The organism is Roseibium denhamense (assembly GCF_009711415.1).
Classification (GTDB): Bacteria; Pseudomonadota; Alphaproteobacteria; order Rhizobiales; family Stappiaceae; genus Roseibium; species Roseibium denhamense.
Genome location: NZ_SMLZ01000114.1, coordinates 61,702 through 116,851, shown reverse-complemented (window position 1 = coordinate 116,851; position 55,150 = coordinate 61,702). Strand labels below are relative to the sequence as shown.

General features: G+C 57.1%; 57 protein-coding genes, 1 tRNA gene and 1 riboswitch (1 of these 59 cut by a window edge). Of the genes, 24 read left to right on the top strand and 34 right to left on the bottom strand.

What is annotated here, in order from left to right:
* Positions 1-234, top strand: partial view of a phosphonate metabolism transcriptional regulator PhnF gene (gene phnF / locus E1180_RS18100; RefSeq protein ID WP_155193329.1) — the 3' end only. It extends 504 nt beyond the left edge of the window; the window shows 234 of its 738 coding nt (coding positions 505-738); its start codon lies off the left edge, out of view; its stop codon occupies positions 232-234.
* An 88-nt stretch (positions 235-322) separates the two neighbouring features.
* Here the strand turns inward: phnF and E1180_RS18095 are convergent, their stop codons facing one another.
* A complete protein-coding gene (locus E1180_RS18095) occupies positions 323-1,888 on the bottom strand; it encodes a CYTH and CHAD domain-containing protein (RefSeq protein ID WP_155193327.1) in 1,566 nt (521 codons plus the stop codon).
* Positions 1,889-2,185: 297 nt separating this feature from the next.
* Between E1180_RS18095 and E1180_RS18090 the strand changes: the two genes are divergently transcribed.
* Positions 2,186-2,270 (top strand) — tRNA-Leu (locus tag E1180_RS18090).
* A gap of 11 nt (positions 2,271-2,281) precedes the next feature.
* On the opposite strand, the gene E1180_RS18085 is transcribed toward E1180_RS18090, so the two are convergent.
* The gene (locus E1180_RS18085) at positions 2,282-2,482 is read right to left on the bottom strand and encodes a hypothetical protein (RefSeq protein WP_155193325.1); all 201 of its coding nucleotides are present in this window, start codon (positions 2,480-2,482) and stop codon (positions 2,282-2,284) included.
* Between E1180_RS18085 and E1180_RS18080 the strand changes: the two genes are divergently transcribed.
* The 4 genes from E1180_RS18080 to E1180_RS18065 are packed head-to-tail and all read left to right on the top strand — an operon-like array spanning position 2,481 to position 4,332.
* Positions 2,481-3,059 carry a YqaA family protein gene (locus E1180_RS18080; protein WP_155193323.1) on the top strand — a complete coding sequence of 193 codons (579 nt, stop codon included), beginning with the start codon at positions 2,481-2,483 and terminating at the stop codon, positions 3,057-3,059. The genes E1180_RS18085 and E1180_RS18080 overlap by 2 nt on opposite strands.
* 17 nt (positions 3,060-3,076) lie before the next feature.
* On the top strand, positions 3,077-3,601 hold the full coding sequence (locus E1180_RS18075; protein ID WP_155193322.1) for a disulfide bond formation protein B: 525 nt from the start codon (positions 3,077-3,079) through the stop codon (positions 3,599-3,601).
* Positions 3,598-3,855 carry a hypothetical protein gene (locus E1180_RS18070; RefSeq protein ID WP_155193320.1) on the top strand — a complete coding sequence of 86 codons (258 nt, stop codon included), beginning with the start codon at positions 3,598-3,600 and terminating at the stop codon, positions 3,853-3,855. Before E1180_RS18075 ends, E1180_RS18070 begins: the two co-directional genes overlap by 4 nt.
* 42 nt (positions 3,856-3,897) lie before the next feature.
* The gene (locus E1180_RS18065) at positions 3,898-4,332 is read left to right on the top strand and encodes a metallopeptidase family protein (protein ID WP_155193318.1); all 435 of its coding nucleotides are present in this window, start codon (positions 3,898-3,900) and stop codon (positions 4,330-4,332) included.
* 41 nt (positions 4,333-4,373) lie between these two features.
* On the opposite strand, the gene ppa is transcribed toward E1180_RS18065, so the two are convergent.
* Complete coding sequence (gene ppa / locus E1180_RS18060) at positions 4,374-4,913, bottom strand: inorganic diphosphatase (RefSeq protein WP_155193316.1); 540 nt, start codon at positions 4,911-4,913, stop codon at positions 4,374-4,376.
* 167 nt (positions 4,914-5,080) lie between these two features.
* Between ppa and E1180_RS18055 the strand changes: the two genes are divergently transcribed.
* A complete protein-coding gene (locus E1180_RS18055) occupies positions 5,081-5,629 on the top strand; it encodes a hypothetical protein (RefSeq protein ID WP_208997225.1) in 549 nt (182 codons plus the stop codon).
* Positions 5,630-5,632: 3 nt separating this feature from the next.
* Here E1180_RS18055 and E1180_RS18050 read toward each other — a convergent pair whose 3' ends face one another.
* Positions 5,633-6,154 carry a GNAT family N-acetyltransferase gene (locus E1180_RS18050; protein ID WP_208997224.1) on the bottom strand — a complete coding sequence of 174 codons (522 nt, stop codon included), beginning with the start codon at positions 6,152-6,154 and terminating at the stop codon, positions 5,633-5,635.
* A gap of 562 nt (positions 6,155-6,716) precedes the next feature.
* Here E1180_RS18050 and E1180_RS18045 point away from each other — a divergent pair.
* Positions 6,717-7,118: a DUF2794 domain-containing protein gene (locus E1180_RS18045; protein ID WP_155193315.1), complete on the top strand. Its 402-nt coding sequence runs from the start codon at positions 6,717-6,719 to the stop codon at positions 7,116-7,118.
* Between the two features lie 96 nt (positions 7,119-7,214).
* Here E1180_RS18045 and E1180_RS18040 read toward each other — a convergent pair whose 3' ends face one another.
* The 4 genes from E1180_RS18040 to E1180_RS18025 all read right to left on the bottom strand — a co-directional run bounded on the left by E1180_RS18040 (position 7,215) and on the right by E1180_RS18025 (position 12,366).
* Complete coding sequence (locus E1180_RS18040; RefSeq protein WP_155193314.1) at positions 7,215-7,979, bottom strand: Bax inhibitor-1/YccA family protein; 765 nt, start codon at positions 7,977-7,979, stop codon at positions 7,215-7,217.
* Positions 7,980-8,146: 167 nt separating this feature from the next.
* Positions 8,147-8,920, bottom strand: coding sequence for a hypothetical protein (locus E1180_RS18035; RefSeq protein WP_155193312.1), 774 nt, complete (start codon positions 8,918-8,920; stop codon positions 8,147-8,149).
* A 150-nt stretch (positions 8,921-9,070) separates the two neighbouring features.
* Complete coding sequence (locus E1180_RS18030) at positions 9,071-11,656, bottom strand: ABC transporter permease (RefSeq protein ID WP_155193310.1); 2,586 nt, start codon at positions 11,654-11,656, stop codon at positions 9,071-9,073.
* A complete protein-coding gene (locus tag E1180_RS18025; RefSeq protein WP_155193308.1) occupies positions 11,653-12,366 on the bottom strand; it encodes an ABC transporter ATP-binding protein in 714 nt (237 codons plus the stop codon). Before E1180_RS18025 ends, E1180_RS18030 begins: the two co-directional genes overlap by 4 nt.
* A gap of 132 nt (positions 12,367-12,498) precedes the next feature.
* Here E1180_RS18025 and E1180_RS18020 point away from each other — a divergent pair, with 132 nt between their 5' ends.
* The 4 genes from E1180_RS18020 (at position 12,499) to E1180_RS18005 (ending at position 17,194) form a co-directional block, all read left to right on the top strand.
* A complete protein-coding gene (locus E1180_RS18020; RefSeq protein WP_283404574.1) occupies positions 12,499-13,128 on the top strand; it encodes an arylesterase in 630 nt (209 codons plus the stop codon).
* Positions 13,129-13,180: 52 nt separating this feature from the next.
* Positions 13,181-14,233, top strand: a complete 1,053-nt coding sequence (locus tag E1180_RS18015) for an NADP(H)-dependent aldo-keto reductase (RefSeq protein WP_155193307.1) — start codon at positions 13,181-13,183, stop codon at positions 14,231-14,233.
* Between the two features lie 204 nt (positions 14,234-14,437).
* The gene (gene thpR / locus E1180_RS18010; protein WP_155193305.1) at positions 14,438-14,974 is read left to right on the top strand and encodes an RNA 2',3'-cyclic phosphodiesterase; all 537 of its coding nucleotides are present in this window, start codon (positions 14,438-14,440) and stop codon (positions 14,972-14,974) included.
* Positions 14,975-15,229: 255 nt separating this feature from the next.
* Complete coding sequence (locus E1180_RS18005) at positions 15,230-17,194, top strand: methyl-accepting chemotaxis protein (protein WP_155193303.1); 1,965 nt, start codon at positions 15,230-15,232, stop codon at positions 17,192-17,194.
* Positions 17,195-17,327: 133 nt separating this feature from the next.
* On the opposite strand, the gene E1180_RS18000 is transcribed toward E1180_RS18005, so the two are convergent.
* The gene (locus E1180_RS18000; RefSeq protein WP_244314111.1) at positions 17,328-18,506 is read right to left on the bottom strand and encodes a glycosyltransferase family 4 protein; all 1,179 of its coding nucleotides are present in this window, start codon (positions 18,504-18,506) and stop codon (positions 17,328-17,330) included.
* 85 nt (positions 18,507-18,591) lie between these two features.
* Here E1180_RS18000 and E1180_RS17995 point away from each other — a divergent pair, with 85 nt between their 5' ends.
* Positions 18,592-19,374: an alpha/beta hydrolase gene (locus tag E1180_RS17995; RefSeq protein WP_155193300.1), complete on the top strand. Its 783-nt coding sequence runs from the start codon at positions 18,592-18,594 to the stop codon at positions 19,372-19,374.
* A gap of 42 nt (positions 19,375-19,416) precedes the next feature.
* Here the strand turns inward: E1180_RS17995 and E1180_RS17990 are convergent, their stop codons facing one another.
* Complete coding sequence (locus tag E1180_RS17990) at positions 19,417-20,046, bottom strand: hypothetical protein (RefSeq protein ID WP_196220639.1); 630 nt, start codon at positions 20,044-20,046, stop codon at positions 19,417-19,419.
* A 33-nt stretch (positions 20,047-20,079) separates the two neighbouring features.
* On the bottom strand, positions 20,080-20,721 hold the full coding sequence (locus tag E1180_RS17985) for a DNA-3-methyladenine glycosylase family protein (protein WP_155193297.1): 642 nt from the start codon (positions 20,719-20,721) through the stop codon (positions 20,080-20,082).
* Between the two features lie 134 nt (positions 20,722-20,855).
* Between E1180_RS17985 and gluQRS the strand changes: the two genes are divergently transcribed.
* Positions 20,856-21,740, top strand: a complete 885-nt coding sequence (gene gluQRS / locus E1180_RS17980; RefSeq protein ID WP_155193295.1) for a tRNA glutamyl-Q(34) synthetase GluQRS — start codon at positions 20,856-20,858, stop codon at positions 21,738-21,740.
* A gap of 23 nt (positions 21,741-21,763) precedes the next feature.
* Here gluQRS and E1180_RS17975 read toward each other — a convergent pair whose 3' ends face one another.
* Complete coding sequence (locus E1180_RS17975; protein ID WP_155193293.1) at positions 21,764-22,729, bottom strand: AEC family transporter; 966 nt, start codon at positions 22,727-22,729, stop codon at positions 21,764-21,766.
* Positions 22,730-22,920: 191 nt separating this feature from the next.
* On the opposite strand from E1180_RS17975, the gene E1180_RS17970 reads away from it, so the two are divergent.
* Complete coding sequence (locus E1180_RS17970) at positions 22,921-24,078, top strand: hybrid sensor histidine kinase/response regulator (protein WP_155193291.1); 1,158 nt, start codon at positions 22,921-22,923, stop codon at positions 24,076-24,078.
* On the opposite strand, the gene E1180_RS17965 is transcribed toward E1180_RS17970, so the two are convergent.
* On the bottom strand, positions 24,079-24,753 hold the full coding sequence (locus E1180_RS17965) for a 2-hydroxychromene-2-carboxylate isomerase (protein WP_155193288.1): 675 nt from the start codon (positions 24,751-24,753) through the stop codon (positions 24,079-24,081).
* Positions 24,754-24,857: 104 nt separating this feature from the next.
* On the opposite strand from E1180_RS17965, the gene E1180_RS17960 reads away from it, so the two are divergent.
* Positions 24,858-25,715, top strand: coding sequence for a phosphatase PAP2 family protein (locus E1180_RS17960; protein WP_208997223.1), 858 nt, complete (start codon positions 24,858-24,860; stop codon positions 25,713-25,715).
* Between the two features lie 140 nt (positions 25,716-25,855).
* Here E1180_RS17960 and E1180_RS17955 read toward each other — a convergent pair whose 3' ends face one another.
* Together E1180_RS17955 and E1180_RS17950 are read right to left on the bottom strand one after the other, a co-directional pair.
* Positions 25,856-26,140, bottom strand: coding sequence for a hypothetical protein (locus tag E1180_RS17955; RefSeq protein ID WP_155193286.1), 285 nt, complete (start codon positions 26,138-26,140; stop codon positions 25,856-25,858).
* 95 nt (positions 26,141-26,235) lie between these two features.
* Positions 26,236-26,697: a low molecular weight protein-tyrosine-phosphatase gene (locus E1180_RS17950; protein WP_155193283.1), complete on the bottom strand. Its 462-nt coding sequence runs from the start codon at positions 26,695-26,697 to the stop codon at positions 26,236-26,238.
* 127 nt (positions 26,698-26,824) lie between these two features.
* Between E1180_RS17950 and E1180_RS17945 the strand changes: the two genes are divergently transcribed.
* Positions 26,825-27,121 (top strand): 4a-hydroxytetrahydrobiopterin dehydratase, encoded by a 297-nt coding sequence (locus E1180_RS17945; protein WP_155193281.1) that lies wholly within the window; start codon positions 26,825-26,827, stop codon positions 27,119-27,121.
* A 23-nt stretch (positions 27,122-27,144) separates the two neighbouring features.
* On the opposite strand, the gene E1180_RS17940 is transcribed toward E1180_RS17945, so the two are convergent.
* Complete coding sequence (locus tag E1180_RS17940; RefSeq protein WP_283404573.1) at positions 27,145-27,381, bottom strand: sulfurtransferase TusA family protein; 237 nt, start codon at positions 27,379-27,381, stop codon at positions 27,145-27,147.
* A 250-nt stretch (positions 27,382-27,631) separates the two neighbouring features.
* Here E1180_RS17940 and E1180_RS17935 point away from each other — a divergent pair, with 250 nt between their 5' ends.
* From E1180_RS17935 to E1180_RS17920, 4 genes are all read left to right on the top strand, one after another.
* A complete protein-coding gene (locus tag E1180_RS17935) occupies positions 27,632-28,447 on the top strand; it encodes a substrate-binding periplasmic protein (RefSeq protein ID WP_155193276.1) in 816 nt (271 codons plus the stop codon).
* Between the two features lie 102 nt (positions 28,448-28,549).
* Positions 28,550-29,101 carry a DUF924 family protein gene (locus tag E1180_RS17930; RefSeq protein WP_155193274.1) on the top strand — a complete coding sequence of 184 codons (552 nt, stop codon included), beginning with the start codon at positions 28,550-28,552 and terminating at the stop codon, positions 29,099-29,101.
* A gap of 546 nt (positions 29,102-29,647) precedes the next feature.
* Positions 29,648-29,986 (top strand): P-II family nitrogen regulator, encoded by a 339-nt coding sequence (locus tag E1180_RS17925; RefSeq protein WP_155193272.1) that lies wholly within the window; start codon positions 29,648-29,650, stop codon positions 29,984-29,986.
* A 23-nt stretch (positions 29,987-30,009) separates the two neighbouring features.
* On the top strand, positions 30,010-31,338 hold the full coding sequence (locus E1180_RS17920) for an ammonium transporter (RefSeq protein ID WP_155193269.1): 1,329 nt from the start codon (positions 30,010-30,012) through the stop codon (positions 31,336-31,338).
* Between the two features lie 156 nt (positions 31,339-31,494).
* Here the strand turns inward: E1180_RS17920 and E1180_RS17915 are convergent, their stop codons facing one another.
* From E1180_RS17915 to E1180_RS17865, 11 genes are all read right to left on the bottom strand, one after another.
* Positions 31,495-32,163, bottom strand: coding sequence for an HAD family hydrolase (locus tag E1180_RS17915; RefSeq protein ID WP_155193267.1), 669 nt, complete (start codon positions 32,161-32,163; stop codon positions 31,495-31,497).
* Positions 32,164-32,175: 12 nt separating this feature from the next.
* On the bottom strand, positions 32,176-33,003 hold the full coding sequence (locus tag E1180_RS17910; protein WP_155193265.1) for an ABC transporter permease subunit: 828 nt from the start codon (positions 33,001-33,003) through the stop codon (positions 32,176-32,178).
* 25 nt (positions 33,004-33,028) lie between these two features.
* The gene (locus E1180_RS17905) at positions 33,029-33,916 is read right to left on the bottom strand and encodes a cation diffusion facilitator family transporter (protein WP_155193263.1); all 888 of its coding nucleotides are present in this window, start codon (positions 33,914-33,916) and stop codon (positions 33,029-33,031) included.
* Between the two features lie 125 nt (positions 33,917-34,041).
* Entirely contained in the window at positions 34,042-34,815 is a 774-nt protein-coding gene (locus E1180_RS17900; protein ID WP_155193261.1) for a DUF1223 domain-containing protein, read from the bottom strand.
* A 144-nt stretch (positions 34,816-34,959) separates the two neighbouring features.
* A complete protein-coding gene (locus E1180_RS17895; RefSeq protein WP_155193258.1) occupies positions 34,960-35,568 on the bottom strand; it encodes a DsbE family thiol:disulfide interchange protein in 609 nt (202 codons plus the stop codon).
* A 3-nt stretch (positions 35,569-35,571) separates the two neighbouring features.
* Positions 35,572-35,745 carry a heme exporter protein CcmD gene (gene ccmD, locus E1180_RS17890; protein ID WP_155193256.1) on the bottom strand — a complete coding sequence of 58 codons (174 nt, stop codon included), beginning with the start codon at positions 35,743-35,745 and terminating at the stop codon, positions 35,572-35,574.
* Positions 35,746-35,749: 4 nt separating this feature from the next.
* Positions 35,750-36,514, bottom strand: a complete 765-nt coding sequence (locus E1180_RS17885) for a heme ABC transporter permease (RefSeq protein WP_155193253.1) — start codon at positions 36,512-36,514, stop codon at positions 35,750-35,752.
* Positions 36,515-36,739: 225 nt separating this feature from the next.
* Positions 36,740-37,411 carry a heme exporter protein CcmB gene (gene ccmB, locus E1180_RS17880; protein ID WP_155193251.1) on the bottom strand — a complete coding sequence of 224 codons (672 nt, stop codon included), beginning with the start codon at positions 37,409-37,411 and terminating at the stop codon, positions 36,740-36,742.
* Positions 37,411-38,067, bottom strand: a complete 657-nt coding sequence (gene ccmA / locus E1180_RS17875; RefSeq protein ID WP_155193564.1) for a heme ABC exporter ATP-binding protein CcmA — start codon at positions 38,065-38,067, stop codon at positions 37,411-37,413. Before ccmA ends, ccmB begins: the two co-directional genes overlap by 1 nt.
* A 137-nt stretch (positions 38,068-38,204) precedes the next feature.
* Complete coding sequence (locus E1180_RS17870; RefSeq protein ID WP_208997222.1) at positions 38,205-39,884, bottom strand: methyl-accepting chemotaxis protein; 1,680 nt, start codon at positions 39,882-39,884, stop codon at positions 38,205-38,207.
* A gap of 270 nt (positions 39,885-40,154) precedes the next feature.
* A complete protein-coding gene (locus tag E1180_RS17865) occupies positions 40,155-42,947 on the bottom strand; it encodes a bifunctional aconitate hydratase 2/2-methylisocitrate dehydratase (RefSeq protein ID WP_155193247.1) in 2,793 nt (930 codons plus the stop codon).
* 450 nt (positions 42,948-43,397) lie between these two features.
* Between E1180_RS17865 and acnA the strand changes: the two genes are divergently transcribed.
* Positions 43,398-46,100, top strand: coding sequence for an aconitate hydratase AcnA (gene acnA, locus E1180_RS17860; RefSeq protein ID WP_283404571.1), 2,703 nt, complete (start codon positions 43,398-43,400; stop codon positions 46,098-46,100).
* Between the two features lie 265 nt (positions 46,101-46,365).
* Positions 46,366-47,142, top strand: coding sequence for an alpha/beta hydrolase (locus E1180_RS17855; protein WP_155193245.1), 777 nt, complete (start codon positions 46,366-46,368; stop codon positions 47,140-47,142).
* 219 nt (positions 47,143-47,361) lie between these two features.
* On the opposite strand, the gene E1180_RS17850 is transcribed toward E1180_RS17855, so the two are convergent.
* From E1180_RS17850 to E1180_RS17830, 5 genes are all read right to left on the bottom strand, one after another.
* The gene (locus E1180_RS17850; RefSeq protein ID WP_155193243.1) at positions 47,362-48,258 is read right to left on the bottom strand and encodes a metal ABC transporter solute-binding protein, Zn/Mn family; all 897 of its coding nucleotides are present in this window, start codon (positions 48,256-48,258) and stop codon (positions 47,362-47,364) included.
* A complete protein-coding gene (locus E1180_RS17845) occupies positions 48,255-49,157 on the bottom strand; it encodes a metal ABC transporter permease (protein ID WP_208997221.1) in 903 nt (300 codons plus the stop codon). Before E1180_RS17845 ends, E1180_RS17850 begins: the two co-directional genes overlap by 4 nt.
* Complete coding sequence (locus E1180_RS17840) at positions 49,150-49,911, bottom strand: metal ABC transporter ATP-binding protein (RefSeq protein ID WP_196220638.1); 762 nt, start codon at positions 49,909-49,911, stop codon at positions 49,150-49,152. The genes E1180_RS17845 and E1180_RS17840 overlap by 8 nt, the downstream gene beginning before the upstream one ends.
* On the bottom strand, positions 49,911-50,048 hold the full coding sequence (locus tag E1180_RS17835; protein WP_155193240.1) for a hypothetical protein: 138 nt from the start codon (positions 50,046-50,048) through the stop codon (positions 49,911-49,913). Before E1180_RS17835 ends, E1180_RS17840 begins: the two co-directional genes overlap by 1 nt.
* A 201-nt stretch (positions 50,049-50,249) precedes the next feature.
* Positions 50,250-50,473: riboswitch (cobalamin riboswitch) on the bottom strand.
* A 75-nt stretch (positions 50,474-50,548) separates the two neighbouring features.
* Positions 50,549-52,375 carry a sensor domain-containing protein gene (locus tag E1180_RS17830; RefSeq protein WP_208997220.1) on the bottom strand — a complete coding sequence of 609 codons (1,827 nt, stop codon included), beginning with the start codon at positions 52,373-52,375 and terminating at the stop codon, positions 50,549-50,551.
* A 295-nt stretch (positions 52,376-52,670) separates the two neighbouring features.
* On the opposite strand from E1180_RS17830, the gene E1180_RS17825 reads away from it, so the two are divergent.
* The gene (locus E1180_RS17825) at positions 52,671-53,330 is read left to right on the top strand and encodes a hypothetical protein (protein ID WP_155193239.1); all 660 of its coding nucleotides are present in this window, start codon (positions 52,671-52,673) and stop codon (positions 53,328-53,330) included.
* Positions 53,331-53,724: 394 nt separating this feature from the next.
* Here E1180_RS17825 and E1180_RS17820 read toward each other — a convergent pair whose 3' ends face one another.
* Complete coding sequence (locus tag E1180_RS17820) at positions 53,725-54,195, bottom strand: hypothetical protein (protein ID WP_155193238.1); 471 nt, start codon at positions 54,193-54,195, stop codon at positions 53,725-53,727.
* Positions 54,196-54,758: 563 nt separating this feature from the next.
* Complete coding sequence (locus E1180_RS17815) at positions 54,759-55,136, bottom strand: VOC family protein (RefSeq protein ID WP_155193237.1); 378 nt, start codon at positions 55,134-55,136, stop codon at positions 54,759-54,761.
* Positions 55,137-55,150: the final 14 nt, after the last annotated feature.

The window sequence follows — 55,150 nt, the reverse complement described above, 5'->3', positions numbered from 1 at the left end:
GGTTCGGTCACCGATGCGTTGGTCCGGGCGGGCATAACAGACTATGTGCGAAAGGAAAGCCGGATCACGGCGGAATTGGTAGAGGCTAAGGACGCGCAGCAGCTGGGCCTCGCCCTTGGGCAACCTGTCCTGGTCATCGAGAGCGTTAATCTGGATATGGACGGCCGGCCGCTTCAATATACGCGCGCCCGCGCCCCAGCCGACCGGCTTCAGCTCGTCGTCGGAGGAGACTAGATCAGCTTCCGGCAGTGCCCGGGAAAGGCACCTTTGGCGCCGGAACAGTCTCACAACTGCCCCGGCCTTCCGGGGGGCATTGGTCCCCCTAAACCCAGAATTTGGGTGTTTCTCTCGTCGAGTCCCAATAGCCTTTGGCATGTTGCCACATCGCTTGGCATTGGGCTTCATGCCATCCGATCACAAAACCGATGGCCTGAGAGGCAGGGAGTGCGTTCTTGCCGGTGACCTTGCACTTTTCAGGCAGGGTTTCAGCCATCGCCACGTCATTCAGATAGCCGAAGATGTCCTGCAGTTTCTTCATCCGCTTGAGCAGGGGTTTCACGGTGTCTTTCGGGTAGAGGCAGGCGAAGAACTCGATCCCGTAGCGCAGCTTTTTCATGGCCTTGCGCATGTCGTGCCGTTCCGGGACAGTTAGCTCATCCAGCCGCTTGCCGAACTTCAGGACCTTTTTCCAATGTTTTGCAAGGGCAAGGCTCGCAAAGGCTTCAATCGGCTGGGCAAGATGCGTGCTTTGGTCGAAGTCTTCCGGATCGAGCCATCCCCGGCCTTCCGTATAAGCGGCCAGATCAAGCAAGAACGCATTGACTTCGGCTGACTGAAGATGGGCCACCAAGGTGGACCGTGTGTCTTGGTCGCGGCGGGTGTTCAGGTCGTCAAGCAGCGCGTCAAATGTGATGCTGTCCGGCGCCTTGCCGATGACTGGGACGACAATTTCGTCAACCAGAACATCCAGATCGCGAAGCGCACCGGCTTCCGCTGCAATTTGCCGTGCAATCGCGTCCAGGGGCGCCATGGTCGCGGGATTAAGGACCGGCTTGAATATGCGGAAGGCACTGCGCAACCGGCGTAGTCCGACCCGCAGCTGATGGGGCCCCTCTGGATCGTCTGAGGCTAGAACCGCGAGCCTGTTTTCGCTGATTTGCGTCAGGCAGGAGCGGAGCACGTCCCGAAGAGCATGCTCGACCGATGTGCCTTGGCTGAAAACAACGGGCTCTGCGAATAACGGCTTGTGGGCTGCCTCGCTCCGGCCTTCTGAAGCGCGGTAGCCGCGTTCGGCCTTGCTGAAAGGCGAAAACCGGAAAGGAACGTCGTTGAGCAAGCCCTTCGCGGCATCGAACAGCGCCTGGCTGGGGCCTGACTTCAGCTCCATTTCCAGTTCCACCAGGGGATGGGTGGCATCGCCCGCGAGGATGTTGCCGGTATCAAACGCCAGTTCAATCTCCGCGCCGTCGCTTTCCCGCGTCAGGATCCGCGTGGTCCGTTTCATCACCGTCTCGAAGCACTCCGAGAGGGGCGCGCTGCCAATGGTTTCGCTCAAGATTTCGGTGACAGATTGATCTTCAATCACCCCAAAATCCAGCGCTCGGCCTTTGACCGGATGTTCCGCCTCGATCGGGGAGGAAAGACCGCCTAGAACGCCTGTCCCGATTTTGGCGGTCTGCACCCAACTGCGCCCGGATTTTCGAACGCGCAAGGAAATCTTCGACTGTCTCAGATCTTGTCCAGGCGTATCGAAGTAGATCGATTGCAGTGTCTTGGTAACAGCACGGCTCGCGCTGAAGCCATCGATAGCGCCCGCGCGTTTCATGGCGTCTTGCGCGGCCGGGTCCAGTTCGAGTTTTAACTCGATTTCTCGTCCTGATTTGCTCATGAAAGTATCTCTAACGAAGGCAATTTCCGTTGTCTAGAAAAAGCGCACAATTTGCACCTTAGTTGGCCGGCAAAGGTTTTTTGGAGCATGGGGTTTTCGCGCAAATAGCAGCAATCATTTGGCATTCGGGCCGGTTTGGAAGCCGGAAAACTGCGATGGCCGCCTCCTTGGGCATCGCTGGTCATGCCAGGGTTCCGACCCGCCAGGACCGGTTCCGGTAAAATTCTGCGTTGCCAGCCGTCTTAACGGCTTGCATCGGCCAAGGGGCGGTGATAATCACGCTCTCCGGTGTCAGTTGCCCCTCTGGCGGAACTGGTAGACGCGCGGGATTCAAAATCCCGTTCCTTCGGGAGTGCCGGTTCGATTCCGGCGGGGGGCACCACTTCTTTCATTTTAGGCCGTGACCGAGTTGCCGCCGCACAGGGCTGTGCGGATGCTGCTTTGTGTGCAGGCTTGGAAGTGCACGATAGATTGTCGGTCCGAGTGGTTTTGATGCGCGCCTTGATGCAGCACGAACACGCTGGCCGGAATGCGCTGGTTTTCCGCATTTCCGAAGGTGACTTTTTGCGCTGCAGCGGCTAAGGGAACAGCCATGATTAGACGCCTTTATGATTGGACACTGTCTCTGGCCGCCGGACCGCGTGCACCTGCCGCGCTCGGCTCCGTTTCTTTTGTCGAAAGTTCGGTTTTCCCGATCCCGCCAGACATTCTCCTGATCCCGATGGTCATCGCGCGGCGGGAAAAAGCCTGGTGGTATGCACTGCTGTGTACGTTGGCCTCTGTTGCCGGCGGCGTTGCGGGATATCTGATCGGCATGTTCTTGTTCGAGCAGGTCGCACAACCCGTCCTGCAATTTTACGGCAAGATGCACTATGTTGACGATTTCAAGCACATCTTCCAGGAGTGGGGCTGGTGGTTTGTGTTCATCGCCGGCGTCACTCCGTTTCCCTACAAGGTCATAACGGTTGCTTCCGGTGCGGCGGCGCTCAGCTTGCCGGTGTTCATCCTTGCGAGCTTGGTGTCGCGCGGTCTGCGCTTCTTTATCGTTGCCGGGCTTCTCTATTTCTTTGGACCGCCAATCAAGGACTTCATCGAGAAGCGCCTTGGCCTCATGTTTACCCTGGGCATGGTATTGCTGATTGGCGGTTTCGCAGCGGTCAAACTGATCTAACCGCCGGAGAGGATGTCATGACAGTCGACAGTCTTGCGCGAAATTCCGTGATCGTCTTGATCCTGGGCGGATTGGCCGTCATCGGAACGGCCTGGGGCTTTCAGATCATTGGCGGCTACGTTCCCTGCAAGCTATGCCTGGAACAACGTCTGCCTTATTATGCCGGCCTCCCTTTGGCTGCTGCTGGCCTTTTGCTGCTGCTGCGCGGGCGGGACGGGCTGGCACTGAGTGTCCTTCTCGCTGTCGCCGCCATTTTTGCGTATGGAGCAGGCCTTGGCATCTACCAGGCCGGGGCGGAATGGCAATTCTGGGACGGCCCGAATGATTGCGGCGGTGGCAGTGCTGCTCCCGCCTCTGCCGCCAACATGCTTCAGGCGCTTCAGTCCACGCGGATCGTCAGCTGCACGGAGGCAAGCTGGCGGATGTTCGGGTTGTCATTCGCCGGGTGGAATGCTGTCGCCTCCGCAGGTCTCGCCGGGCTTGCGCTTTTGGCCGCAGTGCTGTTGAAACAAGGGAAACGCAACGGCAGTGAGGGCGCATGACGGGTTCCAAAGATCCTCATGAGGAAAAGCGTAAAGAGGCACTGAAGGCGATTGACCGCGTGCAGGCCGAAAGCGAAACCGTGGCCGGGTCGACTTTCGTGCGGATGGCTGATCGTGCAAAAAATCACATGAGTGCGGCGGACAAGCCGGAAGAAGATCAGATCGAGGTCTGGGGAACACGGATCGGCCGAAGCGCCGGTTTGGTGTTCGCAATCGGGCTGGTGATTTATCTCGTCGTGACTTACGTCCTGTGACCGGCATGCCTTGGCACGAAAAAGACGCTAGATAGGAATAGAATGGCTTCCATTCATCCCATAAGCCGCAGCAAATGGTCGGAGCTGAAAGCTCCGGATCTGGAAGAATTCGAAGCAATGGCCAGCGAGACGCTCGCTACCTTGCCGGACGATCTGTTGCTCCGCTGCGGCCACATCCAAGTGACTTTGGCAGAATATGCACCCGATGAGGTGCTGGACGCGCTCTCGATTGAGGACCCGCACGACCTTCTGGGCCTTTTTGAAGGCGAAGGACTGACTTACGCGGGCGCGACCTTGCAAACCGGGCAGATGCCCAACCGGATCTGGCTGTTCCGGCGCCCAATCCTCGATTACTGGGCTGCCATGGATGAAACCCTTGGCGAAGTTGTGGCCCATGTTCTGATTCACGAGATCGGACACCACTTCGGCCTGTCCGATCAAGACATGGAACGTATAGAGGCCGCCGCTGATCGGTGAAACTGCGGCGGCCTCCTGTTGTTTGTCATCGCTCGCTGGAGTTACTCAGCCGCTGCCTTCTGGGCGCGCTCAATTGATTCAGCGATCATGCGTTTTGCCGCTTCCGCTCCTTCGACACCGGTCACCTTGACCCATTTACCGGGCTCAAGATCCTTATAGTGCTCGAAGAAGTGCTTCACTTGCGCAATCGTGATTTCCGGCAGGTCACTGATGTCGTTGATATTGTCGTAGCGCTTGGTCAGTTTGTGGGTCGGGACAGCAATGATTTTTTCATCCTGGCCGGACTCGTCTTCCATCAGAAGAACGCCAATCGGGCGGCAATTCATGATGGCGCCGGGTACGATCGGCCGCTGATTGACAACAACCACATCAATCGGATCGCCGTCGCCGCACAATGTGTGCGGAACAAAGCCGTAATTGCCCGGATAGCGCATCGGTGTGTACAGGAAGCGGTCGACATACATCGCACCGGCTTCTTTATCCATCTCGTACTTGATCGGTTCACCGCCGACAGAGACTTCGATAATGACGTTGATGTCTTCCGGCGGGTTCTTGCCAATCGGCACGGCGTCAATACGCATCTTGAGAGCTCCTGTTGATCTTGCAGCGTCTATGACAATCCCGCCGACGAAGTTCAAGCCCTTAATTTTGCGTTGCACCCAAATGGTGAACGTGCGTCTATGAAGAGGTGCGGCCAGGAGAAACGCAAATGCTTGCTGCTTGCCAGAAAGGTTTTTGGAGCGCCGGCTTGTTTGCAGCCGCAATGGCGATTGCAGTGCCACCGGCGGCGAGTGCAGAAATTTCGAGCACATACACCAAGATCAACCTTGATCAATGTACGGTTTTGGAAGTCCCGCCGGAAGATGAGCCGGGAACGTTTGGCGGCTCCTGGATTTGCGAAGGGTACAACGGGATCCCGGTGTATGTTGCCGAAGGGGATCTGCGGATGTTTGTGTCTTTCGGGCCGGAGGCGCAAAATGAACCTGCCGCCGCGCAGACCCTTCCCAGCTTCAATACAGTCAATGACGTGCTGGAATGGCGCTTAAAGGATGGAATTCCGTTTGCCACGATCCTGCGCTGGTTTCCCAGTCTTGAGGATGGATCGACGGGGAGTGTCCTGATCGTGACACAATACCGTCCGGGTGGGTTCACATGCCAAATTGCCATGATTGATGCCCGCCTGAATCCGCATGCCAACGGCATCGCCAGAGAGGCGGCGGACCAGATGGGAGGCAAGTTGATGTGCTCCGGACCGCCGCTCGTTTTGGGCGATCCCGGCGTGCTGGCTGATCAGTAGCAATCAGTCCGCACGAGTCTGATGTGACCGGTCAGGCCAGGTGTAGATCGATATCTCTAGACGTCGGCTGCCGATCTTATACCAGGATGTCCCGCTCCTGCTGCCTCCCATTGCCCTGTAAAACGCTCTTGCGGGTTCGTTTTCGGACAGGACTTGAATTGCAAGACCGGACAGGGAGCGATTGGCCAGGGTCGTACGCACATGTTCGAAAAGTGCTCGGCCAAATCCAAGGCCCTGATACTCGGGCTTCAAATAAAGCTCGTAAATTTCGCCTTCCATGCCGGTTGCCTTCAGGCGGCATGGCCCGAAGGTCGCGTAGCCCGCGGGAGTTTCGCTGACGGCCAGGATCTGAATATTCACGCCCCGTGCCAGCGCGCCTTGCCACCAGGGCTCGCTCCGGCGGGAGATCAGTTTCTGAAGATCCAGACCGTTCAGGACACCGCGGTAGGCGCCAAGCCAAGCTTCGTTATGGATCCCGGCGAGCGCCTCGCAATCCGTGGTCTGTGCCGCGCGTAGATTGAGCATGTCGGTCATCATAGCCCCATGAGGATACATCAGGCGGTGCAACAGGGAAGCCGAAATGCGGTGCTTGTCTCAGAATTTGAAGAAGGCTGCCGGGACCTTGGCTTTTATGACAATGCGTTGCCAATGCTTGGGAAGGTCTGAACGTGAAAAGGGCCGGCTTAAAGCCGGCCCTTCAGTTGCCCTGACGTTTGACTCATTAAATCTGGAAGACTGACGGCCGCCTCCGGGGGGCTGGGGGGCTAATGCATTCCGAAGTGAACGCCAATCTTTCCCATCAGGGTATGAGGATAATATGGATATTCAAAATGGCTGGCCAAGGGCTGGAATGCGGCGAAATCATGGAATTTTAGTCATTGTTTGCGGGCAAAGTTCCGCAACGGTAAATTTGAGCCGGTTCATCTGCAGCCGGTCTATCTGCGCGCATCTTGGGCCGGCAGGACCCGTTATGAACAGCCTTACTTGCCAAAAGGGACAAAGGCGACGCATCATGACAAACAGGTGACGGTCGGGGCGCTGTATGAAAGCCACTTCCGGGCACCGGCGCAGGCATTATGGAGGCGGAATGAGCGAAGCCGATGAGAACGCGTCGCAGCAGGCGGCAGGTCTGAGCACGAGCCTTGTTTCTCAGGCAAGCGCCCCGCCAGCTTCCCCTCCGAATTCTGTCGTTTCTTTCAATCGCAGAGAACTTGACACAATTTTGCGCCTCTATGGGCGGATGGTCGCTGACGGTGAGTGGCGTGACTATGCCATCGACCTTCTCAAGGAAAAGGCCGTATTTTCGGTTTTCCGGCGTTCATCCGAAATGCCGCTTTACCGGATCGAGAAGGATCCCAAGCTTGCCCGTCGGCAAGGCGCCTACTCGGTCGTGGCAACCGGCGGGATGGTCCTCAAACGAGGGCACGATTTGTCTCAGGTCTTGCGTGTTTTGGAAAAGAAGAAGCATCTTCGGGTCGTCGGCGCGTAATCCGCTGCTTGTGCGGCTGCAAAACCTGTCCCGATGAGACTCACAAAAAAGCCCGGCACGATGGCCGGGCTTTTGTCTTTGGCCTTTATCTGGCGCTTATTCGCGGTTGCCGAACAGCTGCAGCAGCATCAGGAACAGGTTGATGAAGTCGAGGTACAGGCGCAGCGCACCCATAACAGACTTTTTGGTCGCCACTTCGTGACCATCGCCTTCGTAGTACATTTCCTTGATCTGCTGTGTGTCGTAAGCCGTCAGGCCGGCGAAGACCAGAACACCGATCACGGAAATTGCGAACTGAAGCGCGCTGGATCCCAGGAAGATGTTGACCAGCGATGCGATGACGATACCGATCAGACCCATGAACAGGAAGTTGCCCCATCCGGACAGGTCTTTTTTGGTTGTGTAACCGAAGATGCTCAAGGCGCCAAACGATGCTGCCGTGATAAAGAACACGCGCGCAATCGACCCGCCTGTGAAGACCAGGAAAATAGACGACAGTGAGATCCCCATGATGGCCGCGTAAACCAGGAACATAGCACGTGCAGAGGAGGCGCTCATGGACTGGATGCGGAAGGAAAGCCACATCACCAGACCGAGCGGCGCCAGCATGACCACCCACTTCAGCGGGCTTCCATAAAGGGCGTTGCCAAGGGCTGTCAGGCCGACCACCTGTCCGGCGTCATTCGTGACGACGGCCATCATGTAGGTACCGATAGCCAGGAAGCCGGTCAGCGCGAGGCCCAGCGTCATGTAGTTGTAAACGCCTAGCATGTAGGCGCGCAGGCCCTCATCGATGCCGGCCTCGGCGCGTGTGCCGGCGACCGTGTAGGTGCCTTGAGATTGACGGTCAAAGGTCGACATGGTCGTGTTAATCCCCTTCTAGTAAGACATTGCATGTGACATTACATGCAACACAACTCCCACAACATATGGGAAAGTACGGACCCAAGCACAAGATGGTTTTTCTGAAAAAATCGTAATGTTTTTGGCCGGGCCCGCTGTTTTCGCCCGTATGATTAAGAAGGTTGTTACTTCATCGCCTTCAGCCGGGACGCAATCTGACGGTCGCAGTCGCCGCCTGGATTACGGACAACCTGTTCGGAAGCGAAATCCAGAATTTCACGCTCTTGGTCGCGCATTTGCGCGTCAGTCACACCCGGTTTGAACAGCTGGAGAACGGCATAGTCACCACCTGCGTCCGTAAAGAAACCGATTGGTTTTCCGTTTTCCGTTATGCCCATGCGTCCGACGCGGACCTGCTCCACCGTTACATCACGGCTTTCGCCATCGATTGTCAGTTTGCTGCGGGACAGGTTCAAGCGGTCTAGATCGGAGCTTGCGGTCCCGACCCAGTTTCCGAAGAAGCGTTTGCCCTTGCCTTCCACCGAAAGGCAGGAATTTTTATAATTCGGAATAGACAGGCGCTCCGCCGTCACTTCAAACGCTTCTTCACCCTTTGGTGCCACCGTGTACTTCATGGAGTGTTCGCCGGTCCGGTAAACGCGAATGCCTACCGGCGTGTAGCCGCTGTCGCCAAGCGTGCGGGTGAAAAAGTCGAACTGGTTGGCATCATTGGTACCTGCGCGGCGATAGAGCCAGCGTTTCGGAAGCCCGTCTTCAAAGACCAGCCAGTCGCTGACCACCAAGCCCCGGGGACCGTCTGCGGTGTTGAGCTGCCAAACACCCGTGTGGAAGGGACTTTCGGCTTGCGCGACCGAAGTCAAAGAAAGGGTAGTTGCAGCGGTCAATGCCGCGGCGGTCGCAATTTTTTTGAAGAATGATTTGATATTAACTGATTTCATGAGTTCGACCCCTTTGCATACTCACCCAGACTATCTTTCCGGATAGCCAAGAACAAAACGTCATGCAAGTTGTGTGGGGCTGAAGACCGTCAGAAAAAGTGTTTCATCAAGTCAGAGTTTTTCCGGCATTTATCGTATTCATTGGTTTACTCATAGATTTCTGAGGACGGGGGCGGGTTTTTCGCCCAGAATCCGCCACGTGCCAATCAGACCGAACCCGACAGTCAAAACCAGGGCGGCCAGTGCGGCGCCCGCAGCTGTCACCGGCATCAGGACAAATGTTCCACCCATTATCTGGCTGATGACATACCAGGCGGAGACCCCGCCCGCGACCAGAGCGAACAAGGCTGTGCTCAGCCCGAGGATCGCATATTCGAGACCGTAGGCGAGAATGAGCCGTGTCCGTGTCGCACCGAGGGTCTTGAGAATGACCGCATCATAGATCCGGCTCCGGTGCCCTGCGGCCAGTGCGCCTGCAAGAACAAGGACACTGGCGATCAGCGTGATCGAGGAGGCACCGCGGATCGCCCATGCCAGCTGTGCGACCAGGTCATTGACCTGGGAAATGGCGTCTTTCACCCGCACTGCCGTAACAGTGGGGAATTCGTTCGACACGATTTTCAAGAGCGAGAGCTCTTTCTCCGGCGATACATCCTGGTCCCAGCCGAGGGTCATGAGATTTGCATGCGGGGCTCCGGCGAAAGTGTTGGGCGAAAACACCATGACGAAATTGATCGCAAGCGATTGCCACTCGATGTTGCGCAGGTTGGCGATTTCAGCGGTGATTTCACGTCCGAGCACGTTCACTGTGAGCTCGTCACCGATCTCGAGCCCGAGTTCCTCTGCCGCTTCTGCATCAAATGACACCAGAGGCTTGCCGGAATAGTCTTCCGGCCACCAGTCGCCGACGGCAAGGTCTGAGTTTTCCGGCAGATTTGCATCATATGTGATGCCCCGGTCGCCGCGCAGGATCCAGCCGGAGCCTTCCTTTGCCGGAACGTATTCTGATGAAAGGATACCGTTCAGGCTGACAATCCGCCCGCGCAGCATGGGCACGCTTTGAAGTTCGCTTTCTGGCGCTTCAGTGCGCAGCAGCGCCTCGAAAGCATCTCTTTCATGGCTTTGAATGTCGACGAAGAAAAAGCTCGGTGCTTCCCCGGCAATGCTTGTCGTCAATTCGCGGCGCAAGTTGCCATCAATCAGGGCAAGCGCGACGAGCAGCGACAGGCCGAGGCCGAGAGACAGGACGACCGAAGGCGTCAGTGAACCGGGCCTATGAATATTCGCGATGGCCAGCCGCAATTCGGTCGACCTGACCGGGGGCATGCGTTTTGCCGCTGCCATGATCAATCGGGCAACCGCAACCAGCAACACATATGCACCCGCGGATGCAGCGATGTAGACCGTTGCCATGAACTTGTCATGGGACAGAAAAATCGCGATGGCGGCCAGACCGGTGACAGTCAGTCCGGTGGCAGCCAGATAGCGCTTTCGGGGCCATTTCGGGCCCTGGCTGACGATATCTCGGAAAAGCGCTGTTGGTGGCACATCGTGGGCCCGTCCAAGTGGCCAAAGGGCAAAAGCAAGTGCGGTCAACAGACCATAAAGAAGCCCAAGGCCAAGTTCGGCAGGATAAATGCTCGCCGCAAGTTTGATCGGCAGAACACCGGACAAGGCAATCCCGGCGACAAATGGGATAACGGCGCCGATGACCAGGCCAATAGCGATCCCGATAAGCGCCAGGGCCAGCATCTGTACAAGGTAAATCTGAAAAACAAACCCGCCGGTCGCGCCCAAACACTTGAAGCTGGCGATGACCTCCCGTTTCGTTTCCAAAAATGCCCGGATCGCATTGGCGACGCCAACACCGCCAACGACAAGAGCCGTCAGGCCGACGAGGGTCAGGAACTGCGCGAACTGGCCAATGCTGCGCTGAAGGCCCGGCGATGCATTGGCCTTTGAGCGGACACGCCATTCAGCGCCAATGTCCGTCGCCTCGATGTCATCTTCCAATGCGTCGACCGCTTCCATGCCGGGTGCAGGATCCATGCGGACCCGGTAATGCCAGCGCACAAGACTTCCCGGTTGAACAAGATCCGTTGCACCGACCGCATCGTTGGAAATCATCAACCGCGGGCCGAACTCCATGCCGCTAGAAAGCTTGTCAGGTTCGACGTCCAATACATCGGTAATCGTGACGGCCGAGCGTCCGAGATTGATCTGATCACCGACTTTTGCGTCGAGCCGTGCGAGCAGGGCGAGTTCTGCGACTGCGCCCCAAGTTCCGTCCTGTTGCCGCGCGAGTGCCTGTTCGAGCGGTTGGCCGGATTGCAGCTGCACGGACCCATACAGCGGGTAAATACTGTCTACTGCTTTCAGTTCGACAAGGGCCTGGTCTCCGGTATCGATCCGTCTTGCCATTGCGCGCAGAGTGGCAATTTCAGAGGTGTCTCCGAGCGCGGCTATGTAGGCGCGTTCGTCCGGTTCCGCCTGGCGGTGGATCCGGGAAAAGGAGAGGTCGCCGCCCAGGATCGCTTGGCCCTCTTGCGAAATGCCGTCTGTCAGCGCCCGGGAAACCGATGTGACACCGGCAATCGCGGCGACGCCAAGGGCAATACAGGCAATGAAAATGTAAAAGCCCTTCAGGCCGCCGCGCAATTCGCGCAGGGCGAACCTAATAGCAAGTCTGAATGTCTGATTACCCGCGTTTGGTGGCCCGGCAACAAACCCGCTCATGCGGTGGCCTCACGCTGGGCTGGTTCAGCCAGCTGATCTTCCTCAATTGTGCCCGAACGCACCCGAATCATCCGGTCGCATTTTGCTGCAAGCGCCGGGTCATGGGTGACAAGAACGAGCGTGGTGCCACGCTCCCGCTGGGCTCCGAACATCAGCTCAACGATTTGGGTCCCGGTTGTGTCGTCGAGGTTTCCTGTTGGTTCATCCGCAATCAAGATTTCCGGCTCCACCACAAGCGCCCGGGCAACGGCCACGCGCTGTTGTTCTCCGCCCGACATCTGTGCCGGGTAGTGATGCAGCCTGTGGCCGAGACCGACAGCTTCAAGTTCGGCGGCTGCTTTGTCGAATGCAGCCGCATCACCGGCCAGTTCCAGCGGAACGGCTACGTTTTCCAGAGCGGTCATGTTCGGAACAAGGTGGAATGACTGGAAAATGATTCCAACGTTGCGCCCCCGGAATTGGGCCAGCTGGTCTTCGCTCAACGGACCCAGTTCGGAACCGGCGACACTAACACTGCCGTCGTCCGCGCGCTCCAATCCGGCCATCACCATCAGCAGTGTCGACTTGCCGGATCCGGATGGGCCGACGAGCCCGACGGATGTCCCCTTGTTGATGTTGAGATCGATCCCTTTAAGGATATGCACCCTGCCGGCACCGTCGCCCAATGTCAGATGCACATTCTTCAGAGCGATCGCGGGTTGTTTTGTCATTCTGCGGCCTTTGTCATAACTTGCGCCGGTCGGCAGGGCGGTTTTACACCCTCGACAATCAAACACTGGGTGACCATATGGGCCTATCGGCCGGTCTCTTCCAGTCCCGGTCCTGATTGAAAGAGTGTAAGCGTGAAGAGATATTTAGCCGTGTTCGGCCTGATTGGCCTGTTATATGCCCCGGCAGCGGCCATTGCGGCCGATTTGAAGCTCGTGGTTCTGGGGGACAGTCTATCCGCCGGATATCAGCTTGCCGCCGGTGAGGGGTTTCCCGAGCAGCTGCAGCGTGCGCTCGATGAGCGGGGGCATTCGGTCGAGGTCGTGAATGCAGGCGTCTCCGGGGATACAACATCCGGCGGTTTATCGAGGCTGGACTGGTCGGTCGGTCCGGATGCGGATGCGGTGATCGTCGAGCTTGGCGCAAATGATGCGCTGCGCGGGTTGCCGCCGGAAACCACCCGGAGCAATCTCACGGAAATCACCAAACGGCTGAACGAACGCGGGGTCGAAGTCTTGATTGCCGGTATGCTGGCGCCACGCAATCTTGGCGCCGATTACGCTGAAGCCTTTGATCCTATTTACGGCGATGTGGCAGGCGAGTTCGGTGCACTTTACTATCCGTTCTTTCTGGACGGTGTTGCCCTTGACCCGGATTTGAACCTTGCGGACGGTATTCACCCGAACGCAGACGGTGTGGCGGTCATCGTTGATAGGATATTGCCGACCGTGGAAGCCCTGCTGGACAAAGCCAAATCATCCTGACGGGTCGCTCCGGCAACCTGCTTTAGCTACCGATAAAAATAAGGAATGCCTGATGGAACAGCGCCGTCTTGGCCGCACAGACGTGCATGTGAGCGCCCTCTGCCTTGGTACCATGACCTTTGGAGAACAGAACTCCGAGGCGGAAGGTCATGCGCAAATGGACTATGCCCTGGACAAAGGCATCAATTTTTTCGATGCCGCCGAACTTTATCCGATCCCTCCGAAAAAAGAGACGCAAGGCCGGACAGAGAGGATTATCGGGGCGTGGTTCAAAAAAACCGGGAACCGGGACAAAGTGGTCATGGCAACCAAGGTGGTTGGCCGGACCGTGATGGATTGGTTCCGTGAAAACGGCAAGACCGGTGAATTGTCCCGGGACCAGATCGAGTTCGCGGTTGACCGGAGCCTTAAGAATCTGGAGACCGATTACATCGACCTTTATCAGATTCACTGGCCGGACAGAGCCGTCTCCGGGTTTGGATCAAATCCGACCCGGTGGTCTGATGTTGATCCGGTTGCCGGTGAAAACAGCATTGAATCAACGCTCGAGATACTTGCAGACCTGGTCAAGGCTGGGAAGATTCGACACATCGGTATCTCAAACGAGAGTGCTTGGGGGACGATGCGGTTCGTGGCTGCGTCAGAGCGTTTGAATTTACCGCGTATTGTTTCGATCCAGAATGCCTATTCGCTTGTAAACAGGACCTTTGAAACGGGCCTTGCCGAAGTGGCCCGGCGCGAAGATGTCGGCTTGCTTGCGTATTCGGTTCTTGCTCAAGGCTATCTGACCGGCAAATACAGAGACGGCGCATTGCCAGCCGGGTCCCGGAAGACCTTGTTTGACCGGCTTCAGAGATACGAACACCCAAGAACGCTTCAGGCGGTCAATGCTTATGTTGATCTTGCCAAAGAGGCGGGGCTCGATCCATCGCAAATGGCCATCGCGCATGCCATGTCACGCAGTTTCATGACGTCGGTCATTCTCGGTGCAACACGCATGGAGCAGTTGGAAACCGATATCGGTGCAGCGGATATTACCTTGAGCCCGGATCTTTTGGACAAGATCGATGCCCTGCACCAGGAGTTCGGCAACCCGGCGCCTTAGAGTTTCTCCACTAAGTTTCTGAATATTTTTGCCTTTTTGAGAATCACTAACGTGATATGGGCTGGCTGCGGGTTTTCCTGTGGCCGGCCGTTCTTGTTTGAAATTGAAAATCTACAGTGAACTTAATGGCTTAGAGAATTGTCTTGCGATTTTCACACAGTTGATTCCTGATGGAAATGTCAGCGACAAGCGGAGGGTTACTCCATGCCGCGCCTTTTTACAGGCCTTGAGATCCCGTCACAGACGGCGCTCATGCTTTCGATGCTTCGGGGAGGCCTTCGGGGCGCCCGCTGGATTGATACGGAAAACTACCACATCACCTTACGTTTTATTGGCGATATCGATGACCGGACAGCATATGAAGTTGCTGCCGGGCTTGACCGGATCCGCCGGGAGCCGGTGGAAATACGGTTGAACGGGCTCGGGTCTTTCGGCAACGGCAAGCCCCATGCGGTTTGGGCCCGTGTTGACCCGACGGCGCAACTGGCAGAACTGCAGGCTGAGCAAGAGCGCATCATACAACGTTTGAAACTTGCGCCGGAACGCCGGAAATATGTGCCTCATGTGACCTTGGCCCGCTGCAAGACCTCAAGCAATGAGGATGTCGCCAAGTGGTTGAGCGAGCGCGGCAACTTTCAGGCACCGCCATTTATCGCGGGCCGGTTTGTGCTGTTTTCGTCGCGCTCGAGTATCGGTGGCGGACCCTATCTCGTGGAAGAGGCCTACCCCCTTGCCGCCTAGCAACCTTGGTGCGCCGTTTGGCGATCCGGTCTGTTGGATCGGATTTCGGTTGCCAAGTAGCTTATCCGGCTAACAAATATATACCGAAAATTGTGCAGTAAATAATTGCACTATTTTGTTGATTATTCACGTGTGGAAACAATGTATTTCCTGCATTTACTTCCTTAGCGTAAATTTTTCTTAAGGGCCTTGCCTCATATCTGTGACATGCCTTCGCCCGGGCGTGGGCGACTACATGGGTGGTATGAGAAAGCTATGAAATTCATCTCCGATCTAAGGATCTCGGCGCGTGTTGGCGGTTTGTCCGCAATCGCAGTTATCGCAATTACAGTCCTTCTTGGCACGTCGTATTACACGCAGCGGATCGTTTCCTCCGAAATCGAAAATCTCGCCGAATACTCGCAGATGGACTTCAAGGTGTCGCAGGTTCAAGCCCATGCGCAAAACATGCAAACGGCTCAAAAAGAGTTTCTGCTGACATCGGATGCGGGCACGATCGAGACGTACAACACGGAATATAACGAGGCGCTTTCAAATCTCGAGGACGTCGCTGCAAAGCCGCAATCCGCGCCGGTTTCTGCAGAGATTGAAGCGCTGCGGGGCATTCTTGGATCGCATAAAGCCCAGTTCGACGTTCTTACCAGCCACCAGGTCGCGATGGGTGTCGATGAAAACAGCGGACTGAAAGGCCAGCTGAGGTCAGCAGTCCATGAGGTTGAGGAGAAGCTCAAGGCCGCCAATCTTGATGCTCTTACAGTGAAGATGTTGATGATGCGCCGCCATGAGAAAGACTTCATGTTGCGCGGCGACGACAAGTACATCGGGCGGATCGATGACCGCCGCGCTGAATTTGCAGACTTGCTGGCAACAACGGACATGCCGGAGGCGGACAAGATGGAAATCTCTGCGCTTCTGGATACTTATCAGTCTTCCTTTGGCGAGTTCGCGCAAAAATCAAAGGAAATCGTCGCGACCCGGGACGCGATCAACGAGACATATACCCAGATTGCGCCGGCATGGTCGGCCCTGTCCGAAGCTGCCTATCTCGGCAAGCAGGCTGCGAGTGCTGCGCTTGCGACCGCTGAAAAGTCGTCCCAACGTATGAGCCTCACCGTGTCCGGGATCTCCCTTGTCCTCGCGATAGGGATCGGCTGGCTGATTGGCCGGTCTATCACTCGGCCGATCAATGATCTCACCGCAACCATGCGGGACTTGTCGGGCGGTAACACTGATGTGGATGTTCATTACACAGACCGGAAAAATGAAATCGGTTCGATTGCCCGTGCTGTGGAAGTGTTCCGCTCCAATCTGCTCAGAACGGCAGAGCTTGAAGCTGAGCAAAAGGACTTGGCTGCGCGGTCCGAGGCGGAAAAGCGTGCGATGATGGATAATCTGGCCAATCAATTCGATTCGACGGTCGGTGCCATTGTTCAGCGCGTTTCCGCCGCAGCGGCGAGCCTTGACCAGAACGCCATGACACTCTCCAGAGTGTCTCAGAGCACCAGTGAGCGTGCCGAAAACGCTGCCTCGGCCTCTTCCCAGACGACGCACAACGTCGAGGTAGTCGCGGCCGCGACCGAGGAAATGACAGCTTCGATCAGTGAGATCAATCAACAGGTCATACGGGCCTCGGAATCTTCGAAAAATGCGGCCAAGGACGTTGCCCAGACGGCCGACCAGATGGACAGCCTTGCGTCCATGGCAGACCGGATCGGTGAAGTTATCTCGATGATTTCCGACATTGCCGAGCAAACCAATCTTCTGGCGCTTAATGCGACCATCGAATCCGCGCGAGCCGGTGAAGCCGGGAAGGGATTTGCGGTTGTTGCAAGTGAAGTGAAGGCGCTGGCAAACGAGACGGCGAAAGCCACCGAGAGCATCTCCCAGCTTGTGACGGAAATTCAATCCGAGACAAAAACCGCGGTAGGCTCGATTGGCAAGATCGGAGAAGTGATCCGCGATCTCGAACAGTCATCCTCGGCTATTGCTGCCGCAATGGAAGAGCAAGGCGCAACAACGCAAAGTGTTGCCGAAAACGTGGCCCAGGCGGCAAGCGGTACGCGCGATGTGTCCGATACGATCCAGATTGTGAAGGACGGTTCGGTTGAGTCCAGCGGCGCGACCCGTGAAGTCCAGGGGAGCATTAATGACTTGTCGCAGCAGTCTGAACTGCTGCGTGAGGAAGTGGCGCGGTTCCTGGATCAAATCCGGGCGGCCTAGAGTAATTCCCTCCCGGACAAAAACGTGGCTCCTGTCGGCTAGGGAAAAATTGGCCTCGATTTGAAAGTGTCAGAACATCGCTGGGATATCCAGCTAAACGTCTGATGCACCAGATCACCAACTCATAAGTGACCTAGGCTGGCTGGAGCAAACGGGCGTAGACGTCCAGCGTTCGCGCGCACATGACATTGACGGAAAAGTTCTGGCGGACATGAGCAAGCGCCCGGTCCTTCAGTTTTTTTTGAGCGTCAAGATCAAGGGCAAGCACCCGCCGGATGGCATCGGCCAAGGCTTCCGGTTCGCCCGGCGGTACCCGCCAGCCGGTCCGTTCCTGTTCGTCGGTATCCGGCGGAGCAAGAACCGTTTCAGGAACAGCGCCGAGATCAGATACAATGACAGGAACACGTGCTGCCTGTGCTTCTACAGCGGCCCTGCCAAAGGCTTCCGGTTCGACGGAAGCGACAACCGAGATGTCGGAGAGCGCTAGGGCGGCGGGCACATCGGAGCAATGCCCGACAAGGCGAACAGCATGTTGCAAGCCATGATCTGCGATCAATGCCTTGAGATCCGCAAGGTATCCCTCCCGTCCCTGGGCATCACCTGCGAGGATCGCGATAGGTGAGCTGGTGCAGGTATCCTTGAGCAGTGCCATGGCCTCGATGAGGACCTTCTGGCCCTTCCAGGCCGTGAGACGGGCCATGTTGAGGATGATCGGATGCCCGTTCGGGATACCCCAGCTGTCCTTAAGGGCCTGCTGGCGCAGACGGCTGACATTGTCCGGGTCAAGTGCTTTCAGATCAGACCCGCGCTGAATCACGGTGATCCGCTGTGCCGCGAAGGGATGCCGCTCGCGGATCAGCCTGGCGATGAAATGAGAGTTGGCGATCACCTGATCCCCGCGCGCCATGACCGAGTTATACAGGCCTTTGAGCGCGTTCTTCTGGTTATAGGTACCGTGATAGGTGGTAACGAAGGGCACTTTCGCGTGCCGTGCCGCCATGAGGGCCGACCAGGCTGGAGCGCGGCTCCGGGCATGAACCAGGGTCACTTTCCGGCGCGCGATCAGCTCAATCAGACTTCCCCGGTTTTTCCAAAGTGTCACGGGGTTTTTGGATTTCAGCGGTAACGTGATGTGTTCGGCGCCGACGGCTTCAAGCTCGGCGACCATTTGCCCACCCTGACTTGCCACAACCGCGACGCCACCAGCGTCCGTGATTGCCCTGGCTACATCGACAGTGGTCCGTTCGGCGCCGCCCGAGTTGAGATCCGGGATCACCTGCAAAATGGTGGTGGCGGGTGGCAAAGCGGCCAAGGCGGACCTCCAAGCGGGGTTTTCAAAATCGGAGTGGTGTGTCAAACGGGCGCCGGACACGGGATAACAACACGGAAGCCATAATATGGGTGGGCAGGAACCGCAATTCATCCGGGCCGGAAAATCCGGTTGTGAGCGCGATATCGCGGTTTTGGAAGAGGCGGGGCGTGGTCCGGCCTTCTTGTGGCTGTCCGGTTTCAAATCCGTCATGACCGGGTCCAAAGCGCAGGCGCTGGCGGCGTTTGGCAAAAAGGAAGTGCGCGCTGTCATAAGGTTCGACTATTCGGGGCATGGGCAGTCTGGAGGAGCTTTCGAAGACGCTTGTGTCTCCGATTGGCTGGAAGAAGCGGAAGCTGTCTTCGATCGCTTCTGCCCGCAAGGAGCCGTGCTGGTCGGGTCCTCCATGGGCGGGTGGATCGCACTGCTGCTTGCTCTCAGCCGCAAGGCAAGCAACCGGGTCAAAGGCCTTGTGCTGATCGCTCCGGCTGTTGACTTCACAGAAGAGCTTATGTGGAAACAACGCTTTACGGACGAGATCCGTGAGACGATTCTAAGGGATGGCCGCTGGGCTCAGCCCTCGGAATACAGCGATGATCCGTATGTCATCACACGCAGGCTCATCGAGGATGGCCGTCAGCATTTGCTGTTTCAGAAACCGCTGCATCTGGGAATTCCCGTCGCTATTCTCCAAGGCGCTCTCGACCCGGATGTGCCGGTCGAGCATGCGCAGCGCCTTGTGCAGCATCTGCCCCTAGACGATGTCACCTTGTCTCTTGTTCCGGACGGTGACCACCGGTTGTCCCGCCCCGAGGATATTGATCTGCTGACGCGTTCGCTCGCGTCAATGATCTCTGCTGTCGATATTTAAAGTCTGCGGACGCGAGCGCGAAGGATACTTGACCGGACGAACTTATTGGCCGCGAATGACTTCTTTTTCGCAATCCAGAAGATGGATCGTCATCTCTGTATAAAGGCTAAATTCGCTCACTTTCGAAGCCCGTCCGCGCAGAAACATCTCAATGTCATTGGCCGCATAGTTTGAAGCTTCAGCCTTTCGGAGAAAACAGCTGCAGCGGGGAGGGTCCATGTTGCTTTTGCTCTCGCAAAGTGCCGTGTGCTGCGATGGTCCGGAGGAGGTGGTGCCGACGGTGTCCGGCTGGGTACAGGTTCGGCGTAAGTTGTCAAGTGTTGAGAGCGCTTCTGCGGAGAGCTTTTCGTTTTGCCCGCCATAATAAAAAGACAGATCCACATTGGAGAGCCTGGTTTCGAAGGACTTGCTGAAAATACAACTGCACTGGTCTGCGGTTAGTTCAAGTTGTCGCTGACACAGGTCGCTCATCCGGGCCCATCTATTGTCAGAGGCTGAAAGTGGTTCGTTTGCAAATGCCGGTCCGAATGGAAACAGGATCAGGACCACCAAAACCCGAATTGTTGATATCACCGTCACTTCTCCTAACCGGGACTGTTTGCAAGAAAGGTAAGCCCAAAAGTCTTTACGGGACATGATTGCCGGGATCGTTATACCAATCGCAAGAAACACGGTCAGATCGTGTCTTGTTTGTTGAGGTTGGTATTAGACCGGCAGTGTCGCTTTTCCTTGCTTCTGCACCCGGTACCAGGCCCAAAAAAGCCTTGCAGCAATGCCCCGGTAAGGGGACCAGTCAGCGGCAATGCCATCAAGTGTTTTCGGGTCCGCCCGTTCCGGGAGCTTCAAGGCGTCCTTGACCGCAGTCTGCAGGGCGAGGTCGCCGCTCGGGAAAACATCCGGATGACCGGCGCAAAACAGAAGAAAGATGTCGGCAGTCCATCGTCCGATACCTTTGATTTTGCACAGCTCCGCATGGGCGGTATCAGCGGGCGCTGTTGCCAGCGCAGTCAGATCCAGACCGTTTGCGCAAGCCTCTGCAACGGCCCGGAGTGTGCGGATTTTCGGGCGTGACAGGCCTGCTTGGGCCAGACTTTCATCGGAGTGGGCAGCCAAAGTCTGAGGCGTCATGGGCTGAACACGCTCCTTTAGGCGCGAAAAGATTGCAGATGCGCTCGCAACGGATACCTGTTGCCCGGTGATGATGTGGGTGAGACCCTCGAAGTCGGCAGCGCGCCGCCGGAGCGGAAGGGGGCCGGCGGCACGGGCAATGTCCGACAGACGCGGGTCTAGCTTCAAGAGGCTGGTAAGGCCCGTTTTTACGTCGTCTTCTGTGGTAATCGGGGTCATATGGCGTCCATCGTGCCGTTGAGCCTTGTGCTCGACTTGCGGAATGATACCAAGATCGGCGTTTGGATTGGGTCTGATGATTCGGTCCTGTACCTTAAAACACTGTCCGTCAACCAAGGATGCCGGTCTTTGCAATGACAGCGCCCGTTTTCCGTTTTGCGCCATCGCCAAATGGGCATCTCCATCTCGGGCACGCGCTGTCGGCGCTCTTGAACGTCCGCGCGTCCGTTGCCTTGAGCGGTCAGTTCCTGCTTCGCATCGAAGATATCGACCAGACTCGGTGCACTCCCGTTTTGGAAGCGGACATGATCGAGGACCTGGACTGGCTCGGGGTTCCGATTGATGGCCCGGTTATCCGGCAATCGGAGTGTTTTCCGCATTACCGGGCGGCTTTGGAACGGCTGCAGGATCTTGGCCTCGTCTATCCGGCCTACCTGACCCGCGCTGAAATCAAACGCTTCGTGAGCGACTATGAAGCCGGCGGCCAGATCTGGCCCCGTGATCCGGATGGGGCGCCCCGATATCCCGGCGATGCAGCTGTCCTGTCACCTGACGACCTCAAAGAGCGGTCCAGCAGCGATGCTGCCTTTGCCTTGCGGCTGGATATGACAAGGGCGCTTGCTCTTGTCGGAAGCGACCTCACCTGGAATGAATACGGGTCCGAAGGGCCAGATTTGTTCGCCGCCCCTTATGCCCAAACAGCCAACGCCGACGCATGGGGAGACGTCATCCTCGCACGCAAGGACACTCCGGCCAGTTATCACCTGGCCGTTGTCGTGGACGACGCACGTCAAGGCGTAACGGACGTGCTCAGAGGCAAGGATCTTTTTGAGGCGACCAGCGTTCACCGTGTTCTGCAACAGCTGCTCGGGCTACCGCAGCCCCGCTATCGTCACCATCGGCTCATACTGGCGGAAGACGGTCGGAAGCTTTCAAAATGCAATCAGGATACGAGTTTGCGGGCTCTTCGCAGCGCCGGTCTCGGCCATAGCGGTTTGCGCCGCCTGTTGGGTCTTTAACTCGTTCGGGGTTATGTCAAGTGTCAGACCCCGAGCCACAAATCCAGCAGCCAGACCCATAAGCTCGTCGTTAAGATCGCACACAACGTTGTTGCGGTGATCGCGTTAGCAGACATGGCGTGGCCAGTGCCGTATCTGTTGGCGAAGATGTATGCATTGATCCCGGTGGGACAAGCAGCGGTGAGCGTGGCGACCGCGATCCAGAGCGGCGGCAGCTGAAACAGGAAGTATCCAGCGGAAAAGACGACGGCCGGCATAAAGAAGATTTTCAAACCGCTCAGTATTAAACCTGGAAGAACGTTGCCGCGCACCCCATACTGTACCAGGCTCATCCCCAGCGACAGAAGGGCGAGCGGCAGGGCCGTCGCGCCGATCCGGTTCAGCACGTCCTGTCCAATCGTGGGGATGCTCCAGCCGGTCATACGCCAGATGAATGCGGCAACGATCGTGAGCACCAAGGGGTTCTTGACGAGGCTTTGCGCCGCGCCCGCGACCATTTTCAATACCGGTGGGCTCTGATCATTCCGGTCCACCGCAGCTGCCCGCTCCATGACAATTGCCATCAAAACCGTCATCAAGGCGAGGTGAACAGAGATAATTAGAAGGAGGGGAACCAGCCCTTCATCGCCGTAGACGGCTCCGATCAAGGGGAGGCCGACCATGATCGTATTGGCAAAGGAGGCCGAGATCCCGCCGATGGCACCGGCTCGCGCATCGCGCCCAAAGCCTTTGCGGATAATTACATTGCCGATAAACCACGTCGCAAAGATGCCAAGGAAGTAGGTTGCCCACAGAGCCCAGGGAAGGCCTCCTGTAAGATCAGCATTGATCAGGGTCCGGAAAATGAGAACCGGAATGGCGATGATGTAAACAAAATCGCCAAGTGCCGAGGCAATAGACTGGTCGAGAACCCCTATGCGCGCCAGACTATACCCAATACCAATGAGCAGGAAGACAGGGGCAACGATCGTAAGAGTGTTCGCAAACATGTCCGGGTCCGGTCAGGTTCTGACGGCGGGAAAGAAAGCTCTGGAGGGAGCCGCGTGCGGATGCAACGAAAAGGCGCAAAGATAGACAGCGCCCGCCCTTCGAGGTAAGCACGGCTAAGGTTACAGTGGCTTGTCTGTTTTGAGCTTGCAAGTGCTGTTGACCGTAAAACAGGTGGGAAGGGCTTTGCCGTATGGCGGATCAGAACGAGGACAGCGTCAAGTTGGCGCTACTAGCTCACGATCTGCGAACCCCTCTGGCGGCCATGCGGCTCACTGCAGAATTGATTGAACGCAGTCCGCTCACCGACACTCAAAAAGACCAGATCTCCATTCTCATCAAATCCATCGATGCGCTCACCCATATGACCGGGGAGCTCATTCAGACCGCCAGTCCGGCCGCTGACCCGCAGCCGGCAGAGTGCAGAGTTGCGGCGATTTTGGGGGAATGTACCGATCTTTTCGCCGTTTCGGCGAAGGCCAAGGGCTTGCGCCTCATCCTCGACCTGGCTGAGGGGGCCAAAAGAGCAACGACGACCTTTGAAGCGAATCTGCGCCGCGTCGTGATGACCCTGCTGGACAATGCCATCAAGTACACCGGAAGCGGAACGGTCATTGTTTCCGCCGACCTGCGGACGGGAGGCGGGGTAGCAAATGGCTCCGAGCCGCAGCTAGATCAGCAGTGGATTTGCGTCAGCGTTACCGACAAAGGGCCTGGCATTACCAGCGATGAACAGGGGCAGCTCTTCCAGCCCTTTGCCAGGGGAGAGCACGGTCTTGCAACGGCGCCGGGGTCTGGGCTGGGTTTGTGGGGGGCTGCGGAGTTGACCCACGAGATGGGTGGCCAGCTGGAATTACGGCAGCCGGATGATGGTGGCAGCCGATTTGAGATCCATATTCCAGTCGGTCTGCTATCGGATGATGCGGCAGACGTGCCTGAGCGGAATGGAGAAGCTGGTCGGGAGCCCCCGGAACAATTGCCGTGTCATGTTCTGATCGTTGACGACAATGAGACCAATTGCAGGCTTTTATCCGCGTTGCTGGAATCTTTCGGCGCCACCGCGGACACTGCCCGCTCTGGGGAACAAGCCATTGGACTGGTGCGGGCGGGAGACTACGACGCGGTTTTCCTCGACCTTCATATGCCAGGTATGAGCGGACTGGAAACCGCCGAGGAGCTGCGTACGTTCAAGTCAGCTGATGATCTGCCGCTTGTTGCTGTCACGGCTGCTCTTGAAACCGTTGGCGACCAGCGTCTCAAGAAAGTCGGGTTTCAGGACGTTCTGGCGAAACCTCTTTCGCCAAGTCTGTTATATGACACGCTCTCAGGCTTTCGCCGGGGACGGTCCTGATCATTTTTTGCCCGGACCGGCAAGCTTTGCGGCTGCGGCGATTGAATCTTCTAGGCGGTCGTTGCCCCAAAACAGATCGCCGTCAGAAGCAACAAAGCTCGGCGCGCCGAAAATTCCGCGTTTCTCGGCCTCAGTGACACATGTCCTGAGCCCTGCCTTCGTTTCCGGTGCTTCGGCTCTTGCCATCATGTCCTTCGCAGGGGCTCCCGCTTCCATGAGAAGTGCGGACAAGAGAGCGGGATCGCTGATGTCTTCCCCCTGGCCAAACTCGGCCATGAAAACACTCCGCACAAACTGTCCGATCCAGGGAGAAGCCTGTCCGGCAAAGGCGAGGCGGGCGGCCAAAAGACTGTTTTGGGGAAAGGGGACGGGCATTCTCAACGGAAGCCCGTATTTTTCGCATTCCCGTTCCATGTCCCGCCACATGTAAAGGCCCTTTGCGGGATAAAGATTAAAGGGGGACGTAGACCAGCCGTGCTTTTTAAAGATCGGGCCGAGCAGGAACGGCCGCCATGCGACCGTTAGCCCGGCGTCTTGGGCAAGCGTCTCAATCCGCATTGCCGAAAGATAACTATAGGTCGAGGCAAATTCGAACCAGAATTCCAGGACAGGCCCACTTTGTCTCTGGGATTGCTGCTCAATTTCACCTTGTAGTATTTCGGTCGAGCCATTCATGGAAAAACCATCTTGTCGGAATCGTCACCGGAAACGTTCATTTCTCAACCTCTGCATGACCGGAAATGATTGGAACGGTTCACCGGATACGCTAAAGAGCAGCCATGAAAAACACTGCTCAACATCAACCTAGCCAGAAGCCATTCCTGCGCAAGACCGTGACGTGGTGCACGGCGCATCCGATGGTTGCTGTCGTCCTCTATATCACTGTGGTCTCGGGCTTTTTTCTGATTTTTCCAGCTGTTGACCTCTGGGCGAGCAGTTTTTTCTATTTTGATGGGTCGGGCTTTGCGGCACAAAATATGCCATTCCTCCAAAAAGTGAGGCATCTCGGTCCCTTCCTGGTCAAATCAATCGCACTTGCATGCGTTGCCATTCTGCTCTTGAAACTCCTCCTTCCTGGACTGCCTCCGATTTTACCCTTAAGGCAACCCTTGTTTTTGCTCAGCACACTGATCTTAGGCCCTGGTATCGTGGTGAATGCGATCCTGAAAGACAACTGGGGGCGGCCCCGGCCGCGATCGGTCGAAGAGTTTGGCGGTGATCTGCCGTTTCAGCCGGTCTGGAAAATTACAGATCATTGCGACAGGAACTGCTCATTTGTCTCAGGCGAAGCATCAGCCGGGATGTGGCTGATTGCAGTTGTATTTCTTGTGCCGCAAACCTGGCGCAAGGCTGTCTTGGCGTTTGTCCTGCCCTTGTGTCTTATCCTTTCGGTAAACCGGGTCGCATTTGGCGGGCACTTCCTGTCCGATACCCTGATTTCCTGGGGTGTGACATTGCTTGTGATCCTGGCTGTTTACCATCTCTTGTTCAAACGGGTGCCGCCTCTCGTGACGGATCAACGGCTGGACCAGTGGTTTACGGTGAACGGACGCCGCCTGTACGCACTTGTCCAGGCAATTGGAGCCGGCATGAAACGCGGGCATCGCCGGATTGTTCAGGTTTTTTCAGCGCACTGATCTGCTCCCTAACAGATCGGGTTCTTTAAAGTGCGCGTACTCTGGCAGCCTCTGCGCACCCAAATTCAATTGGGTTCGTCAGCCATAGCTCTGAAGTCCCTATTCTCACACAGCGAGCGTTGAACCCCGTGGGACCCATCTTATTCGTTTGGAGTTGCATCCGGATTTTTTCGGCGTGGGCGCGTGCGTTTCAAGATGCGGGCGAACCGCAAGGGCGATCGATCTTCAACCCATGTGAACGCGCCATTTAGATAAGGCGTGGACCGGCGCCTGTTACGCAGCAACCGTGCAGCCTTGCGGCTTGTTGCTATGACCACCACCAGCCCAAGAGCCATCAGTGGCACACCGGTCGGAATGGGCAGCCAAACGGTCAGAAGGCCGAGCAAAATCATCAGGGCTGCAACCGACCACCATAGGACTTTCATGTGAGCGCCATATGATAGATTGTTTCGTCCGAACCAATACCGCATGCCAGGATACGGATTTATGAACGCCGGACATGGCTTGGCACTTATTTCTTTCAGAGACGGCCACTTTCGATGGCGCGCACAAGCTTGTGGCAGCCGTTCTCAATCATCCGGTAGACTGTTTCGAAGCCATCACCGCCACCATAATAGGGGTCCGGCACGTCTTGATCCGGTTCCGTGAGCAACAGCCGGATCCGCGGGCCTTCAGACGGGTTGCGCGCGTGAAGTGTTGCGAGATTGTCCCGGTCCATCGCCACGATCAGATCAAAACGTGAAAAGTCTGCGGGCTTAATCTGTCTTGCACGCTGCTGGCTGATGTCGATGCCATAGCGTGCTGCGACAGCTATTGAGCGCCGGTCTGGTGGATTGCCTTGATGCCAGGCACCTGTCCCCGCGGAATCGATCTCAAAGCGTTGGTTGGGCGCTATCTGGTTTGAAACCGAACCGAAAATTCCCTCAGCGAGCGGTGAGCGGCAGATATTGCCAAGGCATACAAAAAGAATAGATGTCGTCATTAAGCACGATCCGGGGGCTGGGAGTGGTTCAAATGCAAGGTTCTTCTGCGACGACCTCTTCCTGCCGTTAGAGTGTCATTCAACCGGAGTATCAGATGATCACCGGAAAACCTACGGGGAGCTGGATATGGTAGAACGATTAAAGCCGGAAGACCGGGCTGCTGGACTTTCCCAGCTGACGGAATGGCATCTTTGCTCCGGGCGGGAAGCCATTCAGAAGTCGTTCAAGTTTCAGGATTTCACGGAGGCCTTCGCCTTCATGACGCGGGTGGCCCTCATCGCTGAAAAAATGGATCACCATCCCGAATGGTCCAATGTCTACCGAACGGTGGACATCACGCTTGCGACCCATGATGTCGGCGGTATTAGTGTCTTGGATCTCAAGCTGGCTGCTGAGATTGACCGGATTGCGCAGCACCGTTAACCCTTTTAGCCAAGGCTTTCTCTTTAGCTGGCGGTACTTCCCTTGCGGATCCGGAAGGCGTGTCCGGCTTCCGTTCTTTCCGCCGCTTCAAGGGCATGACCGTTCTCATTACAAAAATGCGGAATGTCGATTTCTGCCATTGGGTCCGTGGTGAGTACGACCAGTTCGTCACCTGCCTTCAGCGCAGTCAATGCCTTGCGGGTCTTCAGGACCGGGAGCGGGCATTTCAACCCCTTCAGATCGAGTGTGGTTGCTGTCACGGTCTTATCCATCTGCCGGCAGATTGTTGCAAAATGTCTGTAGCAAGTTCGAAGCGACCGTTAAAGTGTGGTCGGTCAGATTTCACTTGCAGTTTGGTCGCGGCTGCCAGCGCCTTTGGGGACGTTAGTCGTAGCGAACCATTAATTTTGGCTGCCCGGTTTGGTGCTTAAGTATTCCTTAAGCTGCGAACAGTTGAATGTAGGGCAAGGTTTCTCGAGGTTGCCCGTGGGTGCTTTTTATAATCTTCTGATGGTCATCATGATTACGGTAGCAGCCCCCGCTGGTGCGGCGATGGCGAATCCGCCTACCGGAATCAAGCTCGTCACCCAGAACTTTGCTCCGCTTCAGTTTGAGCAGGATGGCGAGTCGGCCGGCTATGTCACGGATACGTTGCTTGAGGTCATCAAGCGGGTCAATGAAACCTACCCGCTGGAAATTGAAAGCTATGACTTTCTCCCTTGGAAGCGAGCTATGTTGATCGCTGAAAGCGAACCGAATGTGCTGTTTTTCTCACTTTCGCGGACACCTGCGCGCGAAGAGCGGTTTCACTGGCTTGGTGAGGTTTCGCCATATGGCCAAAACTTCTATCAGTTGAAAGGGCGTCCAAAGATCGAAGCAGAGTCCGTTGCGGATCTTCTGAAACAGGATGTGCGGATCGGTATTCAGGATGGTGGTAGCCATATCTCGTATCTGCGGAAGCTAGACCCATCCGTCGATGAAAAGCTTGTTCTAATCACCGATTTTCGCCAGGGGATCGACATGCTTTTTCTGGAGCGGATCGATCTTTTGCCGTTAACGCGTTTTCTGGCGAAGGGGGCGGTTTGCGGTCAGGGCCACAACGGTGATGACATTGAGCCGGTGGTCTACATTGATGCTCTGGCAAGTCCGCTTTGGGCTGTCTTCTCGAAGGGGACCGATGATGCCTTGGTTGATGCCTTTAAAACGGAATTGGCAGCGTTGGCCGAGGAAGGTTTTACAGATCGGCGCTTCCGGTATCATGTCGAGGCATGGCAACAAAATGCCTGCGCCGAGCCAGGGTTATTGGTTAAATCCGCGGAGCGTTGATCTAGACAAAGCTGCTGCGCCCCGGTACGGCTAAAGGCAAAGCTGCTTGTTTGATAGTGCAATAAAGTTCTGCCTTATCACAAGTTTATGCCGGAACCTGCGATGACTGACTTCAATGTAACGCCCGTCGACATTCTCGATTTCTGGTGGGAGGCAGGCGCTGGAAAATGGTTTGCGAAGAATGACAAGTTTGACCAGTCCTGCCGGACAAAATTCCTGAAAGTGATCGAGGCTGCGAAGTCAGGAGAGCTGGATCATTGGCAGGCTACGGCCGATGGTGCGCTTGCGTTGCTGCTTTTCCTGGATCAAATGCCCCGAAATGTTTTCCGTGGCTCAGCTAAGGCGTTCGAGTCGGATGAGAAAGCTGTGGCGATTGCCGAGCATGCCGTGGAAAAGGGTTTTGACCGGGCCTATCCGAAGGAAGTACGGGTGTTTTTCTACCTGCCGTTCGAACATGCAGAAGACATGGCGCTTCAGGAGCGCTCTGTTGATCTCAACCGCACTCTCGGCAATCAGGACTTCTATTTTTACGCCCTTCTTCATCTTGATGTTATCCGCCGGTTCGGACGGTTCCCGCACCGTAATGCTGTCCTGGGCCGCAGCTCGACGCCGGCGGAAGAATCCTATCTGGCAAGCGGCGGCTTTTCCGCATAGGTCCAGCGGGCGATAAACCGGCAACGAGTTGCCGCCCAAGGCCGATCAAGTGTGGAGTAGCCGGGCATATTTTAGCATTTCTGCCAAAGACCTAGTGCCTTAGCGGGCCGCTGCGGTCCAGTTGTGTGACGTGCTCAGCCCCTGGATTAGGACTGTCACCAGTGCAGGCGACAGCCTCTGCCGTATTTTTGTGCGGCTGTGAGGGGATGTCTGATTTTGACTGAAAATCCATCATATACTGATCGATTGCTTATTATTTAAGCAGTTCTTCTGCCTGAAAATCCATCATCCAGCTGGCTATTCCCACGCGTGATTCAAAGTCGCCACGCTTGAGATCCGCAGAATATGGCCGGAAAACGGCAGCAGATCGCAAGTTGGCACGGTCCTTGATTAGCAATGCCGGACGTCGGATCGGCATCCGCTGCATTGCGGGCGCATCAGACCTGAGAAGATCCTTCCAGAGGGGACGCAACCAGGCGCTCAACGATCCGGTTGGCCGAGCTTCTTCGCCGGGAAGAGGCGCGAACAAGGGGAATGGAACGAGCAATGAAAATAGTGATGGCCATCATCAAGCCGTTCAAGCTCGACGAGGTGCGTGATGCATTGACCAGCATCGGCATCCAGGGGCTCACGGTCACTGAAGTTAAAGGCTATGGCCGCCAGAAGGGGCACACCGAGATCTACCGCGGCACCGAGTATGCCGTCAGTTTCCTGCCGAAACTGAAGATCGAGGTCGCTGTGGACGGCGCGTCTGTCGACAAGGTTGTCGAAGTGATCTCCGGCGCCGCCAAAACCGGCCAGATCGGTGACGGGAAAATCTTCGTGTACTCGATCGATCAGGTCGTGCGCATTCGTACCGGCGAAACCGACGCCGAAGCTCTGTGATTTTAGGTAAGGAAACGGAACTCATGAAAAAACTTGTCGCTAAGGGCGCGACGTCGCTGGCCTTGCTGAGCCTCTCGGCTTTGCCGGTGCTCGCACAAGATGCCGAAGCTGCTCCGGCCGTGTCTCCGGAAGTCGCCTATATCTTCAACACGCTGCTGTTCCTGATCGGTGGTTTCCTGGTCATGTGGATGGCCGCCGGTTTTGCCATGCTGGAAGCCGGGCTTGTCCGCTCCAAAAACGTCTCCATGCAGTGCCTGAAAAATATCTCGCTGTACTCAATTGCAGGCCTGATGTTCTGGATCACCGGCTACAATCTTATGTATACCGGCGTCGACGGCGGCTTCATGGGGTCCTTCGGCCCGTATTCGTTTGACGCGGTTGGGGGTGATGCTCTCGATACCGGTTATTCGACCGCTTCCGATTGGTTCTTCCAGATGGTGTTCGTTGCAACAGCTGCATCGATCGTGTCCGGCACTGTTGCCGAGCGTATCAAATTGTGGCCGTTCCTGATCTTTGTCGTAGTTCTGACCGGTTTCATCTATCCGATTGCAGGCTCATGGCAGTGGGGCGCCGGCTGGTTGTCCGAAATGGGCTTCTCCGACTTCGCCGGTTCTACCCTCGTTCACTCTGTCGGTGGCTGGGCCGCGCTCACAGGTGCGATCATTCTTGGTGCGCGTAAAGGCAAATACGGCGCCGATGGTGCTGTGCATCCGATGCCGGGTTCTTCCATGCCGCTTGCAACCCTTGGCACGTTTATTCTGTGGCTCGGCTGGTTCGGCTTTAACGGTGCTTCCCAGCTGGCAATGGGCTCAATCGGCGATGTCTCCGACATCTCCCGCATCTTCGCCAACACCAACCTTGCTGCTGCTGCCGGCGTTGTTGCAGCGATTGTCCTGACTCAGGTCATGTACAAGAAAGTCGATGTCACCATGGCTTTGAACGGTGCCTTGGCCGGTCTCGTGTCCATCACCGCTGAGCCGCTGGCTCCAAGCGTTTGGCAGACCGTGTTTATTGGTGCAGTTGGTGGTGCAATCGTTGTCTTCACCGTGCCGCTTCTGGACAAGCTGAAAATCGACGATGTTGTCGGCGCTATCCCGGTTCACCTGATTGCCGGTATCTGGGGCACGCTCATCGTGCCGCTGTCCAACGACGGTGCATCCTGGGGAATCCAGATCACGGGTATCGTTGCCTATGGTGTCTTCACTGTGTTGGCATCCGCAATCGTCTGGTTCATCCTGAAAGCCGCCATGGGCATCCGGGTTTCCGACGAGGAAGAAGCACTTGGTCTCGACAAGGTCGAGGTTGGTGTCGAAGCCTATCCGGAATTCGGAACAGGTTCCCAGCGCATGTAATTCCTGGCCGGGCAGGCTCACAGCCGGTCCGGCTGGACACACTATCTCCCAGGCGGTCTATTGGCTCAGACCGCAAACTTGAACCCCGGGCTCGTCCCGGGGTTTTTTTCTTGTTGATTGGAAACCAGGCGGCCTGCCGGTTCTCTGGAAACGCTCCTACACAATCAGAAGGCCTGCCAGATCGTCGTGACTGCCGACAACTTTATGTGCACCCGCCGCCGTTAACTGCTCCGCATGACCGTTGTGGCTATGGCCGCCGCCGACAAAACCCCAAACTGTCATGCCGGCTGCGCGTCCTGCCTTCACACCATTGGCACTGTCTTCGATTACAAGACAGCGTTCGGGGGCTGCTCCGAGTTGTCCGGCCACAAACAGGAAAAGGTCTGGTGCGGGTTTGCCGTTTTCGACTTGCTGCCCTGAATAGATGTGTGGTTCGAAATAGGGATAAAGCCCAGTATGCTGAAGCTTGTGGATCAGCCGGTGCAAGCGGGAGGAAGAGGCCACCGCTCTCGGACCATGATGCGCCTCAAGCAGCTGTTTGATACCTCTTATCTCCTCAAGGTCCTGTTCAATGCGGGCAAGTGTTGCCGCGTCTAGATCCGGTCCGAAGGTTTCCGGCAGCGGCCCTTTGCCGAGTGCCTGATAATCGGCGTCAAGCGCTGCCCAGAAGTCTGTGCTCCCCAGGCCCTGAAACCGTTCCATGTATTCGCGCAACTCATAAGCCAGGCCAATGCGGGCAAGGTGCTCCCGTTCCACCTCAACATATAGTCTTTCCGAATCGACCAGAACGCCGTCGCAATCAAACAGGATTGCCTCAAACTTCATCGGAGTTGCCTTTTAATGTGAGCCATCGAAGAGACCTTTAACCACCTGTCTTTGAAACAAGATGACAAGTAAGGCTGGTGGAAGGATTGCCAAGACCGCCAGCATGACCCCGTTGAGGCTGCTGCTGCCGAAAAACTGCATGCCGCGCACCAGGGTATAGGTGCTCTCATGCGATGTGACCATGACGGGCCACAGGTACTGGTTCCATCCGGTTACGAACAGAACAAGAAACAGGGCTGCTGCAGTTGGAAGGGACAAGGGCAGCAAGATATCCGTGAAAAACCTTACCGGGCCCGCGCCATCGAGCCGCGCGGATTCCAAAAGCGTGTCCGGCACGGTCAGGAGGAATTGACGAAAGAAAAGGGTCCCAAGTCCAGACGCGGCCAAAGGTAGGATCAAGCCTGCCCGGGTGTTGACGAGCCCAAGATCCGCAACAATTCCGTACGTTGCCAAAAACCGGGATTCCAGTGGCAGCATTAAAGTGACCAGCAAGACCCAGAATATGGCTGTAGAAAACGGTACCCGGAAATAAATCAGGGCGTAGGACGCCAAAAGAGATATGCCCGTCTTGAGCGCGGCAAACGCTGCGCCAAGCGCGAAGGAATTCCAAATCATTGCAACAACGGTCACGTCGCCGGAAAAACCGAACCGCGATGTCAGGAATCCCGCGAAGTTTTCAAGGCCGTTTGGTCCAATGTCGAGCCGCGGCATGATTGGTGTGCCGGGGGCGTGTGTGGCAGCTGCAAACAGCGCGTAGACCGGCAGGCCCATGAAAACAGCGCCTCCGATCAAGATGAAATGATCAAAAATCCGATGAGAGACACGGCGTGCCGGAAACATAACGGACCCTTTAAGGACAAAGATCTTAGATAACAACGATGCCTGAATGCTTGGCCTTGTGTTCCGGCTCTACGTGAATGGTGATTTTCGCCCCATCAACATCGTCCCGGATCGCTTCTTCGATCCGGTCGCAGATGTCGTGAGCATCCTCAACCGGCATGCTTCCCGGTACGACGAGATGAAAGTCGATGAACGTGACTTTACCGGCGATCCGTGTGCGCAGGTCATGGGCTTCCAATGCGCCTTCACCATGTTCGGAAATCAAAACACGTATCTTTTCAAGAACTTCCGCTGAGGCTGCTTCATCCATCAAGCCGCCGATGGATTCTTTCATTAGGCCCCAACCGGACCAGAGCACCGCAACACCGACCAGAGCGGCAAGCAGCGGATCAAGGAGCGTCCAGCCGGTCAGGAGAACAAGAACAACACCAAGCAGCACACCTGCGGACGTGATGACATCCGTGAAGAGATGCTTGCCATCCGCGATCAGGGCCGGTGAGCGGGCCGTTCGGCCAAACCGGATCAGGTAAGCTGCCCAAAAGCCATTGATGAGCCCGGCAGCTGCGTTCATGGCGATGCCTTCGAGCGCATAGTCAGGCCCATTCGGGTTGGTGAAGCCCTCCCATGCCGCCCGGAAGATCGCAAGTGCCGCAAGGACGACCATCACGCCAACCAGAACAGCTGCGAAATACTCCGCCTTATCATGTCCGTAGGGGTGATTGCTGTCGGCAGGTTTGGCCGCGAACCAGACTGCCGCAAGGGTGGCGATTGAGGAAACGATATTGACCAGGGTTTCCAGAGCATCTGAGAAAAGTGCAGCCGACCCGGTAAACCAGTAGGCGCCCAGTTTCAGACCAAAAACCAATACGCCAACCGCTATGCTGGCAGCGGCAATCCGAAGCCGGAGACTCATGCGGTCGTTCCCTTGACAACACCGAGGCCCGCCAAAGCGGGCCGGGGCAAGGGGTATCAGTTTCTGGATCTAAAACAACCCTTTCTGGAGAAGCGTTCCGGTTTTCTATGACCTGTCGGGTAGCCTTAGAACCCCTTGCGCCAATCCATGACTGCAGCGCCGACAACCCGCCCGGGTCCGTCAGTGTCTTCAATCTGGACGAGAATTGCGCATCTGGCATTGCCTGCATTCATCAGTTTCGACTTCGGCATACGGAATGTTTCCGTGCCGCCGGACCACATGCCCATAGGCTGGAGATCCCGGACAACGTTGACGTAGCGGATTTGCCGGCCAGCGTTTTCACCGCGCCCGATCTCAACCGAAACCTCTTCTTCGATCCTTAGAAAATAAACCGTCGCCATTTTCGCGCCGTCGGGCAAGGCGCCTTCAACGGTCGCTTCCACAGTCATGTCAGAGATTTTCAAGCTGACAGAAGATGTAAACGGATCGGCGCGTTTCAATGCGGCCCGCACATCCTTCTCGCGGCTCCCGATGACGTGCTCACCGCCATTGATAACCATCTGAGGCGTATAGACGGACCGGTCCCCGCGGCGCACTGCATACGCGCGCTGGCGTTGCGAATAGACCGGGTTTGCCAGTGTGTCCTTCCAGCCAAGGTAGTCCCAATAATCAACAGGCATCAGCAAGGTAAGAACGTCCTTGTCTTCGGCAACCAGCCGCTCGGCAAGGGCATCAGCCGGGGGGCATGAAGAGCAACCTTGGCTCGTGAAAAGCTCAATGACCTTTGCCGGCTGAGCTGCCGCGCCAGTGACGATTGCACCTGATGCAATAAAACCGGAGAATACAAAGATTATGGCCCGGAGTGCTGTATTTATGCCCCGGACAGACGGTCCCACCATTTGGCTCGCTTCCTGTTCTTGTTGGAGCTTAAGATAGGACCGGGACTATCAACATGCGAGTCACGAGCCGGTGACATCAGCTGTCTCGCGTGTATTTTACAACAGTGTGAGGTTGTCTTAGGATCCAGAATGAAGTCCGGGTTCCTATCCGCCGGAGCGTATCTTTTCGAGTTCGGGCAAGAAAACTGACCGGTAGCTCTCCGGGTCCAGCGGACCGATGAACTTGTAGCGTATGACGCCCTCACGATCGACGATGAAGGTCTCAGGCACGCCATATACGCCCCAGTCTATGGCAGCGCGTCCTGCGTCATCCGCGCCGATCAAACGGTAGGGGTTACCAAGACTGCCCAGAAAGCGGCGCGCATTCTCCGGCTTGTCCTTGTAGTTGATACCGATAAGTTGAATGCCATCGACACGTTCAACCAGATCCTCCAGAAGCGGATGTTCCTGCCGGCAGGGTACGCACCACGAAGCAAAGACATTGACCACGCTTATATTGCCGAGAAGGTCCGCCTTTCCGAAACCGGCTACGGGCTGGCCGTTGCGGACAATACCGTCAACGGGCGGGAGTGAAAGATCAGGCGCAGGCTTGTCTATGAGCGCGGAAGGAATTTTGCTCGGATCATTGCCGAGCGTTAGCTGAAACAAAAACAGCCCGGCCAAAGCTGCGAAGACGATCAACGGCAACAATACCAGCAGGGGAAACTGCCGTTTCCGTCCGGCTGGCTCCCGGGCTTCATCTGCAGAACTCATTGCCTAGCTCCGCTCTTTTTTAGGCTGTGCCCGTTTGACGCCCTGCGCAGCAAGCTCGCTCAGAGCTTTGTCTTGGGCGGCCTTGTCAAGGAAAACCCAGGCGAACAGCACAAGAACCGTGAGTACACATAAGCCATAAGAAGCAAGGATAAATGAAGCGTGAGGTCCAAGATCCATGAGACTATTCCGCTGGCTGGGCGGCCGCGGCCGGGCCTGGCTGCGCGGCACTGGCAGCGCGCAAACGCAATGACCGGACACGGCGGCGCAAAACTTCATTGCGCATGGCCATCAGGTGCAAGACGAAGAAGAGCGTTGTGAAAGCAAACGCCATCACCAAAAGCGGCCACAAAATATCCGGGTGAATGGTAGGTCCATCAAACCGGAACACGCTTGCCGGCTGGTGCAAAGTGTTCCACCAGTCTACCGAAAACTTGATGATTGGCAGATTGAGGGCGCCGACCAGCGTCAGAACGGCCGCTGCTTTCCCAGCTTTGATCGGGTCGTCCATGGTTCGCCACAGGGTCATCAGTCCGAGATACATAATGAACAGCACCAGGACGGATGTCAGGCGCGCATCCCATTCCCAATAAGTGCCCCACATCGGTTTGCCCCAGAGCGAGCCTGTGACAAGCGCCATAAATGTAAAAGCAGCACCGATTGGGGCCGCGGCCTTAGCTGAAACATCCGCAAGCGGGTGTTTCCACACAAGGGTGCCGAGGGACGAAATCGTCATGACCGAATAACACATCATGCAAAGCCAGGCCGCAGGTACGTGAATGTACATGATCCGAACCGTGTCGCCCTGCTGATAGTCCTCCGGCGCCACGAAAAAGCTCATGTAAAGTCCGACAGCAAACAGACCGACGCACAGTCCAGCGAGCCAGGGCAGAACAACCTGCACCAGCCTCAAGAACCGCGTCGGATTTGCATAATCCCAAAATGCCATGGAACCCTTCTAAATCACTGTAGCTGGGGCTTCAATGGATCTCTGCGTCGCAGGATGCATTGCGGCGTATCAAATGCCGGGATCAAAGATCCAATACCAAAGACAACTGATGATAACCCGCTGATGGCCTCTTCCCGTTTTCCGGGAAACGCACGATCCTGCCCGAACGCGCAGTAATCGATCAGCTCGAGGCGGTAAACCGTTTTCGATTTATCGTCTGCTGATTTAGTCCGATGCAAACCGGAGAGCCGCAGCCGAAGCAATCGGGCCGACCACTGCTGCAATCAGGGATAGAGCGCACAGGATCAGAAACGGTGTCATGAACGGAACTGGGTCCCGCACCGCCGCATCAGTGGCACTCACGCCGAAAATCAGCGTTGGAACCGCGAGCGGAATGACGAGGATGGCGAGCAGCAGCCCGCCCCTGCGCAAGGTCACCGTCAGGGACGCGCCGATCGCGCCGATCAACGTGAGGGCAGGGGTGCCGGCGAACAAGGTAGCTGTTACAGCGGCAGTCGCGACCGGATCGAGATTGAGCAAGATCCCCAGAAAGGGGGCGGCAACCACCAGCGGCAATCCGGTGCCAACCCAGTGTGCAAGGCATTTGATCAGAACCACCACTTCCAGCGGCCGGCCGGCCATCAAAATAAGATCGAGGGTTCCATCATCCCGGTCGGCCTGGAACAATCTGTCGAGGCCCAAAAGCGTCGCAAGAAGTGCTCCGATCCACAAAAGACCCGGTCCAATGCGGGACAGAAGATTGAGGTCCGGGCCAATACCGAAAGGGATGACGGTTACAACTGCAAGAAAAAACAGAACGCCGACCAGCGCGCTGCCGCCGATCCTGACCGACAACTGCAGGTCCCGCTGAAACAGAACCAATGCCCAATTCCGCATCAGTCATCCTCCGCAATACTGGCGGCCACAGGTTGGGCTTCGAGATGGAGGGCTTGGGTCCGCGCCAATGCCAGCTTTGTGTGGGTCGCGGTGACAATCAAACCGCCGCCGGCCAGATGGCGGTCCATAAGATCCAGCAGCTGTTGCTCCGATGCCTTGTCGAGTGCCGATGTAGGCTCATCCATCAGCCAAATGGGGCGGGCTGTAACCAGAAGCCGGGCCAGTGACAGGCGCCGCTTTTGTCCGGCTGACAAATAGGCCGTTGGCAAGTGAGCGGTGTGGCCGATGCCGAGCAGATCCAGCGCGCCAATCGGCGTCATGGTTTGCGCCAGGTAGCTTTCGGCTTCCGCCGGAGCTGCAAAACTCTGCCAGAAACCGAGGTTTTCAAGAACGCTGAGTGCGGGCTTGACCGCATCCTGATGGCCGAAATAGTGCGCGAACTCATGGGGGGGCTTGTCTTCGTCTGCGCCGTCAAGCCGGATTGTTCCGGACGTTAGAGCCACAAGGCCCGCAAGAGTGCGCAAGAGAGACGATTTGCCGATGCCATTTGCGCCGGTTACGACCAGCGCCGTCCCGCTCTCCACCGAAAACGTCAAATCCTGAAACACCCGGCGTCCGCCGCGATCGATCGTTAACTTGTCGGCGATGAGGTTCAGGGGAGCGCTCCAAGGTTGGTGGCATGCTGGTGTGTTGTTAGGGGGCAAGGACGGTCAAATGCAAGCCCAATTCGCCCAGACACAAAAACACCCCGGGTTTAGCCGGGGTGTTCAGATCTTTATAGCCTTGTGTCCGGTTAAGCAGCGCGAATCGTAGAGAGGAACTTGCGGAGTTCGCTCTCAAGAAACTCTGATTGTTTCGCCAGGTCCCCTGAAGCCTGGAGAACCTGGCTTGCTGTGCTGCTCGATTTTGTGGCTGCTTCCGTGACCGTGGCAATCGACCGGGACACTTCCGTTGTTCCGGCGGCCGCCTGCTGAATGTTGGAGGCGATTTCCTGAGTTGCAGCGGCTTGTTGTTCCACAGAGGCGGCAACGGCGGTGCTGATTTCCTTCACGCGGCCGATGGTTTCCGCAACGCCGTTGATTGCGGTCGCGGACTCGCTCGTTGAAGACTGGATGCCGGTAATCTGGGCGGAAATTTCTTCAGTCGCCTTGGCGGTTTGCGTTGCAAGCTCTTTCACTTCCGCGGCAACAACCGCGAAGCCCTTGCCTGCTTCGCCGGCCCGGGCTGCTTCAATCGTGGCATTCAAGGCAAGCAGGTTGGTCTGTTCGGCAATGCCTGAAATCAGCTCGACGATGTCGCCGATTTTTTGGGCCGCACTGGAGAGGCCCTGAACCTTTCCGGCCGCTGAATCTGCATCGCGGGCAGCTTCCTCGGAGATCTGGTTGGAACGTTCAACCTGGCCGGAAATTTCCTGGACGGAGGCTGTTAGTTCCTCCGTCGCGGAGGCGACCGTTTCCACATTGTGTGAGGCTTCCTCGGATGTGGTTGCAACCGTTGACGACCGTTCGGACGTGACCGTCGCGGTGTCGTACATTTCGCGGGCAAAGGTTTCCAGCTGGGTCGCAGCGGCAGAAACGGATTGGACGATGTTGCCGACAGCGTCTTCGAACTGCGCTGCCATCTTGTCCAGACCTTCTCTGCGTTCGGCTTCCGCCTCCGCCTTGCGTATTTCGGCCTGTTCCGTCAGCTCGGCGCTTTTCACCGATTGTTCCCTGAAGTAGCTGGCCGTGCGCGCCAAGTCGCCGATTTCGTCGGCCCGTTCGGTTTCGCCGATTTCCACCTCTAGGTTGCCTTTGGCGAGCTCCTTGAAAGTGTGGACGATGCGGCTGATCGGTCTTGCAATCCCGAAGCGGGAGATCCAGACACCGAGCCCGATACAAACAGCGATCGCCAAAGCGGAAATGAGGATGAGGTTGAAAGCGGCGGCCTGAGCAGAGGTGCTGGCCGATGATCGCTCATTTGCCATCATTTCCGCTGAATAGGTGCTGTAGACTTTCACGGTATCCGTGACGTTCTTTTGCCCTGAAAGTGCAACTTCCAGAGCCTGTGCAATGGCGTCCGGATTGGCTGGGTCGCTTTCGGCAACCTTAATCATCGCATCGATATCTGCGAAGTAGGACATCATTGCAGCGCGGATGTCATTGAGCTGCTTCTTCTGTTCGGCGTCGGCAGCAGCTTCGAGGATCGGCAGGCGGCCAAGCATTTCATCACTGCGGCGTTTGTTTTGCGCGTGATATTCGTTGGCGTTTTCAGCATCAAGTGCAAGCTGGTAGGTCATCCGGCTAATGGCCACGATATCGATCCTGAGATCCATGGCCTCGCGGGCTGCCTCCTCAGACACGCCGACGCTGGTGAATGTATTTGCGACCGTGTTGAGCTGGCTGTGGGCAAACCAGGCGGTCCCGGCTGCTGCAATGCTCAGCAAGGTAATGACGCCAAGCATCTTTTTGACGATGGAAATGTTCTTCAACACAGCAGCCAACTCCTCATGCAGCCAGATCAGCAGCAGAAAACGGGAAACACCCGCTCAACATGTGTGAAGTCGATACAGCAGCAGTCTTGCAAAAGGGTTTATTTTGCCCTGTTGCCAAATTCTTTAAGGCGGAAAAGATTAATAAAAACGACAGGTTAGCCAGTAAAAAGGTCCTAAAAGAATGAAGGTTGCGAAAGCTACCCGCTCCCAACCCTTGAGGTGAGAGCGAGCGGCATTGCCGCAGCCTTATTCGCCTAGTTTTCAGGGCGCTTAAAAATGAACCGACTTCGGATCCAGTGGCTTCTGGCGCGGCGGAGCGAACTTGGTGAGGTCAATGCCTTCGACCGCTTCCTTGTACTCGTCAATGCTCGGCGTGCGGCCGAGGATGGCGGACAGGACCACGACCGGCGTGGAAGCCAGCAGGCTCTCGCCCTTCTTGTCTTCGGCATCTTCCACGACGCGGCCCTTGAAGAGGCGTGTGGAGGTCGCCAGAACCGTGTCACCCTTGGCAGCCTTTTCCTGGTTGCCCATGCACAGGTTACAGCCCGGGCGCTCCAGATAAAGGATGTTCTCGTATTCGGTCCGGGCGGTCGCCTTCGGTGCCGCATCATCGAACTCGAAGCCGGAGTATTTCTGCAGAACGTCCCAGTCGCCCTCTTCCTTCAACTCGTCGATGATGTTGTAGGTCGGCGCAGCGACCACAAGCGGGGCCTTGAACTCGACCTTGCCCTGCGCCTTTTCAAGGTTCTTGAGCATGCCGGCCACAATCTTCATGTCGCCCTTGTGCACCATGCAGGAGCCCACGAAGCCCAGATCGACCTTTTTCTCACCGCCATAGTAGGAGACCGGGCGGATCGTGTCGTGGGTGTAGCGGCGGGAGACGTCTTCGTTGTTGACGTCCGGGTCCGCGATCATCGGCTCGTTGATTTCGTCCAGATCGACGACAACTTCCGCAAAGTACTTTGCATCCGCATCCGGCGTCAGGGCCGGTTTTTCGCCGGACTTGATTTCGGCGATGCGCTTGTCGGCCTTGTCGATCAGGCCCTGTAGAACCTGTTTCTCGTTGTCCATGCCCTTGTCGATCATGGTCTGGATGCGGCCCTTGGCCAATTCCAGCGAGCCGATCAGCGTCTCGTCATTGGAGATGCAGATGGAGGCTTTCGCCTTCATTTCCGCTGTCCAGTCGGTGAACGTGAAGGCCTGGTCGGCAAGCAATGTGCCGATATGCACCTCGATGATGCGGCCCTGGAACACGTTGTCACCATGCTGCTTCAGCATCTGTGCCTGAGTTGCGTGCACCACATCGCGGAAGTCCATGTGATCGGCCATGGTGCCCTTGAAGGTGACCTTGACGCTTTCCGGCACCGGCATTGTGGCTTCTCCGGTCGCAAGGGCCAGTGCCACGGTGCCCGAATCTGCGCCAAAAGCAACGCCCTTGGACATGCGGGTGTGGCTGTCGCCGCCGATGATGATGTCCCAGTCATCCACGGTGATGTCGTTCAGCACCTTGTGGATCACGTCCGTCATGGCGTGGTATTCGCCCTTCGGATCACGCGCGGTGATCAGGCCGAAATTGTTCATGAATTTCATGAGTTTCGGAATGTTGGCCTGGGCCTTCAGATCCCAGACAGATGCCGTGTGGCAGCCGGACTGGTAGGCGCCGTCTACAGTTGGCGAGATGACAGTTGCCGCCATCGCTTCCAATTCCTGCGAGGTCATCAAGCCGGTCGTGTCTTGCGACCCGACGATGTTGACCTTCACGCGCACATCTGATCCGGCATGGAGCGTCTTGCCCGGGGTCGAGCCGACGGCATTGCGGTTGAAGATCTTTTCAACGGCGGTCAGGCCCTGGCCATCGTGGGACACTTCCTTGGACGGGGCAAACACCTGTGGGGCTTCCACGCCAAGGGTTTCGGCTGCAAATGTCTGCAGCTTCTTGCCGAAGACGATGGCATAAGAGCTGCCCGCCTTCATGAACTCGACCTTTTGCGGCGTGAAGGCGGACGAGACGTCGGCGTACTCTTCGCTGCCGTCTTCGCTTAAAAGCTTCTTCGTCTTGGTGTTGATCTTGAAGACCGTGCCTGTCTCGACGGAGTATTTTTGCTCCAGAACCGGGCTGTCGTCATTGTTGAGGATCGGCTTGCCGTCGGCCCCCAGTTTCTTCACCCAGTTCTTCAGATCGATGCCGATGCCACCGGTCACGCCGACGGTGGTCAGGAAGATCGGCGAAATGCCGTTGGTGCCGGCAACGACCGGCGCGTAGTTGACGAACGGAACATAGGGGCTGGCCGGCTTGCCTGTCCACAGCGCGACGTTGTTGACGCCGGACATGCGGGACGAGCCGACACCCATGGTGCCTTTTTCGGCGACCAGCATGACGCGCTTGTCCGGGTGCTGCAGCTTCAGCGCCTCGATTTCCTTCTGCGCGGCTTCGGAAATCATGCACTTGCCGTGCAGCTCGCGGTCCGAGCGCGAGTGCGCCTGATTGCCCGGCGACAGAAGGTCAGTCGAGATATCGCCTTCGGCAGCGACGTAGCTGACGACCTTGATCTCTTCTTCGATGTCAGGAAGCTTGGTGAAGAACTCGGCCTTGGCGTAGCTTTCCAGAACGTCCTTGGCGATTTCGTTGCCGGCCTCATAGGCGGCCTTCAGGCGGTCGGTGTCGACTTCATAGAGAAAGACCTGGGTTTTCAGGACTTCCGCCGCATCCTTGGCAATCGCCTTGTCCTCGCCAAGGGTCAGATCCAAAAGGACCTCGACGGACGGTCCACCCTTCATGTGCGACAGCAGTTCGAAGGCAAAGGCCGGAGTGATTTCCTCAACCACGGACTGGCCGAGGATGATCTCTTTCAGGAATTGTGCCTTTTCACCCGCCGCGCTCGTCGTGCCGGGCAGGGTGTTGTAGATGAAAAACTTCAGGGAGTCGGCGCGATGTTCGCTGCCGGTGTCCTTGATCTGCGCGATCAGCTCGGCAACAAGGGCGCCGTCTTCGATCGGCTTGGGGTGCAGGCCCTGGCTGTTGCGGGTTTCGATCTCGGAAAGGTAGTCGGTGTAAAGGCTCATGGGACCCCCGGCGTCATGTCGTGATGGGAAGAGCTCCAATGCCGGGCGCGCATTCAATGGCTCGCCGGGGAAGCTCGCTGGGCACTACATAGTTCAGTATACAACGGTATGCAATCTTTTTCGGTTCCCTTGGAAGTGGATTTGTTTCGCCCGGTTTCTTTCGGTTTTTGCCCAGCCTACAGCAAAGCTGATTATGCGCGACGCGGGTGAAAATTGGGACGCGCCTTCCTACATCTTGGTGTGATCTCTGGCGATTATAGCCAGAATTTTGTAAAACCGCTGCCAAAGAAATGTGAGGACGGGAACGGGCGAGAGGCTCTGTTCATGTCCATGGCGGAACCTTTTGGGATGAGATGGCTTTTCTTTCCAAAAGCGCCTGCAAAAATTGTGTAGACCGGCACCCGGCAGGACGCGCCGAGGCTGCCACGGATGTGAAGGAGAGCACCCGTCGTGACCCAGTCCCTCGACAGTTTCAAGTGCAAGACAACGCTCAATGCTGGTGGCAAGACCTACACCTATTTTTCCATACCCGAAGCGGAGAAGAACGGCCTCGACGGAGTCTCCAAACTGCCGTTCTCGCTGAAAGTGGTGCTTGAAAACCTGTTGCGCTTTGAAGACGGGCGGACGGTGACCAAAGAGGATATCGTCGCCTGTGCCGAATGGCTGAAGACGCGCAAATCCACCCACGAGATTTCCTACCGGCCTGCCCGGGTTCTGATGCAGGATTTTACCGGCGTCCCGGCTGTTGTTGACCTGGCCGCCATGCGCGATGCGGCAGTCAAGCTTGGGGGCGATCCCAAAAAGGTGAACCCGCAGGTGCCGGTGGATCTGGTGATCGACCACTCCGTGATGGTCGACTATTTTGGCACCGGCGATGCGTTCAAGAAAAACGTGGAACTGGAGTATGAGCGCAACGGCGAACGCTATGAGTTCCTGCGCTGGGGCCAGTCCGCCTTTGACAACTTCCGCGCCGTGCCGCCCGGTACCGGCATCTGCCACCAGGTGAACCTGGAGTATCTCGCCCAGACCGTCTGGACCAAACAGGAAAACGGCGAGGAAATCGCCTATCCGGACACGCTGGTCGGCACGGACAGCCACACCACCATGGTCAACGGCCTTGCCGTGCTCGGCTGGGGCGTTGGCGGCATCGAGGCGGAAGCGGCCATGCTCGGTCAGCCGATCTCGATGCTGATCCCGGAAGTCATCGGCTTCAAGCTGACCGGCAAGCTGAATGAGGGCATCACCGCAACCGACCTGGTCCTGACCGTGGTTCAGATGCTGCGCCAGAAGGGCGTGGTCGGAAAGTTCGTTGAATTTTACGGCCCGGGCCTCGACAACCTGTCGCTCGAAGATGCGGCCACGATTGCGAACATGGCCCCGGAATACGGCGCGACCTGCGGCTTCTTCCCCGTGGATGCAGACACGCTGAAATATCTGGAAGCGACCGGCCGCGACAAGGACCGAGTCGCGCTGGTGGAAGCATATGCCAAGGCGCAGGGCATGTTCCGCGAAGGCTCGGAAGAACCGGCCTTCACGGACACTCTGGAACTCGACATCTCAACCGTCGTGCCCTCGCTGGCTGGACCGAAACGCCCTCAGGACCGGGTGACCCTGTCCGACGCCGCGCCGGAATTTGCCAAGGCGTTGAAAGAGATCAAGGGCGCAACGGCCGCTGCCGGTGATGTGGCCGTTATGGACAAGCCCGGTCAGCGCTATGCCATTGACGGTAAGGATTTCGATCTCGGCGAGGGCGATGTGGTGATTGCCGCGATCACGTCTTGTACCAACACCTCCAACCCGTCTGTTCTGATTGGCGCTGGGCTGGTTGCCAGAAAGGCGCTGGAAAAAGGTCTCAAGGTGAAGCCGTGGGTAAAAACCTCGTTGGCCCCGGGCTCGCAAGTGGTCACCGACTATCTGGAAAAGGCCGATGTGCAGAAGGACCTGGATGCGCTCGGCTTCAACCTGACCGGCTATGGCTGCACCACCTGTATTGGCAATTCCGGTCCGCTCGATCCAGCGATTTCCAAGACCATCAACGACAATGACCTGGTGGCCTGTTCGGTCCTGTCCGGCAACCGCAACTTCGAGGGCCGGGTGAACCCGGATGTGCGCGCCAACTATCTGGCCTCGCCGCCGCTGGTGGTCGCCTATGCGCTTGCCGGGTCCATGCATATCAATGTGGCCGAAGATCCGCTCGGCGAAGACCGCGACGGCAATCCGGTCTACCTGAAGGACCTGTGGCCGGCGACGGAAGAGATCACCGCGCTGATCCGGTCGTCCATCACCGAGGACATGTTCCGCGAGCGCTATTCCGACGTCTTCAAGGGCGACGAGCACTGGCAGGCGATCAAGGTCGAGGGCGGCATGACCTATGGCTGGCCGGCCGGGTCCACCTATGTGCAGAACCCGCCCTATTTCGAAGATATGACCATGGAGCCGAAGCCGCTCGAAGACATCGAAAACGCGGCGGTCATGGGTCTGTTCCTGGATTCGATCACCACCGACCACATCTCACCGGCCGGTGCGATCAAGGAAAACAGCCCCGCCGGTCAATATCTGGCCGAGCATCAGGTTGCGCGCAAGGACTTCAACTCCTACGGCTCGCGCCGGGGCAACCACAAGGTCATGATGCGCGGCACCTTCGCCAACATCCGCATCAAGAACCAGATGGTGCCGGGCGTTGAAGGCGGCGTCACCATGACGGACGGGGAGAAGAAGTGGATCTATGACGCCTGCATGGAATACCAGGAAGCGGGCCGCCCGCTGGTCGTCTTCGCAGGTAAGGAGTACGGCACGGGCTCGTCCCGCGACTGGGCCGCGAAAGGCACCAAGCTTTTGGGCGTGCGCGCCGTCATCGCCGAGTCTTTTGAGCGCATCCACCGTTCCAACCTTGTCGGGATGGGCGTCGTCCCGCTGACCTTCAAGGACGGTGAAAGCTGGCAGTCGCACAATATCACCGGCAAGGAGAGTGTGACGATCAAGGGCATTGCCGGCATCCAGCCGCGTCAGATGATGGATGTGGAGGTCACCTATGAGGATGGCACCACCAAGACCATCGAATGCCTGTGCCGCGTCGATACGCTGGACGAGCTGGAATACATCAAGGCCGGCGGCATCCTGCACTACGTGCTGCGGAACCTGGTGACGAACTAACCCTGTTCATGACGTCCCCAAAGCGGCCTTAGGGCCGCTTTGGGGACATCAGCTGGATCGATGGTGACCGTGCACTCAGTCATCCCATGGCTTGACCATGGGATCCACTCCCTGACCGTACCCCAAGTGGCGCTGATCGCGGTGACGGGATGAGCGGTCCGCATTCGGCGGAACCTTGCATCTTGGCCATATGCACGCGACCCTCAGGGCCAACAGTGTGGACCCTGAATTGCAGCGTTCACCAAATGAGGGAGGACGGAAATAAATGGCAAAGCATGTCATCTTGATCCACGGAGCCTTTGCCGGTCCGTGGAGCTTTGAACGTTACCATACATTTTTCACGGACCGTGGCTGGATTTGCCACACCCCCACCCTTCGCTTCCATGACGGCGACCCGGCTGCGGAAACCAATCCGGATTTTGCCCAAACAAGCGTTGCCGACTATACCGATGACATTGCGAAGCTTGCCGCATCTCTTGATGAACCGCCCATCTTGCTGGGGCACGCCATCGCCGCAACCATCGCGCAACAGGTTGCCGCCCGTGGACTTGCCTCGGGGCTTGTCCTGATCAATCCCAACGCCCCCTGGGGCCTTTTGCCGGAAACAGACGATGAGCGCGCTGTTGCCAAGGCGTTTATGCAAATGGGCCCATTCTGGGAAAAACCGCTACGGGTCGACTTCGATCTAATGGCGCCGTTTGCGCTCAACAAGCTCAGCGAAGCCGAGCAGCATGCTGTTTTTGATCAGCTAGGACCGGAATCCGGCCGGGTGATGTTCGAGCTGTTTTTCTGGATGTTTGATGACAATCAGGCCACGAAAGTTGCCTTTGACAAGGTCACCTGTCCGGTTTTGGTCGTGTCCGGCGAAGAGGACCGGGCGGTCCGTCATCAGGTTGGCGAATGGATTGCCGCGCAATATGGCGACAAAGGCACGTTTCATTTGGCTCCGGACCACGCCCATTTTCTGTTTATGGAGCCGGGGTGGGAGGAGATCGCAGCTGTATGCGCCGACTGGATGGAGGCATCCGGTGTGAATGATTAATGCTGAGACGGCTGCCGGATACCCGTTCCCCAAACCGTTGATTGTCCTCAGGCTTGATTTTTCGATCCCAGCAAGACGTTGAGCGAACGGCTTCGCTTGGTTTCGATATCCTCCCCGGGCACATGACCCGGGGATTCACTCTTCCAAGCTGAGCCAAAACAGCTCAACTGTGTGTCTGGCAGGGTTGTCCGGCCAAATCGGTGACAAACACCGTTCGGGTTAGCCGTCGACCTTCTTGCCAAGGGCGTCCAGCAGAGTACCGAGATTGTGCTGGAACATGGCGAGATAGCTTGTGGCCGGACCGCCGCGCTCAGACAGGGCGTCGGAAAAGAGACGGCCGCCGATTTCAATGCCGGTCTCGTCTGAAATCTGCTGAACAAGAGCCGGGCTGGTAATGTTTTCGACAAAGAGAGCAGCAGCGCCCTGATCCTTCAATTGCGCAATCAAAACCGCAAGATCGCGGGCGGATGGCTCCGCTTCCGTGTCGATGCCGACGGGGGCCAGGAATGTCATGCCATAAGCATCAGCCAGGTAACCGAAGGCGTCATGGGCGGTGACAACGGTGCGCCGGTCTTCCGGCAAGGCTGCCAGCCGCTGACGGGTCTCTGCGTCGAGCGCTTCCAGCTGCGCGATATAGGCGTCTGCATTTGCCTTGAAATCATCGGCATGGTCCGGAAGGACCGCGCTCATGGCATCGGCGATGTTGCGGACGTAAATGACGCCGTTTGACAAGGAATTCCACGCATGCGGATCGATCTCGCCATCGACCCTGACCGGGGTAACGCCTTCGGTTGCCACGTGAACGGTGGCTTCGGTACCCGATTCTGAAATCAAGGTGTCGGACCAAGTTTCGAAGCCGAGACCGTTGACGAAGATCACGTCGGATTCCGCCACGGCTTTGGCATCGGCGACGGACGGTTGATAGACATGGGCATCGGCGTCCGGACCAACGATTGTCGTCACGCTTGCGTGGCCGCCGACCACCTGCTCTACCATGTCTCCGAGGATGGAGAAGCTGGCGACGACCTTGATGTCATCATGGGCGGAGGCTGGCAGGGCAGCGAGCATAAGCGAAGAAGCTGCAAAGCCCGCGGCGAGGGTCTTTAAAAAAGTCATTGGGTCCTCTCTTGTGTGTAAGTTTGATCGGTAGACAGGTTTTTTGATGCGGCTGATTTGCGGAACCGGCCACCGAAGCCGAGCGGCCCGAACAGGGCCGAGATCAAGAAGAAACTGCCTGCCACCAGCACGATCGCCGGGCCGGACGGTGTTTCCGGAAACAGGTAAGACAGTGTCAGGCCGATCCAGCAGCTGGCCAAAGCAAACGCAAAGCCGAGGATTAGCTGACCAGTGATGGTGCTGGCCCAGTAGCGTGCCGCCGTTGCCGGAAGGATCATCAGTCCGACCGCCATCAACGTGCCGAGCGTCTTGAAGGCGGCCAGCAAGTTCAGGACCAGGAGAAGCATGAACCCTTGGTCGACGAGCCAGGGCCGCTTGGTCTGGGCTTCGAAGAAAATCGGATCGCATGTGCTGACGATCAAGGGACGGAGGAGCGCTGCGAAAGCCACCAATGTTACGCTCGCAACTCCGCCGACAAGCATCATGGAGGCATCATTGATCCCGAGAATAGAGCCGAACAGAAAGCTCTTCAGGGGAACGGCCGATCCGGCGGCCGACAGGATGAAGATACCGGCTGCCAGGGCAATCAGATAGAGAGATGCAAGGCTTGCGTCGCTGCGCAGGATCGTTTTGCGCGCCAGCAACGCGGTGAGAATGGCGACCCCCACACCAGCGACGAGCCCGCCGACCAGGAGTGAGATGACCGACAGGCCGGCGGTCACGAAGCCGATCACAATGCCGGGCGTGATGGCGTGGGCCATCGCTTCGCCCGCAAGGGAAAGCCGGCGCAGAACGAGGAACGCGCCGATTGGAGCGACAGAGGCCGATAGCACAGTGGTTGCGACGAAAGCCCGCCGCATGAAGACAAAGCTCCACATTTCGGCAAAGAGGTCAAACATGAGCGCGGTTCTCCTGCGCATTTGCCTGGCCGCGGAACATCCAGGCAGCCTGGCTTTCTGAAAGGTAGCCTTGGGAAACGAGCCGGTCCGGTGTCAAAACCTCGTCCACCGGTCCATGGGTCGCGGTTCCACCGCCGAGCAGCAATGCATGGCTGCAATGGTCGAGTACGGAAGACAGGTCATGCACCACGAGAACGACGGCGCGGCCCTCCTCGCGCCATCGCTTGATGATCGACAAGAGGTGCGCCTCGGTGCTTTGGTCGACTGCCGCAAAAGGCTCATCAAGCAGGATAAGGGGAGCATCTTGAAGGATGACCCGGGCAAACAGGGTGCGCTGAAGCTGCCCGCCTGACAGCGTGTGGAGGGACCGGTCCGCAAGATCCAATATCCCGGCTTCATCCAGTGCGGCCGCAACCCGATCCCGGCCCGCGCGGCCCAATCCGGACCACAGGCCGAAGCCGCGCCAGGCGCCCATTGCTGCCAGATCCCGGACCCGGATCGGAAACCGCCGGTCGAACTCGGTCAATTGAGCGAGATAGCCGATCTCATCGGGGCGGCCCGAAGGCCAGGTCAGCCGTCCGGCAAGCGGGTCCATGAGTCCAAGGAGCATTTTGACAAACGTGCTCTTGCCCGAGCCGTTTGCGCCGATAACAGCCAGGGTTGTGCCTGCATGAATGTCTACAGACAGATGCTTGAACAGCGTCAGGCCGGGGTACCCCAGAGCCAAGTTCCGTATTTCAAGAACATTGGTCATTACCAGACCGCCAAAATGGCCAGCCATAACAGGCCGGACAGGACAAGCGCGCCGCCCATGAGGGCCGGAAGGCTCATTTCAGTCAGGCAGGGATAATGGTGCTCCGGCAACCGGCCCAAAGGCGAGCGGCGGCTCATTGGCTTGACCCAGTGCCGGATTTCAGCAAGGCGGTTGCGCCAAGCGGGTGCAGGGCGTTAGGGCCGCCTGCGGGCAGGCTGGTGAATGTTGCAATTGGGCGCATCGCTACCTCCGACTAAACGGGGCAAAGCGGGGCCATATTGCCGGACGGCAAATGCCGTTGGATACATAGGCTTCTCCCACCGGGACACCCCGCCCGGGTTGTTGTGGTTGCGATGGCAGGTCTCCTGACTCGCGGGTCTAAGCTCTCCCGGACCTTCCCGGACCTTTGTTCATGGTCCAGTGGCACCGTTCGGGGTCGCTCTCCGCTCACAGTTGCGGGGGCAGTCACGGATTAGGCGCCCTATTGGCTCTTCCTCACCGTGTTCCCTTTTCATCCCGCAGCTGTTTTCATTCTGCAGGAACCATCAATGCCAAGCTATTTTTTCACAGTGGATTTATCAACACCGTATTTCCCCTGATGCCATTTGGCTCGTGAGGATTTGCCGGCGTTTGACTGTCAGGCGGTGTTGGCAGCGTCCGGCAACCAGAAGACGCCATTGGTCTTGGCGAGCATGTCTTGAAGCTCTGCGGCGGGCATTGGCCGCCCAAAGTGATACCCTTGCAAATAGTCGCAGCCCATCTGGGCGGCATGCCGGGCGTGTGCTTCCGTTTCCACACCTTCCGCGATGATGCTCATGCCCAGGCTTTTGCCGATACCGATCATGGACGCGACAAGGGCGCGCGACGTCTCATCCTCGACGATCGGCTGGATGAACTGGCGGTCGATTTTCAAGACCGCGGGCTTGATCTTTAGAAGGCTCTGAACCGACGCATGCCCTGTGCCGAAGTCATCAAGAGCAATTGTTGCGCCCAGTTCTTTCAACTCTCCGAGCGTCCAGTCAACAAGGTCGCCAATGCGATCCAGGTAGACGGATTCGAGAATTTCAATCGCCAGACGTTTTGGACTGATGCCCGATTTCTTGATGTCATGGATGAGGGTCGGATCGGCCAGGCGTCCGGCGGAAACATTGATTGAGATGCGGGGCAACTCTATGCCTGCAGCTTCAAGGCGGCCGAGAATTTCCGGCAGCGCTTCAAAGGTGACTGCATCGACCCGCTTTAGAATTCCCATCGTCGCTGCAGTGTCGAGAAAGGCCTCCGGAGGCAAAAGTCCCATTTTCGGATGCGCCCATCTGACAAGAACCTCAGCTCCCGCCATCCGGCCTGATACAGCATCCACAATTGGCTGAAAATGCGGGACAAACTCCCGTTTTTCGCAGGCAAGCAGGAGATCGGATACCATGCGTTTGGTTGCCGTTGCCTCGGCGTGCATTTCTTCGGAAAAGAACGACCAGCGGCTCTTGCCATTGGTTTTGGCATGGTACAGCGCCGTGTCCGCGTCCACGACCACTTGCTCTGGCGCGGTCATCGTTGCGTTGGCGATCGCAACGCCAACACTTGCGCTGCAAAAGGTGGACTTGCCTTCAAATGTGAACGGGGCGTGCATTTCCTGAACGATGGCATCTGCCAGATTGCTGATGTCGAGAGCGCTGTCGCCGAGAGGCCGCAGGATCACAAATTCATCCCCGCCGATGCGCGCAATGAGGTCTGTCTCCTGCGTCAACCGGCGCAACATTCCGGCAACGGCAATCAAAAGCCGGTCTCCGGCCTCATGACCGAGCGTGTCGTTGACGGACTTGAACCGGTCCAGGTCAACGTAAAAGACAGCGAACGCCGGACCGTCGTGCTTGAGATTTTCGATCCAGGTTTTCAACTCTAACTCAAAATGCCTGCGGTTCGACAGGCCGGTCAAAGGATCTTCTTTGGATTCCTTTGCAACCACTTTTGCGAGTTCGTGCAGCCTTTTGTTTTCTTTCTCGAGCCCTTGAATTTTCTCCAGGTATTCAGCGGCTGCCTCGTGTCCGGAGTAAATCGACGCGAATGTTCCTGTCTCCCGCGGCTGGGCGGGCGGCGCCTCGAGTTCAATGAGAGAACAAAGCCACCAACGGTCGCCGCTTGCCGGATCTGACAAGGGGGTCCAGCTCATCTTTTGCCAGTACTGCTGACCGTTTTTCCGGTTGTTGATCGTCTTTACGCTGAAATGCTGCCAGTTCATCAGCTTTTCAATGATGATCAGGTGGTTGCCTTGGTCCACACTCGGGCCAATCAGGACCGTTCCGCGTTTCCCGATGATCTCCGAGGACGCATATCCGGTGATTTTTGAGAATGCCCTGTTGCACCACCGCATGTGCATGACCGCACCGTCCTGGTCTGAGGCCAGTGCGAGGGCCAGTCCTTCACTGCATTTGTCGGTGATCTGATCAAGTATTTCTGCGGGTATCACTAGGGCGTCTCACATGTTTCGCCCAAAATATGAGCACCAATATATTTTACAATTGATAAAACAACCTAGGCGAGAGGGGCTTGGTTCTAGGTTTTTTCTGGGGCGGTTCGCTATACCAGGCTAGGAGTGCTCTCTCCAATTGCGTCAGTTGCTTCTGATATTGCGATTGTTGCCGATGTGTGTGATCCGGCTCTGCGCATTTTGCCCAAAACCACCTAGTCTTATTTGCGGATAGCGTTGCCAGCAGGATCAGATAAGCTCGTTCCACGGATTTGCTGATCTGGGGGGATCTTCCGTGTCGCTAATTTCTGAGTGGTTTTTGCGAACCGCTGCATATGCCTGTGTTGCCGTTGTTTTATTGCTGACTTTTCAGGGAACCTCGGTTCGTGCAGAGGGCGGGGTCTCAGCCGAAGCCCCTTTGATTTCCATCCAGGAGCGATTGAAAAGGCTCGGTTTTGATCGCCTTGAACTTGCCAGGCCGGGGGTGGCTAGTGAAGGCGACCTTGACGATGGCGGGTTGATCGCTGATGGAAATCCGCTGCCCTTGGAGCACGATGCGCAAGCTGTGACAGCAGGCAAGCTGGTTGGGTATGATGGTCCCTTCGTGCCAATAGAGCCTGAAATCGGAGCCTCATCTGAGACTCGCGGCCAACAAGCCGGAATCCTTGCAGACCTGAAAGCGATGAGCCCACCAGAAGGCCAAGGCCAAACCGATCAGGCGGATGTCGGAGGGGAGCTGCCGGTATCGGATGGCGGATTCTATAATGTCTGCCCGCGCGGCTATACGTCCTGTTTCAGCGGCGCTTGTTGTCCGCCAGGGACGGGCTGTGCCAATGACGGTTATTGCGCGCCGTACGGCCGTGTTTACTGCGGGCGTGGACGCCATTGCCCAATCCGGTACGTTTTGCTTGAGCGGCAATCGGTGCTCGGCAAGAGGATCAACCAAGTGCCGTAACGGCACCATCTGTGGGCCCAATGACAAGTGTTTCAGTGGCGGGGGCTGTATCCCGAAAGCCAATGTCGATTGCGGCAACGGAACGCATTGTAATCCTGGCACCTATTGCCTGTCCGGTAAGCGTTGTTCACCGAAGGGGTCCTTCAAATGCCGGAGTGGCAATGTATGCTTTCCGGGTCAGAAATGCGCGAGCGGTGGCGGCTGCATAGAAGCGTCATACGATGATTGCGGCAACGGCACACACTGCAAGACCGGAACTTACTGCCTTTCCAACAATACATGTTCGGCACCCGGCTCTACCAAATGCAAAGGTGGATATATCTGCGGACCGGGCCGTTACTGTCTTAAAGGCGGTAAGTGCTCTGATGTTGGAGCCGTGAAATGCAAAGACAATTCAATCTGTAATCCTGGCAAAAAGTGCTTCAGCGGGGGTGGATGCATCGGCGACGAACGTGTTGATTGTGGGAACGGTCTGCATTGCGGTGAGGGCCGCCTCTGCCTCGACGGCGGAAAGTGCTCCGCACCGGGCGCCAAACGCTGCAAAAGCGGCCACATCTGCCCGAAGGACACTTATTGTCTTAAGGGCGGAAAATGTTCGGAACCTGGCGCAAAAGATTGCGGCAACGGGACGATCTGTGGCCTGGACCGGATTTGTCTGCCCGATGGAGGGTGTTCGGCAAAGGGTGCGAAACAGTGCAAGAGCGGCCACATTTGCCCCAAGAACACGTACTGCCTCAAAGGGGGTAAGTGTTCCGAGCCGGGTGCGAAGGATTGCGGCAACGGAACGATCTGTGGTCCGGACCGTATTTGCCTGCCTGATGGAGGATGTTCGGAACGAGGTGCTCAACAATGTCCGAGCGGTCATATCTGCCCGAAAGACACCTACTGTCTTAAAGGGGGTAAGTGTTCGGAGCCTGGCGCAAAAGACTGCGGAAACGGGACGATTTGTGGTCCGGACAGGATCTGTTTGCCAGATGGCGGGTGTTCGGCAAGGGATGCGCAACAATGCCCGAGCGGACACATTTGTCCGAAGGATACTTTCTGTCTGGCTGGTGGAAAGTGTTCCGAGGTCGGAGCAGTTGATTGTGGCGACAAAGTCTGCCCACCCGAGACATTATGCTTGCCGGACGGGGGCTGCTCGAAACCGGGAGCAATCCAGTGCAACGGTGGGCAAATCTGTCCAAAAGGAAGTTTCTGCCTGACTGGTGGCCGGTGTTCAGAAGTCGGCGCGGTTGATTGCGGTGACACGGTCTGTCCGCCAGGGACCCAGTGTTTGCCGGGAGGCGGGTGTTCCAGGCGGCCGGCCCGGTCGGAGCCGCCGGCTGATCCTGGAGAATGATCGACTGCCACGAGACGCACCGGCGGGCCGGATCTTTCAAAGACCTGGCCCTGACCGGTGTTTGTAACAGTTCGATTGAGGCGCGGACGCTAGCCTTGGCCGGTCAGATCCTGAGCCAGCATAAGCGCATTGCCGTCGGGATCGAAAAATGTCGCTGTTTTCACCATCCCCTCAACCACAATTGTCTCGCCGTCGAATTTGACGTCAGCAGTCTCCAGCCTCTTCCGGGCCGCGTCGATATCTGCAATTCCAAACACGGGAACGCAGTTGCCCGGTGCAGCTTCCGCTTGTTCACCAAGTCCAAGGGTTACGCCCGCCGTTTTCGTTGCCAGCTCTGACCAGCCGGCCTCGTCGGCATGATAGAGCGCCTCAAATCCGAGTTTCTCGCCATACCACGCCGCACTTGCGTGCCGATCCTTGACAGACAGCGCGAGAGTGATTGTGTTTTCCAATGAAATCAGTGCCATGATCTGTCCTTATG

What these genes read in the sequence shown, in the direction of transcription:
- E1180_RS17865 (WP_155193247.1), bottom strand. Translation starts at nt 42,947, where the DNA reads ATGAGCCTTTACACCGACTACCTTTCCGAGATCGAAACCCGCAACAGC.
- E1180_RS17955 (WP_155193286.1), bottom strand. Translation starts at nt 26,140, where the DNA reads ATGAAAGTCCTATGGTGGTCGGTTGCAGCCCTGATGATTTTGCTCGGC.
- E1180_RS18065 (WP_155193318.1), top strand. Translation starts at nt 3,898, where the DNA reads ATGGCTTCCATTCATCCCATAAGCCGCAGCAAATGGTCGGAGCTGAAA.
- E1180_RS17935 (WP_155193276.1), top strand. Translation starts at nt 27,632, where the DNA reads ATGGTCATCATGATTACGGTAGCAGCCCCCGCTGGTGCGGCGATGGCG.
- E1180_RS17855 (WP_155193245.1), top strand. Translation starts at nt 46,366, where the DNA reads ATGGCAAAGCATGTCATCTTGATCCACGGAGCCTTTGCCGGTCCGTGG.
- E1180_RS17930 (WP_155193274.1), top strand. Translation starts at nt 28,550, where the DNA reads ATGACTGACTTCAATGTAACGCCCGTCGACATTCTCGATTTCTGGTGG.
- E1180_RS17975 (WP_155193293.1), bottom strand. Translation starts at nt 22,729, where the DNA reads ATGTTTGCGAACACTCTTACGATCGTTGCCCCTGTCTTCCTGCTCATT.
- E1180_RS17820 (WP_155193238.1), bottom strand. Translation starts at nt 54,195, where the DNA reads ATGACCGCTCGGACATTGTTGAGCACCTCGTTCCGAACATCCTCCATC.
- E1180_RS17835 (WP_155193240.1), bottom strand. Translation starts at nt 50,048, where the DNA reads ATGAGCCGCCGCTCGCCTTTGGGCCGGTTGCCGGAGCACCATTATCCC.
- E1180_RS17960 (WP_208997223.1), top strand. Translation starts at nt 24,858, where the DNA reads ATGAAAAACACTGCTCAACATCAACCTAGCCAGAAGCCATTCCTGCGC.
- E1180_RS18035 (WP_155193312.1), bottom strand. Translation starts at nt 8,920, where the DNA reads ATGAAATCAGTTAATATCAAATCATTCTTCAAAAAAATTGCGACCGCC.
- E1180_RS18015 (WP_155193307.1), top strand. Translation starts at nt 13,181, where the DNA reads ATGGAACAGCGCCGTCTTGGCCGCACAGACGTGCATGTGAGCGCCCTC.
- E1180_RS17920 (WP_155193269.1), top strand. Translation starts at nt 30,010, where the DNA reads ATGAAAAAACTTGTCGCTAAGGGCGCGACGTCGCTGGCCTTGCTGAGC.
- E1180_RS17925 (WP_155193272.1), top strand. Translation starts at nt 29,648, where the DNA reads ATGAAAATAGTGATGGCCATCATCAAGCCGTTCAAGCTCGACGAGGTG.
- ccmD (WP_155193256.1), bottom strand. Translation starts at nt 35,745, where the DNA reads ATGGATCTTGGACCTCACGCTTCATTTATCCTTGCTTCTTATGGCTTA.
- E1180_RS18040 (WP_155193314.1), bottom strand. Translation starts at nt 7,979, where the DNA reads ATGTCGACCTTTGACCGTCAATCTCAAGGCACCTACACGGTCGCCGGC.
- ccmB (WP_155193251.1), bottom strand. Translation starts at nt 37,411, where the DNA reads ATGCGGAATTGGGCATTGGTTCTGTTTCAGCGGGACCTGCAGTTGTCG.
- E1180_RS18005 (WP_155193303.1), top strand. Translation starts at nt 15,230, where the DNA reads ATGAAATTCATCTCCGATCTAAGGATCTCGGCGCGTGTTGGCGGTTTG.
- E1180_RS18095 (WP_155193327.1), bottom strand. Translation starts at nt 1,888, where the DNA reads ATGAGCAAATCAGGACGAGAAATCGAGTTAAAACTCGAACTGGACCCG.
- E1180_RS17965 (WP_155193288.1), bottom strand. Translation starts at nt 24,753, where the DNA reads ATGAATGGCTCGACCGAAATACTACAAGGTGAAATTGAGCAGCAATCC.
- E1180_RS18050 (WP_208997224.1), bottom strand. Translation starts at nt 6,154, where the DNA reads ATGCTCAATCTACGCGCGGCACAGACCACGGATTGCGAGGCGCTCGCC.
- E1180_RS18080 (WP_155193323.1), top strand. Translation starts at nt 2,481, where the DNA reads ATGATTAGACGCCTTTATGATTGGACACTGTCTCTGGCCGCCGGACCG.
- E1180_RS18075 (WP_155193322.1), top strand. Translation starts at nt 3,077, where the DNA reads ATGACAGTCGACAGTCTTGCGCGAAATTCCGTGATCGTCTTGATCCTG.
- E1180_RS17950 (WP_155193283.1), bottom strand. Translation starts at nt 26,697, where the DNA reads ATGACGACATCTATTCTTTTTGTATGCCTTGGCAATATCTGCCGCTCA.
- E1180_RS17845 (WP_208997221.1), bottom strand. Translation starts at nt 49,157, where the DNA reads ATGTTTGACCTCTTTGCCGAAATGTGGAGCTTTGTCTTCATGCGGCGG.
- E1180_RS17910 (WP_155193265.1), bottom strand. Translation starts at nt 33,003, where the DNA reads ATGTTTCCGGCACGCCGTGTCTCTCATCGGATTTTTGATCATTTCATC.
- E1180_RS17895 (WP_155193258.1), bottom strand. Translation starts at nt 35,568, where the DNA reads ATGAGTTCTGCAGATGAAGCCCGGGAGCCAGCCGGACGGAAACGGCAG.
- E1180_RS17905 (WP_155193263.1), bottom strand. Translation starts at nt 33,916, where the DNA reads ATGAGTCTCCGGCTTCGGATTGCCGCTGCCAGCATAGCGGTTGGCGTA.
- E1180_RS18070 (WP_155193320.1), top strand. Translation starts at nt 3,598, where the DNA reads ATGACGGGTTCCAAAGATCCTCATGAGGAAAAGCGTAAAGAGGCACTG.
- E1180_RS17900 (WP_155193261.1), bottom strand. Translation starts at nt 34,815, where the DNA reads ATGGTGGGACCGTCTGTCCGGGGCATAAATACAGCACTCCGGGCCATA.
- E1180_RS18030 (WP_155193310.1), bottom strand. Translation starts at nt 11,656, where the DNA reads ATGAGCGGGTTTGTTGCCGGGCCACCAAACGCGGGTAATCAGACATTC.
- E1180_RS17985 (WP_155193297.1), bottom strand. Translation starts at nt 20,721, where the DNA reads ATGACCCCGATTACCACAGAAGACGACGTAAAAACGGGCCTTACCAGC.
- E1180_RS17815 (WP_155193237.1), bottom strand. Translation starts at nt 55,136, where the DNA reads ATGGCACTGATTTCATTGGAAAACACAATCACTCTCGCGCTGTCTGTC.
- E1180_RS17850 (WP_155193243.1), bottom strand. Translation starts at nt 48,258, where the DNA reads ATGACTTTTTTAAAGACCCTCGCCGCGGGCTTTGCAGCTTCTTCGCTT.
- E1180_RS17840 (WP_196220638.1), bottom strand. Translation starts at nt 49,911, where the DNA reads ATGACCAATGTTCTTGAAATACGGAACTTGGCTCTGGGGTACCCCGGC.
- E1180_RS17915 (WP_155193267.1), bottom strand. Translation starts at nt 32,163, where the DNA reads ATGAAGTTTGAGGCAATCCTGTTTGATTGCGACGGCGTTCTGGTCGAT.
- E1180_RS18045 (WP_155193315.1), top strand. Translation starts at nt 6,717, where the DNA reads ATGAGCGAAGCCGATGAGAACGCGTCGCAGCAGGCGGCAGGTCTGAGC.
- thpR (WP_155193305.1), top strand. Translation starts at nt 14,438, where the DNA reads ATGCCGCGCCTTTTTACAGGCCTTGAGATCCCGTCACAGACGGCGCTC.
- E1180_RS18025 (WP_155193308.1), bottom strand. Translation starts at nt 12,366, where the DNA reads ATGACAAAACAACCCGCGATCGCTCTGAAGAATGTGCATCTGACATTG.
- ppa (WP_155193316.1), bottom strand. Translation starts at nt 4,913, where the DNA reads ATGCGTATTGACGCCGTGCCGATTGGCAAGAACCCGCCGGAAGACATC.
- E1180_RS17995 (WP_155193300.1), top strand. Translation starts at nt 18,592, where the DNA reads ATGGGTGGGCAGGAACCGCAATTCATCCGGGCCGGAAAATCCGGTTGT.
- E1180_RS17945 (WP_155193281.1), top strand. Translation starts at nt 26,825, where the DNA reads ATGGTAGAACGATTAAAGCCGGAAGACCGGGCTGCTGGACTTTCCCAG.
- gluQRS (WP_155193295.1), top strand. Translation starts at nt 20,856, where the DNA reads ATGACAGCGCCCGTTTTCCGTTTTGCGCCATCGCCAAATGGGCATCTC.
- E1180_RS18085 (WP_155193325.1), bottom strand. Translation starts at nt 2,482, where the DNA reads ATGGCTGTTCCCTTAGCCGCTGCAGCGCAAAAAGTCACCTTCGGAAAT.
- E1180_RS17885 (WP_155193253.1), bottom strand. Translation starts at nt 36,514, where the DNA reads ATGGCATTTTGGGATTATGCAAATCCGACGCGGTTCTTGAGGCTGGTG.
- E1180_RS17970 (WP_155193291.1), top strand. Translation starts at nt 22,921, where the DNA reads ATGGCGGATCAGAACGAGGACAGCGTCAAGTTGGCGCTACTAGCTCAC.